At 70.7% G+C, this 57671-nt stretch carries 44 protein-coding genes (2 of these 44 running past the window's edge); 6 read left to right on the plus strand and 38 right to left on the minus strand.

The features are described 5' to 3' along the window. Positions 1-485, plus strand: the 3' portion of a protein-coding gene (locus BLU82_RS20715; protein WP_157741158.1) for a sugar-binding transcriptional regulator. 490 nt of this gene lie to the left of the window's left edge; the window shows 485 of its 975 coding nt (coding positions 491-975); its start codon lies off the left edge, out of view; its stop codon occupies positions 483-485. Here BLU82_RS20715 and BLU82_RS20720 read toward each other — a convergent pair. The 14 genes from BLU82_RS20720 to BLU82_RS20790 form a co-directional block, all read right to left on the minus strand. Next, positions 482-1315: a hypothetical protein gene (locus tag BLU82_RS20720; RefSeq protein WP_157741159.1), complete on the minus strand. Its 834-nt coding sequence runs from the start codon at positions 1313-1315 to the stop codon at positions 482-484. The two genes, BLU82_RS20715 and BLU82_RS20720, sit on opposite strands and share 4 nt — an antisense overlap. A 20-nt stretch (positions 1316-1335) precedes the next feature. Further along, positions 1336-3957, minus strand: a complete 2622-nt coding sequence (locus BLU82_RS20725; RefSeq protein ID WP_092622978.1) for a hypothetical protein — start codon at positions 3955-3957, stop codon at positions 1336-1338. A 38-nt stretch (positions 3958-3995) separates the two neighbouring features. Continuing rightward, the gene (locus tag BLU82_RS20730; RefSeq protein WP_092622979.1) at positions 3996-7493 is read right to left on the minus strand and encodes a hypothetical protein; all 3498 of its coding nucleotides are present in this window, start codon (positions 7491-7493) and stop codon (positions 3996-3998) included. Then, positions 7490-8545, minus strand: coding sequence for a mannonate dehydratase (locus BLU82_RS20735; RefSeq protein WP_092622980.1), 1056 nt, complete (start codon positions 8543-8545; stop codon positions 7490-7492). Before BLU82_RS20735 ends, BLU82_RS20730 begins: the two co-directional genes overlap by 4 nt. Before the next feature lie 49 nt (positions 8546-8594). Further along, entirely contained in the window at positions 8595-9455 is an 861-nt protein-coding gene (locus BLU82_RS20740) for a carbohydrate ABC transporter permease (protein WP_092622981.1), read from the minus strand. After that, the gene (locus tag BLU82_RS20745; RefSeq protein ID WP_157741160.1) at positions 9452-10381 is read right to left on the minus strand and encodes a carbohydrate ABC transporter permease; all 930 of its coding nucleotides are present in this window, start codon (positions 10379-10381) and stop codon (positions 9452-9454) included. The genes BLU82_RS20740 and BLU82_RS20745 overlap by 4 nt, the downstream gene beginning before the upstream one ends. Before the next feature lie 53 nt (positions 10382-10434). Further along, a complete protein-coding gene (locus BLU82_RS20750) occupies positions 10435-11760 on the minus strand; it encodes an ABC transporter substrate-binding protein (RefSeq protein ID WP_092622983.1) in 1326 nt (441 codons plus the stop codon). 163 nt (positions 11761-11923) lie between these two features. Further along, on the minus strand, positions 11924-12925 hold the full coding sequence (locus BLU82_RS20755) for a LacI family DNA-binding transcriptional regulator (RefSeq protein ID WP_092622984.1): 1002 nt from the start codon (positions 12923-12925) through the stop codon (positions 11924-11926). Positions 12926-13067: 142 nt separating this feature from the next. Continuing rightward, positions 13068-13604 carry a D-lyxose/D-mannose family sugar isomerase gene (locus BLU82_RS20760; RefSeq protein ID WP_092622985.1) on the minus strand — a complete coding sequence of 179 codons (537 nt, stop codon included), beginning with the start codon at positions 13602-13604 and terminating at the stop codon, positions 13068-13070. Further along, positions 13601-14659, minus strand: coding sequence for a carbohydrate kinase family protein (locus tag BLU82_RS20765; protein WP_092622986.1), 1059 nt, complete (start codon positions 14657-14659; stop codon positions 13601-13603). Before BLU82_RS20765 ends, BLU82_RS20760 begins: the two co-directional genes overlap by 4 nt. A 25-nt stretch (positions 14660-14684) precedes the next feature. Next, on the minus strand, positions 14685-15821 hold the full coding sequence (locus BLU82_RS20770; protein ID WP_092622987.1) for a Gfo/Idh/MocA family protein: 1137 nt from the start codon (positions 15819-15821) through the stop codon (positions 14685-14687). Next, positions 15821-16657 (minus strand): class I fructose-bisphosphate aldolase, encoded by an 837-nt coding sequence (locus BLU82_RS20775; protein WP_092622988.1) that lies wholly within the window; start codon positions 16655-16657, stop codon positions 15821-15823. The genes BLU82_RS20770 and BLU82_RS20775 overlap by 1 nt, the downstream gene beginning before the upstream one ends. 164 nt (positions 16658-16821) lie before the next feature. Next, entirely contained in the window at positions 16822-20235 is a 3414-nt protein-coding gene (locus BLU82_RS20780; protein WP_092622989.1) for a hypothetical protein, read from the minus strand. 690 nt (positions 20236-20925) lie between these two features. Then, the gene (locus BLU82_RS20790) at positions 20926-21642 is read right to left on the minus strand and encodes a response regulator transcription factor (RefSeq protein ID WP_092622991.1); all 717 of its coding nucleotides are present in this window, start codon (positions 21640-21642) and stop codon (positions 20926-20928) included. Positions 21643-21764: 122 nt separating this feature from the next. On the opposite strand from BLU82_RS20790, the gene BLU82_RS20795 reads away from it, so the two are divergent. Further along, positions 21765-22964, plus strand: coding sequence for a serine hydrolase (locus tag BLU82_RS20795; protein ID WP_092622992.1), 1200 nt, complete (start codon positions 21765-21767; stop codon positions 22962-22964). A gap of 47 nt (positions 22965-23011) precedes the next feature. Next, complete coding sequence (locus tag BLU82_RS20800) at positions 23012-24151, plus strand: serine hydrolase (RefSeq protein ID WP_092622993.1); 1140 nt, start codon at positions 23012-23014, stop codon at positions 24149-24151. Between the two features lie 4 nt (positions 24152-24155). Here BLU82_RS20800 and manD read toward each other — a convergent pair whose 3' ends face one another. The 8 genes from manD to BLU82_RS36030 all read right to left on the minus strand — a co-directional run bounded on the left by manD (position 24156) and on the right by BLU82_RS36030 (position 34005). Beyond that, the gene (gene manD, locus BLU82_RS20805; protein WP_304440674.1) at positions 24156-25382 is read right to left on the minus strand and encodes a D-mannonate dehydratase ManD; all 1227 of its coding nucleotides are present in this window, start codon (positions 25380-25382) and stop codon (positions 24156-24158) included. Beyond that, positions 25379-27556 carry an ABC transporter ATP-binding protein gene (locus BLU82_RS20810; protein ID WP_092622994.1) on the minus strand — a complete coding sequence of 726 codons (2178 nt, stop codon included), beginning with the start codon at positions 27554-27556 and terminating at the stop codon, positions 25379-25381. Before BLU82_RS20810 ends, manD begins: the two co-directional genes overlap by 4 nt. Before the next feature lie 13 nt (positions 27557-27569). Then, on the minus strand, positions 27570-28700 hold the full coding sequence (locus tag BLU82_RS20815; protein WP_092622995.1) for an ABC transporter permease: 1131 nt from the start codon (positions 28698-28700) through the stop codon (positions 27570-27572). A 9-nt stretch (positions 28701-28709) separates the two neighbouring features. Continuing rightward, entirely contained in the window at positions 28710-29651 is a 942-nt protein-coding gene (locus BLU82_RS20820; protein ID WP_092622996.1) for an ABC transporter permease, read from the minus strand. A gap of 81 nt (positions 29652-29732) precedes the next feature. Beyond that, positions 29733-30665, minus strand: coding sequence for a MurR/RpiR family transcriptional regulator (locus BLU82_RS20825; protein WP_157741161.1), 933 nt, complete (start codon positions 30663-30665; stop codon positions 29733-29735). A gap of 52 nt (positions 30666-30717) precedes the next feature. After that, positions 30718-32019, minus strand: coding sequence for a sulfatase (locus BLU82_RS20830; protein ID WP_092622998.1), 1302 nt, complete (start codon positions 32017-32019; stop codon positions 30718-30720). Continuing rightward, positions 32009-33472: an ABC transporter substrate-binding protein gene (locus tag BLU82_RS20835; protein WP_157741162.1), complete on the minus strand. Its 1464-nt coding sequence runs from the start codon at positions 33470-33472 to the stop codon at positions 32009-32011. Before BLU82_RS20835 ends, BLU82_RS20830 begins: the two co-directional genes overlap by 11 nt. After that, positions 33457-34005 (minus strand): ABC transporter substrate-binding protein, encoded by a 549-nt coding sequence (locus BLU82_RS36030; protein ID WP_092623000.1) that lies wholly within the window; start codon positions 34003-34005, stop codon positions 33457-33459. The genes BLU82_RS20835 and BLU82_RS36030 overlap by 16 nt, the downstream gene beginning before the upstream one ends. A gap of 139 nt (positions 34006-34144) precedes the next feature. Here BLU82_RS36030 and BLU82_RS20845 point away from each other — a divergent pair, with 139 nt between their 5' ends. Together BLU82_RS20845 and BLU82_RS20850 are read left to right on the plus strand one after the other, a co-directional pair. Then, positions 34145-35152, plus strand: coding sequence for a Gfo/Idh/MocA family protein (locus BLU82_RS20845; protein WP_092623001.1), 1008 nt, complete (start codon positions 34145-34147; stop codon positions 35150-35152). Positions 35153-35279: 127 nt separating this feature from the next. After that, entirely contained in the window at positions 35280-37820 is a 2541-nt protein-coding gene (locus BLU82_RS20850) for a sialidase family protein (RefSeq protein ID WP_092623002.1), read from the plus strand. 40 nt (positions 37821-37860) lie between these two features. Here BLU82_RS20850 and BLU82_RS20855 read toward each other — a convergent pair whose 3' ends face one another. The 16 genes from BLU82_RS20855 to BLU82_RS20930 all read right to left on the minus strand — a co-directional run bounded on the left by BLU82_RS20855 (position 37861) and on the right by BLU82_RS20930 (position 55796). Further along, entirely contained in the window at positions 37861-38838 is a 978-nt protein-coding gene (locus tag BLU82_RS20855; RefSeq protein WP_092623003.1) for a hydroxyacid dehydrogenase, read from the minus strand. Further along, the gene (locus BLU82_RS20860) at positions 38835-39746 is read right to left on the minus strand and encodes a fumarylacetoacetate hydrolase family protein (protein WP_092623004.1); all 912 of its coding nucleotides are present in this window, start codon (positions 39744-39746) and stop codon (positions 38835-38837) included. Before BLU82_RS20860 ends, BLU82_RS20855 begins: the two co-directional genes overlap by 4 nt. Beyond that, positions 39743-40615 (minus strand): sugar phosphate isomerase/epimerase, encoded by an 873-nt coding sequence (locus BLU82_RS20865; RefSeq protein WP_092623005.1) that lies wholly within the window; start codon positions 40613-40615, stop codon positions 39743-39745. Before BLU82_RS20865 ends, BLU82_RS20860 begins: the two co-directional genes overlap by 4 nt. A 58-nt stretch (positions 40616-40673) precedes the next feature. Continuing rightward, complete coding sequence (locus BLU82_RS20870; protein WP_092623006.1) at positions 40674-41606, minus strand: dihydrodipicolinate synthase family protein; 933 nt, start codon at positions 41604-41606, stop codon at positions 40674-40676. A 58-nt stretch (positions 41607-41664) separates the two neighbouring features. Further along, positions 41665-42957, minus strand: a complete 1293-nt coding sequence (locus tag BLU82_RS20875; RefSeq protein WP_092623007.1) for a sulfatase — start codon at positions 42955-42957, stop codon at positions 41665-41667. Next, positions 42954-44621 (minus strand): glycoside hydrolase family 13 protein, encoded by a 1668-nt coding sequence (locus tag BLU82_RS20880; RefSeq protein WP_092623008.1) that lies wholly within the window; start codon positions 44619-44621, stop codon positions 42954-42956. Before BLU82_RS20880 ends, BLU82_RS20875 begins: the two co-directional genes overlap by 4 nt. 5 nt (positions 44622-44626) lie before the next feature. Beyond that, positions 44627-46480: a right-handed parallel beta-helix repeat-containing protein gene (locus BLU82_RS35190; RefSeq protein WP_197682361.1), complete on the minus strand. Its 1854-nt coding sequence runs from the start codon at positions 46478-46480 to the stop codon at positions 44627-44629. 54 nt (positions 46481-46534) lie between these two features. Continuing rightward, on the minus strand, positions 46535-47356 hold the full coding sequence (locus BLU82_RS20890; RefSeq protein WP_092623009.1) for an ATP-binding cassette domain-containing protein: 822 nt from the start codon (positions 47354-47356) through the stop codon (positions 46535-46537). After that, entirely contained in the window at positions 47353-48321 is a 969-nt protein-coding gene (locus tag BLU82_RS20895; RefSeq protein WP_197682362.1) for an ABC transporter ATP-binding protein, read from the minus strand. The genes BLU82_RS20890 and BLU82_RS20895 overlap by 4 nt, the downstream gene beginning before the upstream one ends. Beyond that, positions 48314-49825 (minus strand): ABC transporter substrate-binding protein, encoded by a 1512-nt coding sequence (locus BLU82_RS20900; RefSeq protein WP_157741163.1) that lies wholly within the window; start codon positions 49823-49825, stop codon positions 48314-48316. The genes BLU82_RS20895 and BLU82_RS20900 overlap by 8 nt, the downstream gene beginning before the upstream one ends. A 62-nt stretch (positions 49826-49887) precedes the next feature. Then, entirely contained in the window at positions 49888-50697 is an 810-nt protein-coding gene (locus tag BLU82_RS20905; protein ID WP_197682363.1) for an ABC transporter permease, read from the minus strand. 80 nt (positions 50698-50777) lie between these two features. Then, entirely contained in the window at positions 50778-51707 is a 930-nt protein-coding gene (locus tag BLU82_RS20910) for an ABC transporter permease (protein ID WP_092623013.1), read from the minus strand. Between the two features lie 44 nt (positions 51708-51751). Continuing rightward, a complete protein-coding gene (locus BLU82_RS20915) occupies positions 51752-52078 on the minus strand; it encodes a DUF6385 domain-containing protein (protein WP_092623014.1) in 327 nt (108 codons plus the stop codon). Between the two features lie 39 nt (positions 52079-52117). Further along, entirely contained in the window at positions 52118-53050 is a 933-nt protein-coding gene (locus BLU82_RS20920; RefSeq protein WP_092623015.1) for a DUF6772 family protein, read from the minus strand. 35 nt (positions 53051-53085) lie between these two features. Next, on the minus strand, positions 53086-54726 hold the full coding sequence (locus BLU82_RS20925; RefSeq protein WP_092623016.1) for an exo-alpha-sialidase: 1641 nt from the start codon (positions 54724-54726) through the stop codon (positions 53086-53088). Beyond that, the gene (locus tag BLU82_RS20930) at positions 54723-55796 is read right to left on the minus strand and encodes a LacI family DNA-binding transcriptional regulator (protein WP_092623017.1); all 1074 of its coding nucleotides are present in this window, start codon (positions 55794-55796) and stop codon (positions 54723-54725) included. Before BLU82_RS20930 ends, BLU82_RS20925 begins: the two co-directional genes overlap by 4 nt. Before the next feature lie 275 nt (positions 55797-56071). Between BLU82_RS20930 and BLU82_RS20935 the strand changes: the two genes are divergently transcribed. Beyond that, positions 56072-57671 carry the 5' portion of a TIM-barrel domain-containing protein gene (locus BLU82_RS20935; protein ID WP_197682364.1) on the plus strand. Its footprint extends 1529 nt past the window's final position, so only the first 1600 of its 3129 coding nucleotides appear in the window; it begins with the start codon at positions 56072-56074; its stop codon lies beyond the right edge, outside the window.

Here is a 57671-nt window from a genome sequence, read left to right on the forward strand (position 1 = left end):
GGCTCGCCGACGCCCTCGGCGGCCGGTTCGAGGGCGTCTACGCCCCCGCGTACGTCGAGAGCACACAACTGCGCGACACGTTCCTGGGCCATGCCGACATCGGCCGCACGCTGTCGCGGGCGAGCCACGCCGACATCGCCGTCGTCGGTATCGGTGACGCCGTCCCCGACTCCCTCGTCGTGCGCCTCGGCTGCATCTCGGCCGAAGAGATGGCCCGGCTGCGCGAGGACGGCGCGGTCGGCGACATCCTGGGCCACTTCGTCAACGCCGAGGGCGCCCCCATCGCCGAGTGGATCGAGCAGCGCGTCGTCGGACTCACCCGCGATGACCTGCGCAAGATCCCGCAGGTCATCGCGGTCGCGTCGGAGGCGACCAAGGCGCCGGCCATCCTCGGAGCGGTGCGCTCCGGGCTGATCGGCACCCTGGTCATCTCCGTCACCACGGCGCGCGGCCTGCTCGCCGCCGCCCAGGCGCACACCCCCTAAGACCAGGCGGCGCCGCCCTGGTAGCACATGGTGCCGCCGCTCCAGTCACCGTCACCGGCGACGATCCGGTTCCGGTTGGAATGCGAGAGCCACGTCCCGTCGTTGGCCCTGGCCTCCTCCTTGACCCGGCCCAGCCCGGTCACGTAGAAGTAGCGCTCCCAGTGCCCGCTCTGCTGCTCCTCGACGACCAGCACGTCGGTGCGGACTCCGACGTCGCCGCCGAAGTCGAACGAGTCCGCGACGAAGGCGGACACCCGGGTGCTGACCGAGCCCTGCCGGGTCTGGGCGCAGGCGGGCGTCGAGTTGGGGTTCAGCGCGATCCAGTCGAACGTCTGCCAGTCGTGCACCAGGAACGCGCCCGGCGTCGGTGCGACGTCGTGGCTGACCGAGGCCCCGGACAGCACCGGGAGGCTCATGATCATCCCCACGGCCTGCGGCGGGTAGTCGGCGGTGCTGGGCGCGCCGCAGGACGTGCCGGGGTTGGCGAAGCAGCGCAGCCCGCCCGCGGACGCGTCGTGGTTGCGGACGACGCCGACCAGCAGCGGCTGGTTGGCGTCGCGGGCGATCCAGTCGGTGATGCCGTGGGAGTAGCTGATCATGAACTCGTCGCCCGCGGCCGAGCCGCCCACCCAGCGGCCGTCCATGCACAGTCCGGAGCTGCCGAACTCCCCGGGCGTCTCGCAGAGCCGGTTCCCCGGCGCGGTCTGGGTGATGTAGTCGCGCACATCGACGGTGAGAACCGCCGGCGCGCCGCTCGATGACACACCGGAGGCCAGGAGCAGCGGCACGGCCGCCGCGAGGGCGAGCAGAGATCTGTGACTGGAGGACATGGTCATTCCCTTCGTGGGTGTCAGAGAAGGCTTGCCATGAGCGAGATCTCGCGTTGCTGGACCGCGGTCATCCGGGTGAAGAGCGGGTGGTCGTTCCAGGAGTAGGCGCCTGGCAGCCCTCCGCCGCTCATCGACTGCAGCATCGCCGGAATCACCGCGCTCAGCTGCCGCAGGTCGCGTGCCTCGACGCCGTCCAGCTCGTACCAGCCCCAGGAGAAGTCCCAGAGGGTGGAGGTCCCCTTGCCCTGGATGAAGTTCAGCCCGTTGAACTCCGGGTACATGATCGGCACGATGCCGTGCCGCGCAGCCCGGGCCGCGAGCTCCTCCCAGTCCGTGTCACCGGAGCTGTAGAGCGGCGCGATCCAGTCCAGGCCCGTCGTCTCGGCGTCGGCACAGTACTGCTCGATCTGGCCGCACCGCGCCGCCAGCCAGTTGCTCGAGGCGAGACCGTAGTAGTTCGGGTCCGACGTGCCTTCCAGGCCGAAGTTGGCGAAGTAGACCACACCGACCTTGGCCTCCGGGCGCAGCTGCTTGATCGCGCCGGAGACCGCGCCCAGCTGCCTGGCCAGCAACAGCGAACGAAAGGCGTCGTGATCGCTCAGCGCCGCCGAGCCCTCCTCCCAGCCGGCCGGGTAGTCCTGTGGCTCGACGTTGCTGAGCTGCGGGTCGATCTCCTCGATGGCCGCATGGCTCGCGCCCCAGGCCTGGTTGACCGCCGCCAGGCTGCCGTGCCGCTCGATGAGCCACTCCCGGAACGCCGCGTTGTCCTCCGGGCTGTACCCCGCCAGGCGGCGCGTCCAGACTCCGGTGCTGGCCTCCTCCCCGATGCCCACCGGGACCGACCCCGAGCTCGTCCTGTAGAAGAGGTCGCCCCAGCTCTCCTCGAGCTGCCGATACCACTCGGCCATCGCGTCGCCGAGACGCAGGTCGAGCGGGTCGACGTACCCGGCGGCGGCGCCGTCGCCTCCCAGGGTCAGCTCGATCCCGGTGCGGGCGGTCAGCGCCGGGCCCTGGTTCGTGAAGTAGAGGGACGGAATCACCTTGATGCCGACCTCCCGCGCCAGCTCGAGGCAGCGGATCGTCGGCGTCGTGTCGGCGGGCACGAACTGCGGGAACAGCTGGAGCCAGACGGCCGAGTATCCGAGCTCCTTCATGGTCCGCAGGTCGTCGCGGATCTGCTGGTCCGGGTCGCCGGCGAACCGGACGGCGCGGTAGGGGTAGTACCACGCCAGCAGCGGCACGTCGCCGGCCGCCGGGCCATAGTCGGCGGCGGCCGAGCGGAGGACGCGGCGTTTCGCTTGCAGGACGTCCCGCCGCAGCCTGCTCGTGGAGACCGACACGGCCCGCTTGACCGTCACCACTCCGTCGGGGGTCGAGAGCTTGGCCGTGACCTGGGTGTCCCAGGCCGGCACCTGCACTGCGAGCACGCCGCGGTAGACCTGCTCGTTCTCGAGCACCTGGTAGGCGGCCAGGAACTCCTCATAGTGGTCCAGGATCTGCGGGACCCGCGGCGGCGCGTCCCCGCCCACGGTCGTGTTGCCCGGCCACTCCGGATCGGAGTCGACGGGCGCCGGTTCCGTCGGCGCGGGCGGATCCGTCGGCTGGGGTTCCGCCGTGACCTCGATGGTCTTCCGCGCCGACGTGTTCGGATACCACGCGACGCCGTCGCGCACGATGGCCGCGGCGAACACGTGGTCCCCCGGCGTCGGCGGCGCCGTGATCGTGAAGTCGAACGTCACCTCCTGCCCGGGCGCGATCGCGTCGTCCGGGTCGAGGAAGACGCGCTGGGAGTCGGGGCCGTTGGAGTAGCCGCCGTTGAGATCGGACCAGGCGAAGGCGTTGGCGCCCTCGCTCCCGAGGCGATCCAACGCGGCGAGCGTCCAGGTCTGCGTGCTCAGGTTCTTGTAGGTCAGCGAGATCTGCATCGACTGGCCGGTCTGCAGCTTGTCCGGCAGGCTCATCGACTGCAGCGACGACGCGCCCGGCACGACGGTCACCGGAACGTCGAGGCTGGCGAAGACCATGCCCGGGTCGAAGTGGTTGAGCGACGCGTCGTTGTGCAGGTTGAGCGTGAACCTCAGCGTGTACTCCCCCGGGCTCATCGGCGCGTACACCACGCTCAGGTCGAATTCGCCGGACGGCGCCACGTCCTGCGCCAGCACCTGCATCGTCTCGGTGCCGACGTCGATGGTCGTCCCGTTGCTGTCGAGCACGACGAGCCGGGCGCTCACCATGCCGAGCCCGAGCGCCTTCCAGATGGTGTCGCCCGTGTTCGTCACTCGGACGTGGTGGCGCCGGAACGTGTTGTCGAATCTGGAGGTGAGGACCAGCGGACCGAACGGACCGATCTCGCCGGCGCCGGACTGGCCGCCGAGGTACTCGATGCTCGCCGTCATGTTCCCGGGGGCGAGGGAGTCGAAGAACGTCTCGTCGCCCGACTCGAACGCGTTCGCGCTGACGGTCACCGGCGCGTGTCCGCGGGGCGCCCGGACGACGTACTCGATCTCGAGTTGTTCGTACGCGTCGTCCCGCTCGGGGATCCGGAACTCTGCCGTGTACTTCCCGACCGACACGGTCTCGGCAGCGCGCCTGCCGCCGGCCGCCGCATGTCCCTCGGCGAGCACGGCGGCCGGTGCCGCCATGGCTCCGGCTTGAATCAGACGACGACGGCTGATGGGCCTCATGACTGTCCTCCAGAGGTGGGATGAACGTGGTGTGGCGTGCGGCTGGCTTCGCCGCCGAAGCAGATCGTCCGTACCTGGTGCGCGTGCAGGTCGATGTCGACGACACCGTCGGCGTCCAGGCTCAGCGGCTCGAGGACGTCCTCGGTCGCCGTGGCTGCGGCCGCCCACAACGGCGCGGTCGCGCCGGCCATGGCCGGGTGTCGCAGCCGTACTCGCGCCGGCCGACCGGCGATCTCCTGCACTCGCGCGGTGACCCGAGCGCCGGTGCGGCCGGCGAGCAGGCTCACCACGACGTTGTCCGGGACGTCGACCTCGGCCAGGTGTCCGGACATCGGCAGGCTGCGCGGTTCGTCGTCGCACCGGTCGGTGTGCAGCAGATCGCTGACCAGTGCCGGGGCGCGCAGACCGCGACCGAGCCGTCCGGCTGCCGCGGCGTCGTATCGCTCCATCGGCTGGAACGCGTATCGCAGGCTGACGTGGCCACCCTGCTGCGCGGGCGTGTTCGTCCACCAGTAGTTGTTCATCACCCACGACAGCAGGGTCCCGTCGGCGGCGCGGAAGCTCCGCGGCCACCTGGCTCGGACGATGCCGGAGCAGGTGAACAGCGGCGCGTCGGCGGACGACCAGGCGACGGTCAGCGCGTCGGAGCTGACTGTGACGGCGTTCTGGATGGTCAGCCATTCGTTGCAGGCGCCGGCCTGGTGATCCGTGGCGGGGTCGACCCAGCCCTGTTGCCGGTCGTAGTGGACGGTGGGTTCGGTCAGCGCGAACGGGAACGCGACATAGACGGACTCCTTGGCCAGTGTGGGTTCCTTGTCGAGGCTGACCCGCACGTCGACGCGGTCGGTGTCGTCGTGCAGTTCCACCTCGACATCGACGTGCGGCAGGGTGGGCGCCGATCCGCAGGACGTGATCACCCAGCCCCATGGGGTCCGCCGGATCGCCCCCGTCCGCATGGCGGCCGGTCGGGTCGTCAGGTCCGGCAGCGGAAGTGTCGGGTCGTAGTCGTAGCTGCTGCTGATCTCGTCGGCGTCGAGACCCCGACGCTCGGCGCTCCCGCCACCGGTCACGTACAACACCTGACCGAGCGACCACTCCTTGTCCTCAGCCAGCAGTTCCGCACCGAGCGCTCGATGGTAGAGGCTGGTCACGGCGCCCGACCGCGGATCGAGGCGCACCAGATAGTGCGGGGTGTCCAGCGTTCCGGGAACGTCTTCGACCCGTCGCGGCGCGGCGCCGCTCACGCGTCGAAGCGGCAGCAGCCGGTACCCGAACGGCAGCAGCTCCGGCACCTTCACGCGCACCCGCCGCAGGCCGTCCACGGCATCGCCCGGCTGGTCGAGTTCGAGGACTCGCCCCGCATCGTCGACGACCTCCTGGTCCTCCTCGATCTCCAGGTCGACGATGACGTCACGCGCCCAGCTCACGGCGTTCACGACCAGCACCGACGGCACCGCGTCGGTCGTGATCTGCTCGGCGAGCTGACTCAGCGCCCGCCGCATCTCGTCGGTCGCCACCCGGTGCCCGCGTCCGATCCGTGCCACCTTCCAGTCCAGCTGGTCGTGGCTGTGGTGGGAGTGCGGACGCGAGGTCGCGTGCGCCGACGTCCATGTGTGTTCCGAACCGACCAGCACGCATTCCCATGCCTCGTCGAGCGCGACGAGGTCGGGAACGAGACCGTCGCCGCCGGCGGCGGCCAGCGTGGCGACAGCCTCGACCATGGGCAGCAGGGCCTGGGTCCGCCGGAGGACGGCCATCGCTCGCGCCTGGGTGCCGACGCCGTCCTCCCAGTAGCTGCCACCGTCGCCCTCGACGAGCGGGAGCCGGTCACGGAGCGGCCGGACCGCGTCGAAGTAGTCGGCGACGGTGGAGAACCGGAGCTTGGGCCACTCGTAGTGCGCGTTCCACCGGCCGACGACGTCGGCGTACCCGTGCGACAGATCCTCGTTGTCGGCGTGGGTGCCCACCAGCGGCAGGTCGCTCGGCAGGTAGTCGGGCCGCTCGTAGCGGCGCAGCAGCGCCGGCAGGCCCTGCGCCATGCCGGCCACCGTGGGAGGGTCGGCGCAGACGAAGCGCAGCTGGCTGTAGCAGTCGGCGAAGAAGGCTAGGACGTCGGCGCCGTCGGGTCCGCTCCACCGCACCGGCGACAGCAAGTGCAACGTGTCGCTGTCGGCGTTGCCTCCGCGGGTGTGGTTGGAGATGCCCATGAACGCGTCGATGCCGGCCGCCGCCAGGACCGACGGCAACGCCGACGTGTACGACGGAACGTCGGTCAGGTTGGCGTAGTCGACGGCGATACCGTGCTCGCGGCGCAGGCGGGCGGAGAGGTACAACGCCCGGTACAGATCCTCCAGCCCCGCCACACCTGACAACAGCAGCGCCCAGAACGCGTTGACCGACAACCGTCCCGCCCGCAGCGCGCGCATCGCGTCCTCGGCACGTTGCCCGCCGCGCGAGCGCAGGAACTGCTCGACGACGAACGACCCGTCGATCGAGAACGCGTAGCCGGCGTGGTCGCGCACGATGCCCACGGCCTTGTCGACGTTGCGGCTGTGCAACTCGATCACCTTCGCCTGGGCGTCGGTGTAGCCGATGTCGAGGTGGACGTGCGGCATCAGGTGGACGGTCCACTTGCGGGCCGGCTCGACCTCGGTCGTGACCTTGTGGACGCCGGCGTGGGTGCGCACGGTCACGGCTGCCTGTGCCGGGCCGGTGAACTCCGGGACCCGGCACCGCAGCCGGACGTCGCCGAACTCGCGGCCGGCGACGTCGTGGCGCGACTCGTTCGACCCGATCCGGACGTCGACGGACGCGTCGCGCAGGTCCGGCACGTTCTCGATCAGGACGTCGGCCAGTTCGTCCACGCCGCCGGCCCCGTCGCGGACGTAGAGCGGCAGCATCGTCACCGTGACCCGCGGCTCGGCGGGCGCCGCCGCGGCGCGCAGGGCGAGCCGGTGCCACTGCAGCGTGCTGCCGAACCAGGACGTGAGATCCGGCCGCTGTTGCCGGCGCAACTCCGCGGGATCGGGGCGTTCGGCCGCCACGGTGGTGATGACGAGGCGGTTGTCACCCTCGACGACGCAGCCGGGCGGTAGCCACAGGGCGCGGTCGATCACCCCGGCGGTCGGCGACGGCGGCCACGGCGCGTGCTGCCGGTCGTGCCGCTGTGCGAGCGGGAGCAACAGTCCCCGCCGGCCGTTGACGTCGATCTCGAGATCCGGGCAGGGCCCGCTGCCTTCCTTGCCCTCGACCTCGAGGACGTGCCAGCCGTCGGCCTCGGCCCGCGTCGCCTCGAACCGGATCGTGGCGGACAGCTCCCGGAAGCCGGTCGCCGCGTTGAGCGGGCCTGGATGCAGTCGCGGCCAGTCGACGGCGGGATCGGACGCTCCGACCACGAAGACGGGTTCGGCGGCGGCTGCGTCCTGGAACCAGTCGGCGCTGAACCGCCAGTTGGGCGGCTGTGGTCCGCCGATCTCCCAGAGTTGGTCGCTCATCGTGACGATCTCCCCTGGCCGTCGAGGTCAAGGGTGTGCAGGATGCCCTGCAGGTAGCCGATCGCATGTGCCCTGGCCCGGCTGTTGTAGGCCTCGGGTGAGGTGTCGGCCCAGGTGTCCGGGTCGCCGATCATGGCCGGCACGTGGTCGTCGATGACGAACCCGTCGAAGCCGTTGTCGGCCAGGCGGCGGATCACCTGCGCGGGGTGGTAGTTGCCCTCACCGAGGAAGCACTCCGTGAATGCCGGCACCGTGCCTTGGACGTCACGGAAGTGGACGTAGGCGATCCGGCCGAGCGGACCGAAGAAGTCGATCACCTCGTTGACGCTGCGTTCGCCGTCCATCTCCGAGACGGTGCCCAGGCAGAGGTTGAGGCCCCAGGCCGAGCTGCCGCCGGACAGCTCGTAGGCCCGCTTGAGACCATCGGGACTGGTGAAGACGCGCGCGATCCCGCCGAGTGGCTCGTCGACCGGCGGATCGTCAGGGTGCAGCGCCAGCCGGACGCCGACCTCCTCCGCCACGGGCAGGACCGATTCGAGGAACACCTGGTAGTTCGCCCACACCTGGTCCGGCGAGATCGTCGCGTCGACCCCCGCGGGTGCGAGCTTGTAAGCGGCCAGCGCGTTCCCGGTGGCCGGAACCCGGGCCAGGTCGAACGCGGTGACGAGCGCCCCGCCACGTCCGGCGGCCCGCAGATCGGTACGCCACACGTAGCCCGGCATGAAGTGGTGTCCCAGCACGCCGATGCCGACCGCAGCGAGGTTCCGGACAGTCCGCTGGTAGTTCTCCAGCTGCTCGTCCCGGCCCGGCAGCCCGAACAGGACCTTGTCCCAGTGCCACAGCGGGACGTTCTCCAGGCCTTCGACGACGAGCCCGTACGAGTCGCAATGCCTGACCAAGGCGGCCAGCTCGTCCACGGTCCAATAGCCCGGCGTGCCAGGCAGGTTGGCCGGCGTATGGAACTGCACACCTGTGAGGCCGAGCTGCTGGGCGAAGATCGCCACGCTGTCGTCGAACTCATCGATGTGGCCCAGGGCCAAGCGCAGCGCCATGAGACATCACCTCCCCAGTCGATGTGGGCAGCTCGATTCGGATGGGGCGCTACTTGAGCGCGCCGGCGACCAGGCCTCGCATCAAGCTCCGGTTCATGAAGACGAAGAGCACGAGTGGCGGAAGTGTCGAGATCAACAGGCCGGCGGTGAGCACGACGGCCGAGGACGACTGGGCGAACGACGACTCCAGCAGCGAGACACCGACCGTCAGTGTGCGCCGCTGCGGATCCTGGATGAGGATCAGTGAGAACAGGAGGTCGTTCCACAGCGTCAACGCCGTCAAGGCCGTCAGCGTGGCCATGGCGGGCCGCGCAAGGGGAATGGCGACGCTGACGAACCTCCGCACCGGCGAGGCGCCGTCGACCTCGGCGGCCTGCAGGATCTCGCGGGGAACGGCGCGGAAGTAGGTCGTCATCATGTAGATGCCGAACGGACTGGACAGCGACACGTACACGAGCACGAGGCCGAGGTAGGAGTTGAGCAGGCCCAGATCGAGGGTCACCTTGAAGATCGGCGTGATGAGCACCGTCGAAGGCAGGGCCAGCAGGAAGAGCGCGGTGAGGGTGCCGAAGCGTCCGACACGGGCCGGAAGGCCGAGGTGCACCAGGGCGAACGCGGCCATCGACGAGACGAGGACGGTGACCGCGACCGAGATCGAGACGACGACGAGTGAGTTGACGGCCAGGCGCCCCAGACCGGCGGCCTGCCAGGCGTCCTGGAGGTTCTGGAACGTGATCTCCCGCGGAAGCGCCAGCGATCCGCGGCCGTAGTCGGACTGGGTGCGCAACGCGGTGACGAGCGCGTAGAGCAGCGGGAACGCGGTGGTGACGCCGACGAGCGCGAGAATCACCGTCGCGGGGAGCATGCGCATCCGCCGGCCCCGCGCTCTCGTGGCCGCCGCGGTGCTCATGCGTCATCACCCCGAGCCATCAGCCGCAGCTGGATGATCGCCAGGACGGCGACGAGGAGCAGGACGGAGGTGCCGAGCGCGGCAGAGTAGCCGAAGTCGAAGTTCTCGAAGGCCGCCTGATAGATGTACAGGTCGATCGTCGTGCTCCGGTGTCCCGGGCCACCGCTCGTCAGCGTGAACAGGAGCGGGAACATGGCGGTGAAGAAGGAGATGAGCACGAAGAGCGACCAGAACACGGCCACCGGCCGCAGGTGCGGCATCGTCACGTGACGGACCCGCTGCAAGGTGCTGGCGCCGTCGATGGCCGCCGCCTCGTAGAGCTCGTCGTCGAGGCTGGCGAGCCCGGCGCCGTAGAAGAGCGTCCCCAGGCCGAGCGCTCCCCACAGGGCGATGACGAGGAAGGCGGGCATGACCGTGTGTGGCTCTGCGAGCCACTCGGTGGCCAGGCCGCCGAGCCCGATCGCCCTCAGCACCTCGTTGACCGGGCCGTCGAGGCGCAACACCAACGAGAAATAGAGGCCGATGATGGCCGGCGACAGCAGGATCGGAATCACCAGGGCGAGCCGGATCGCCCGCCCGAGCCACATGCCCTCGTGAACGAGGATCGCGATGGCCATCGGGAGGAAGATCCACAGCGGCAGCGTCAGGACGAGCAGGCCGGTGTTCCTGAGCGCCTCCAACGCCACCGGATCGCTGAGTAGCCGGGCATAGTTGTCGGCGCCGATGAACACGGCAGGGTCGATGCCGTCCCACCGGGTGAGGCTGTAGTACCCGGCGTACACGAACGGCAGCACCCGGAAGACGGCGAGAATCGCGACGGCGGGCGCCAGGAACAGCACCGCCGGCGCCCATCGCGGCCACCGCCGCCTCGACGCCGGCCGCCGGCCCTGCGCCACGTCGTCCACCGCCGGACGCTGCAGCGGCATGTGTGTCGACACCATCCTCCCAGCCCTCCGCTCGATCGCCTCGGCACCCGGCCTTACCGCGACTGGTCCGCCACTCGCTGGACCTCCGCCAGGGCGTCGACGGCCGACGCGCTGCCGGCGATCACCAGCTGGAGCTGGGACTTGTACGCGGTGGCGACGTCCGCCCGCCACTGCGTCCCCGGCGCCTCGTGGATCTCGTACGTGCTGTAGGCGTCGGCCATCTCGGCGAGGACCGGATAGTCGGTGTCGCCGGTCTCGGCCGTGGTGTTGGCGGGAAGCCAGCCCACCGTCGTGTACAGGTCCTCCGAGGTGTCGGCATCGGCGAGGCTCGCGACGAACTCCGCCGCGAGGTCGGCCCGCTCGGAGAACCGGGACACACACCAGACCAGCGCGGTCCCGGCGGGATAGTAGTGAGGAGTGGCGGAGGCGATCCCGGGTGCCTGGATGACGCCGAGGTTGTCGTTGCCGACGGCGCCGGAGAGGTTGATGCCGTTGGTTGCCAGGCTCAGGATCATGCCCGCCTCGCCGTTACGGAACTGGGGCTCGTAATCACTGAGCGGGATCGACTGCATGCCCTCGGTGAACAGACCCTGCTCGACCATCGCGACGTAGCGCTCCACCACCTCGACCATGAGGTCGTCGCTGAACTCCATCTCTCCCGACGCCAGTTTCAGCGAGTCGTCGTACGTGCCGAGGCCCGGGAAGAGGAAGCTGTTCATCCAGCCGTTGATCTCGCCTTCCTTGTTGCCACCGGCGATCGGCGTGTAGCCGGCCGACTTGAGCTGCTGGCCGGCGCTGACGAGCTGGTCGTACGTGGTGATCGCGGCATCGGGGTCGAGGCCGGCCGCCGCGAAGATCTCCTTGTTGTAGAAGATGACGTTGGCCTGGAGCCCGGTCGGCAGACCGTACAGCTTGCCGTCCACCTGCGCGGAGGCCAGAGAGGGCTCGACGGCTTCCACGATGCCCGGGTCGACGGCGTCGGTGATGTCGGCGAGGCCGGACTGGAAGCTGAAGACCCCGGCAGCGTACGGCTGCATGAGCAGCACATCCGGCCCCGAGCGCGAGGTGATCGCACTCTGCAGCAACTGGTTGTACGTCGCGGTGTCCGAGGGCTGCTCGACGCGCTTGACGGTCGCCCCCTCGTGCGCGCCCTGGAACCGCTCGTCGGTCCGGGTCTGGACCTGCTTCCACTCCGGCCAGGCCGCTCGCAGGAAGTCCCACACCTCGAGCTCACCGGTCATCTCACCGCCACCGCCGCTCGTCTCGTCCGCCCCGCAGGCGGCGAGGACCGGCCCGGCGGCCATGACCGCGGCGCCGCCACCGAGGAGGCGCAGGAACCGGCGGCGGTCTGGTCGAGCGTCAGCTATCGAGTGGATCATGAGGTGCCCTCTCCTTCGAAGGTTGACCCGGTGCCCTGCTGGCGGCGAACCTAGCAGCGGAAGACAACGTTGTCTATACCTGAGTCGGGATTCACGGCCACACTGCCGATTCAGGACGCGCGAATGCGCGCGCACCGGTCGCGGTCCGCGCCCGGCGGGATTCTCAGGCTCGCCGGCGTCGCTTCGCAGCCGGTTCCGCCGCCCGGCCGTAGGTCACCAACGTCGTCGGAATCACGACCTGCTGCGGCGTGCGCCGGCCCTCCAGACGCTCGACCAGCAGGTGGGCGGCGCGCCGCCCCAGCTCGGCGGCGTCATAGGTCACCAGGGTCACCGGGTGGCTGAACAATGTGGCCGTTTCGATCGGGTCGAAGCCGGCGACGTCGATCGACTCCTGGCGATGGCGCAGCTCCGACAGCACGCCAACCGTCATGCGGTTGTTGCACGCGAAGAACGCCGTCGGCGGATTCGCTCCGTCGAGCAGCTCCGCCGTGGCTCGTTGGGCCTCGTCCGGCGTGAGCGGCCCGAGCATGACCAGGCTCTCGTCGTACGCGACGCCAGCACGCGTCAGCGCCGCCCGGTATCCGGCATGGCGCTCACGCATCGTCCAGATGGTCTCGTCGTGACCGAGCACGGCGATGCGGCGATGCCCGAGCGACAACAGGTGCTCCGTCGCCGACATCGCACCGGCGAGGTTGTCCAGCAGAACGGTGTCGGCGCTGATGCCGGCGCCCGGCCGGTCGAGGAACACGACCTCGAGACCCAGCTCGATCTCGGGTTGCAGGAAGCTGTGGTCGAGACCCGTGGGTACGATGATCATTCCGTTGACCCGCCGCTGACACAGCTCGAGCAGGATCGCGCGCTCACGCTCCGCGCTCTCCTCGCTGCTGGCCGTGACGAGGAACTGCTCGCGCGGATACGTGACGGTCTCGATTCCCCGCGCGATCGTCGTGTAGAACGGGTTGCCGAGGTCCTCGATGATCAGTCCGACGCTGGCCGCGGAGCGTCCCGCCCGGAGCTTGCTCGCCATGTCGTTGCGGCGGAAACCCAGCCGGTGGATCACCATCGTGACGTGTTCGGCGGTCTTCGGGCTCACGCCGGTCTCGTTGTTCACGACCCGGGAGACGGTCTTCAGCGCCACGCCGGCTTCCCGGGCAACGTCTCGCATCGTGGGGCGACGGCTGTTCACGAGCCCGTTTCACCGCAGTCGACGCAGCCACCACCGAGGCCCATCAGCCACCTTCCGCAGATATCGTTGTCATAGTCTGCCATGACGCGATGCGCGGTGGTTGTCGTCCCGCCGTGGAGCGCTACGGCACCCTGACGATGAGGGGGTCGGTGAACACGTCGTACTCGTCGCGGCTATGCGTGGAGAATTCCGAGACGACTGCCCCGTCCGGTGCGTGGAACCAGTGTTTGGTCATGGGCGGGATCGTGTATTGCTCGCCGGGGTGCAGGACGATCTCGTGCCAGACGGTGTAGTGATCGGGCCGGTACGGACGGGCCACGGGGTCAGGCGTGGGCTTGCCGGGGACGTAGAGGTAGACGATGCCCTGCCGAACCCGGAAGGTCTCCTCCTTTCCCGGACCGCCGTCGAAGGGCGGGTGCAGATGCTCGGGGCAGGTCTGGCCGGGGAACAGGACGAGTTCCTTGGCACAGTACCTATCGGTGTTGACGTAGGTGACGAGCTGCAATCCTGTCTCAGCCGGCTGTCCCAGCCCGAACTCCGCCACCTCGATCTGCGTGCGTTCATCGGCCGTGAGGACGATGCCGGCACCGGCCAGCGTCTCCGCTGCCCGCTCCCGGACGGCGGCCTCCTCGTCACTGCGTCGTCGCTGAATCGTCATGCTGACTCCTTCCCGTCCAAGGGCCCGTGGAGGACCGCGGAATCGTGCGCGGCACCGTCCCAGCGCGGCAGGGGTGCGGTGCCGGAGATGTGTAGCGCTGCCGCACGGGCCGCGAGGCGCAGAGCCTCCTCGGGCGCGAGCCCGCGGAGCAGGGCGAACAGGAGACCGGCGGTGGCGGTGTCGCCGGCTCCGGTGGTCTGCACCGGCTCGACGACCTCGGCCGGCGACCACAGCTGACGATTCGCCCACTCGTCAGGCAGCGACGCGATGACGTGCCCGCCGTGGCGCAGTCGCTCCGTCCCCGCGGTGCGCAGGCACATCCCGGCCCCACCGGCGGTGACGAGCGCCATCGCGGCGCCGTGCTGGACGAGCTGTGCCGCCAGGGCGTCCGCGATCGGCAACCCGCGCACCTCACCCGCGGCGGAGAACGTCCGCGGGAAGACCGTCACGAGATCGTCGACGCTCGGCGTCAGCACGTCGATGAGCGGCGCCCACCGCCGGACCAGACCGCCCCAGTCCCGGGCGTCCGCGGCGCCGGGGTCGACGGTCGCGAAGTCCACCGAGGTGGTCACACCCGCGGCACGCGCACGGGCGAGCAGGTCCAGCAGCCCGGCGCCTCCGGCGTCGGCCAGCGTGGGCAGGAGCTGCGGGTAGCCCACATGCAGCAGCTCGGTGCCGGTGACCTGGACCACGGCCGGATCGAAGGTGGTGTTCGCTCCGACGTGGTGCAGGAACCTGCGGTCCTCGCCCGGCACGTCGATCACGACCGAGTAGGACGTGGAGCGTCCGGCCACCCGTTGCAGAGCGGCGTCGACATCGGGAACCACCGAGAGCAGCGTCGTGGCCGCGTCCGCGAGGACGTCGTCACCGAGGGCGGCGACCAGCTCGACAGGAGCGCCGAGCGCGCTGAGTGCGAGTCCGGTGTTGGCGACGCAGCCTCCGAGGCGCAGGCCGAGCGGTCCGATCTCGACCAGTTCGCCCGGCAGTGGGAGGTCGGCGCGGAGACGCGGCAACAGGTCGACGCAGATGTGGCCGGCCACTCGCGCCCGGAGCATCACCGCCCACCCGCCGGATCGCGCACTAGAGCCGCACCCCCGCGGTCGTGTCGGCCGATCGCAGCGCGGCCGCCCAGACGCGATGACTGGTCAGCGCCTCCTGCGGAGTGACGCACCCGAACCGGTCGCCGAGCACCCCCGCGCGTTCGGCCAGGAACGCGGCCCACATCTGCAGGATCGCATCGGAGAACCCGGTCTCGAAGATGCCGCCGGTCACCGTCGGGAAGACCGACTGGCTGCCCATCTCGACCTCCTGCCAGACCTGCTCGCCGCGGTCGACCCGCATCACCCGCAGCGTCTTCGGATAGCGGGTTGAGAACTCGACGCCGCCGCCCATGCCGGTGGCACGCAGGCTCCACGTGTTCTTCTGCCCGGGGTCGATCCGTTTGGTCAGCAGGCTCAACGGGAACGCCCGGTCTCCGCTGCTGACGGTGCAGACCATCGTGGCGTTCTCGTACGTGTCGCAGACGACCTTGGTGCCGTCCGGGCCGACCCGGAACGGAACCAGGTCCTGCAGCACCGCATAGACCGTCGCCGGTGTCCATCCCAGCCGCAGCGGGGCATGGAGGACGTGCATGCCCAGATCGTTCATCACACCGGCGTCGCCGCAGTACCGGCGCTGCCGCTTCCAGTTGATGGGCTTGCCCTGGTCGAGGTCGCTGGAGTGGCAGAACGCGTTGGTGGCCTCGATCAGGTCGCCCAGCTCGCCGTCGCGGATCATCCGGATCGCAGCCTGCGCGCCGGGGAAGAACGGAATCTCGCTCGAGCAGCGGACGAACACCCCCGGGTGAGCGTCGATGGCCGCGACGATGCGTTCGGCGGCGGCCAGGTCGATGCCGAACGGCTTCTCCGCGAGCAGGTCCTTCCCGGCGCGGATGGTATCGAGATACAGCTGCTCGTGCAGGTCGTGACGGACCGCGATGTAGACCACGTCGACGTCGTCGTCGGCGAGCAGGTCGCGGTGGTCGGTGACCTTCGTGGTGACCGTGTCGATCCGGTCGAACCACGAGAGAGCGTCCGGATTCACGTCGCAGACCGCCGTCAGCACGGGCCGGACGGGATGATCCACGAGCGCCGGCCACCGCGCGATCGCCGCCGCGATCTCCTTGCCCATCAGCCCGCCGCCGACGATGCCGACGCGGACCTCCTGCGGCGCCGCCATCACTGCGCCTGGACCAGGGACAGCGCCTTCTCCGGCGTGTAGTCCTCGTGCAGCATCGCCATCAGCGCGCGGGTGATCCCCGCCGGGTGAGGGTGCTGGATGATGTTGCGGCCGTAGACGATGCCGCGGGCGCCCTGCGCCAGCACGGCCGCCGTGCGTCGCAGCAACTCGTCGTCGGCGACCTTGCCCCCGCCTCGCACCAGGACCGGCAGGTCACCGGCCGCCTGCACCACGAGATGGTAGTCGTCGAGGTCATCGGTCGGATCGGCCTTGATCAGATCAGCACCCAGCTCGCGCGCCTGCCGCACCAGCGACACGATCTTCCTCGTGTCGCCGTCGACCATGTACCCGCCGGCCGCCGCGTTGTCCTGCATCGCCAGCGGTTCGACCATCAATGGCATGCCGTAGCGGGTGCACTCCGCCCGCAACGCCATGACGGTCTCGATACACCTCTCCCGGATCTCCGGCCGGCCCGGCAACTGCAGCAGGTTCGCCACCACGCAGACCGCGTCCAGCCGGACAGCCTGTTCCACCGCGTCCGGGAAGTGCCTGCTGAAGAGGTGGGTGTCCAGCGGGTTCCCGTACACGTTGGCCACGTCGGTGCGCAGCACCAGGGCCGGCTTGGCCCGTCCTGGCCGGGCCTGCAGGAGCGGCGCCTGACCGGGAGTCAGCTGGATCGCGTCGGGCGCAGCCGCGACGAGGGCTTCCACGGCCGTGGTCATGTCCTCGATTCCGGTCAGGAAGCTCGGCTCGCCGAAGAACCCGTGGTCGACGGCCACATCGAGGCAGCGGCCCGAGGAGGGGTTGAAAAGGCGGTTGAGGCGGTAGTGGGACATGGTCTCCTTCAATCATCTGGCACGTGGCCCGCCCGGCGGGTTCGTGAGCTGGAGGGCGGATGAGGGCGACGCCGTCACGGAACGTGGTCCCGACCCTAACGGCGAAAGACAACGTTGTCTAGACTCGAACGGCCAGCCGGGCGACGCCGGGTGGCCGCAGGTCGTCAGGCGGGCGCCAGCAGGACCGTGACCACCTCGTACGGACCGACCGGCACGATGACCGCGCCGTCGGCGGCGACCGGCAACTCCGTCATCGGGTCCTCGGCGGCGTTGCATCGGAGCGCGGTCGCGGCGGGCGAGGGCGACGGGTGCCAGACGGTCGCGGACGCCGAGTGCCCGGCGACCTCCCGCAGCCGTACGAGCACCCCCTCGCGCACGCGGCCGGCGTAGATCGTGGCGTCGACATGGCCGGGCATCGCTGTACGCAGCAGCGACCCCTCGGCCGGCAGCGGCCGCGGATTCGCGTCACCTTTGTCCAGCGAGGTGACCTCGCCGGCGAGCGCGGGCGTGCGCAGCTCCCGGCCGAGCCGGGTCGCGCCGGCCGGGTCGAAGTCGGGGAACGGCCGGAACGCGTAGCGCAGGGTGAGGTCGCCGTCCTGGGATGCGGGCGTGTTGGTGAACCAGTAGTTGTTCATCACCCACGACAACAGCAGCCCGGTCGACGCGGGCGGCTGCGAGGACCACCGGCCGCGGACGACGTCGCCGAGCGCGAACAGCGGGGCGTCCGCACTGGTCCAGCCGATCGAGCCGCCGGCGTCGGTGAGGGTGACCGCCTGGGCGACAGTGAACCACTCGTTGCAGGCGCCCGGCTGGTGATCGCGGGCCGGATCGACCCAGCCCTGCTGCCGGTCGTAGCGGACGGCCGCCTGGTCCAGCGCGAACGGGAACGCGACGTACACAGACTCCTTCGCCAGCACCGGCTGCTTCGTGAGGTCGACGGTGTACTCGACCCGGTCGTCCGCGTCGGGGAAGTGCCACCGGCAGCGCAGCGCGGGGATGCTCGGCGCCGTCCCTTCGGTCTCGACGACCCATCCCCACGCCGTGCGGCGGATGCCGACGAGCCGCAGGTCCGCCGGGGTGACGGTCAGCTCGGGGGCCGGCAGCCCGGCCCCCCACAGGCTGGTCTGTTCGGCGCCGAGCCCGCGACCTTCCTCCGTCCCGCCGCCGGACACGTAGATCACCTCGCCGAGCGCGTAGTCCGACCCGGCGTCGGCGAGCGCACGTCCCGTCGCACGGTGGACCAGCCGCCGCAGCCGTCCTGACTCCGGGTCCAGCTCCACCCGGTAGTGCGCCGTCTCGAAGCTCGGGCCGACGGGCTCGTCCTCCGGCAACGGCGCGGCGCCGTCGTGGCGCGGGACGAAGGCGCGGTAGCCCAGCGGAGGCAGGTCACTCACCCGCAAGCGGGTGACACGGTAGCCGTCGACCAGCGGGCCGGGATCCGCGGGCACCACCTCCCCCGACGCCGTCTCCAGCCGGATGCCGTCCTCGAGCTCGATCTCCACCTCGGCGTCACGCGTCCACGGCAGCGCGTTGAACACGATCACCCCCTCGCGGCCCGTCGTGGACTTCTCCGCGAGCCGGCTCAGCGCCTGCCGGGCGATGTCGGTGGCCAGTCGCAGTCCGTCGTTGATCTGCCCCACCTTCCAGGCCAGCTGGTCGTGCGCATGGTGCGAATGCGGCCGCTCGGTGGCGTGCGCGGACGTCCAGGTGTGCTCGGAGCCGAGCAGGAGCCGGTCCCAGGCGGTGTCGAGCAGCGACACGTCCGCCGCCAGCCCCTCGTACACGGTGGCGACCAGGCTGGTGAGCGTCTCCGCGGCGGGAAGGAGAGCCTGCGTGCGGCGATGGGTCGCGGCGGCGCGCGCCTGGGTGCCGACACCGTCCTCCCAGTAGCTGCCGCCGTCGCCGCGCAGCGTCGGCAGCCGGTCCAGCAGCGGCCGCACGGCGTCGGCGTAGTCGGCGATGGTGGAGAACCGCAGCCGCGGGTACGTGTACGTGTCGTTCCAGCGCTGCACGAAGTCGGCGTAGCCGTCGGCGAGGTCCTCGTTGTCCACGTGCGTGCCCACGATGGGCAGGTGGTCGGGCAGGTAGTCCGGGCGGTCGTAGGGCGCGACGAACCGGGTCAGCCCGTCGGCGCCGCCGGCGACCGTGGGCGGATCGGCGCAGATGAAGCGCAGCTGAGTGTAGGAGTCGGCGAAGTAGGCGAGCACCGACGCCCCGTCGGGCCCTTCCCACCGCACGGGCGACAGCAGTTGGAGCGCGTCGCCGTCGTCGCTTCCGCCGCGGGTGTGGTTGGCGATGCCGAAGAACGTGTCCAGTCCGAGAGCGGCCACGATCGACGGCATGGCCGTGGGATAGCTCGGCACGTCGGTCAGGTTCGCGTACGTGATCGGCAACCCGTGGTCTCGGCGCAGACCCGCCGCGAAGTACGCCGCCCGGTAGCACTCCTCCAGGCTCGCCACGCCGGACAGGAACAGCCAGTAGAACGCGTTGAGGCCGAGTCGCCCGTCACGCACGGCGTTCAACGCCTGTTCGGCCCGTTTGCCGTCACGCGACTGGAGGTAGTTGCGCAGGACGAAGCTCCCGTCGACCGAGAACGCGTAGCCCTGCGTCTCGTCCGCGGCCGCCAGCGCCCGCTCGATGTTGCGGTTGTGCAGCTCGATCACCTTCGCCTGGTTGTCGGTGTAGCCGACGTCCAGGTGCACGTGCGGGATGAGGTGCAGCGTCCACCGCCGGCACGGCGTGACCTGGCCGGCCCACCCGATCGGGCTGGCATCGTCGCGGACGACGATCCGGCCGGCCACCGGCTCGTCGAACGCCGGCACCGCGACGCGCCAGCGCACGTCGCCGAACGGAACCGGTTCGACCGCCAGTGTCTCGGCGTGGTCGCCGATGGTCACGTCGACGTCAGCCGCGAGCCCTGCCGCGTTGCTGATCAGGACGTCGACCAGCTCGTGCAGCCGCCCGTCACGGGTCACGTACAGCGGCGACGGGGTCAGCGTCGCGGCCGCTGCGGTCTCCCCGTGGAGCCGGCGCAGCGTCAGCCCGGACCAGGTCAGGGCGCTGCCGAAGAGCCCGGAGAACAGCGGCTGCCGCGGCTCGCGCCGCTCGTCCGGCGCGAGCTCGTCGGCCGTGGTCGTCAGCACGAGCTCGTTGTGCCCGGGGCGGACGGTGCCCGGCGGCAACGTCACGGTGCGCTCGAACCGGCCGGCGATCGGCTGCTGCAACGTCGGCGCCCAGGTTCGGTCCAGCCGCTGCGGCGTCAGCACGACCAGTCCGCTCCGGCCGCCGATGCCGATGGTGAGGTCCGGGCACGGCCCGTTGCTGGCGACGCCCTCCAGCCGCAGCTCGTGCCAGTGCGCGGCCGCGTCGGCGGCGCCCTCGAACACGATCGTCGCGGCCGCCGGACGGAACCCGTGACCGGCGTCCAGCGGCCCGGGCTGCGTCTGGGGCCAGTCCACCGCGGGATCGGAACCGCCGACGACGAAGACCGGTTCGGCCCGCTCCGGCGAGTACCAACCACGTGCGAACGTGCCCGCGATCGACCAGACGACGTCGTCAGCGAATGCCTCGGTTGCCATCGATGAACCTCCACGTGGAGTCGGCGCCGAGTGGGCGCGCGGAGATGTGTGGATCCTGGCTGGTGATCTCGAGCGACACACAGGCAGCGCCGGCCCCCGAGCGCTAGGCCGTCAGGCGACAGCGTGCCGGCCACCTCCGTGCCGAAGAGGTCGTTGCCAACTCCTTGTCCAGGTCAGTCGTGGCGATTGACGGCGCTCCCCCGGCGTCCATCACGAGGCCATGGCGTCTCGACGGGGGCTGCACAATGCATACGACAACGTTGCCATCGGTTGGCCCTGGACGCAAGAGACGGTGGCCGGCCGGCGACTCCGGCCCATGCATGGCGTCGGCCCGCGGGCGGGAAGCTGAGGTGCCCGCTCCCGGAACCATGATGGCGCTGCTGGCCGGGCTGACACCGGTCGTCCTACCTCGACGCCCTGGCACCCGCCGTCGACCCCGATGCCGCGGCGGCGGCCTTCGACCAGGTCGTCGCCCCGCTCCGATCGTCGGCCCTCGTCGTTTCGCTGCCGGTCTCGTCCTCAGCCCGGCCGCCGTCGTCGCGAGCACGTCGCCAACCGCGTCGTGTTCAAGCAGCTGCTGCAGGCCGGCGGGACGCAGATCGTGCAGATCGACGCCACCCGCGTCGCCGGCGTGAACGAGAACCTGAAGGCCGGCGCCAGGACGAGCGAGAGCAACCCGCGAACTCACGGCTACGCCACGCCGGCCGGCCTGGAACGCGCGTCCTCGTCCGGGAGATCCGCCAGCTTGTAGCCGACACCGGTCACGGTCAGCAGGTACCGGGGCCGCGCATGGTTCTGCTCGATCTTGCGGCGCAGGTTCAACACGTGCATGTCGATGCTGCGGGCCGTCACCGCTCGGTCAATCCGGCCCATGCGCTCCAGCAGCAGCTGCCGCGTGAACACCCGTCCCGGCGCCGAGCTGAGGCATGCCAGCAGCGCGAACTCCGCCCGAGTCGCCGCCACCGGGGCGTCGTCGACCGACACCTCGTGCCGGTCGGTGTCGATCACGAGCCCGCCGACGTGCCGCCGCCCGAGCCGGCCGGTCGTCGCCCGGCGCAGCACGGCCCGAAGTCGGGCGAGGAGTACGGGCGGGCTGAAGGGCTTGGCCACGTAGTCGTCCGCGCCGAGGGAGAACCCGAGCAGCTGATCCTGCTCGCTCGCGCAGGCGGAGACCATGACGATGGGCAGATCATGGCCGACCCGGACCGCGCGGCACACGTCGAGGCCCGGGAGAACGGTCAGCGCCAGATCGAGGACCAGGAGGTCGGGAGACTGCCGGCGGACCACCTCGACCGCCTCTCGGCCGTCGTGCACCACCGTGACCCGATATCCGTCGCGCTCCAGGTACCGGCGCATCAGGTCGGCCTGGCCGCGGTCGTCCTCGGCGACAAGAATCCGCGCGGTCATGCCGACGAGTGTCGGGCACGGATCTAAGAGTTGCCCAAGAAGTTCCGCCGCTGGCCGGGTCCTGACACGAACCTGACACGCCGCGGCGATCCTCTCGATGTCCCCACCTCGAGGAGGAGAACATGCCCAACCGTCCACGCACGCCGGGCACCGGCCCGTCCCGCCGCTCCGTCCTGCGCCTGATCGGCGCGGCCCCGCTCGTGGCCGGCGCCGGGCTGACGGCCACCCGCACGGCCGTCTCCGCCGAGTCCGCCACCTCGAATGCGACGACGGACGGCCCGATCCCGCGGTCGCTGCGGCCCGGCGGCGAGTTCGACCAGTACGTCGCCGACCTGGCCGGCCGGGAGGAGTTCTCCGGCACCGTGCTGTTGCGCTGGCGAGGGCACGACGTGCTGTCTCGCTCACACGGCATGGCGGACAAGGAGAAAGAGATCCCCAACGGGCCGGACGTCCTGTACACCCTCGGCTCGGTGCCCAAGGCCATGACCGCGGTCGCTATCACGCAGCTCGTAGCGGCCGGCAAGGTCGCCTTCCACGAGAAGCTTGGCACCTATCTCGAGGGCTTCCCTGAGGAGGTGGCCGAGACCGTCACCGTCCACCAGCTGCTCACCCACACGTCCGGCCTGACCGACTTCCATCGGATCGACGGGTTCTGGGCCGAGGCGGCGAACTGGGACACCGTGGAGGCGACGTGGGACGGCTGCCTGAGCTACGTCCGGCAGGACACCCTGAGGTTTCCCGCCGAGTACAGCAACTCCGCCTTCTTCGCCCTCGGCGCGATCGTCGCCGCGGTCTCCGGCAGCGACTCGTACTACGACTACGTCCACGAGCACGTCTTCGAGCCGGCCGGCATGTCGGCCACCGGCTTCTTCACCCTCGCCGACGCCCGCGAGGACCCGCGGTTCGCGCACCCGTACTACCGGAACGACGCGGGCGAATGGGTCGACGCCGTCATGGAGAGCCCGCAGCTGTACGTCGGAACGCCGGCGGGCGGCGCCATGGCGACCGCGCACGACCTCGCGAAGTTCGCGGAGGCCGTCATGGACGACACCCTTCTGGGCCGGTCGGCGTGGACGCAGCTCGCCACCACGCCGAAGGAGCCCATCCCCCAGGCCGGTGGGACGAGCTACGAGGCATACGGGGCGGTGTCGCGGCTCGCCCACGGCCAGTACTCGCTGATGAAGAACGGCGGCAGCAAGGGCCTCTCGGCCAATGTCGGCTGGTTCCCGGCCTCCGGCTGGGCTGTCGTGGTCCTGGCCAACTACGACGACATCGCGACCACAGTGGCCCGACGGGCGCACCAGCTCATCGCCGAGGCGTGACGACGCCGCGACCCCGTTCACCGACCGACACCCGTGAAGGAGCATTCATGGAGCACACCAGCCAGAGCCGTACGACCGTACCGTCCAGGCGCGCGGTCCTCGGCCTGCCGGGCACGGCACCCGCCGGCGCGGCCGGCCACGTTCCCAGGGAACTGCGGCCCGGCGGCGAGTTCGATCAGTACCTCGCCGACCTCGCCGATCAGGACGCGTTCTCCGGCACCGTCCTGGTGCGCCTGCGCGGGGACGACGTCCTCTCCCGGTCACACGGCCTGGCCGACAAGGAGCAGCAGATCCCGCACGGCCCGGAGACGATCTACACGCTGGGCTCGGTGACCAAGACGATCACGGCGATCGCCGTCAGCCAGCTGGCCGCCGGCGGCGCGCTCGCCTACCACGACCCGCTGACGCGTCACGTCGACGGCTTCACAGACCCGCGGGCGGACGAGGTGACGGTGCATCACCTGCTCACGCACAGCTCCGGGTTCGGCGCCTTCTACGCGATCCCGGGGTTCTGGGTGGAGGCGGCCGGCTGGGACAGCGTGGCGGAGTTCTGGGAGGGGATCCTGGACTACGCCCGCCGTGACCAGGTGACGTTCCGGCCCGGAAGCAGCACGACCTACAGCAACACCGGTTTCGTCGCCCTCGGCGCGATCGTGGCCGCCGCGGGCGCGACCTCGTACTACGACTACGTCCGCGAGCACGTCTTCGACCGCGCCGGCATGACCGACTCAGGTTTCCTCACCCATCCCGAGATCCTCCAGAACCCCCGGATCGCCCACCCCTACGAGAAGCAGAACGGCGCATGGGTCGACCTCATCGACGGCGACCAGCAACTGTTCGTCGGCACCCCGTCGGGCGGGTCCTACGCGACCGCGGCCGACCTCGCGGCGTTCGCCGAGGCCGTCATGGACGACACGCTCCTCGGCGACCCCGGCTGGACGCGCCTGGCGACGACGCCCAAGCTGCCGCTGTACGGCGACCCGGAACCGACCTTCGCCGGTTACGGCCTGACATGCCGGCTACCCGGTGCGGAGTGGTCAGTCGCCAAGAACGGCGGCACCAAGGGCGTCTCGGCCAACGTGGAGTGGTTCCCCGAGTCCGGCTGGGTCGCGGTGGTGCTCTCCAATTACACCAAGGCCGCGGAGCCCGTCGCCGATCGCCTCCACACCATCCTCGGTAAGGGGTGAGCGGTCACCAGTCGTGGACGGTGCCGTCGGCGAGCCGGTTGTAGGGGAGGTAGGCCTGTTCGTAGGGGTAGCGGCCCGCTTCGTCGGTGTCGAGGGTGACGCCGAGGCCGGGCTGGTCGCCGGGGTGCAGGTAGCCGTCCTTCCAGGTGAAGGTCTGGTGGAACACCTCGTTCGTGCGCGACCCGTGTTGCATGTATTCCTGGATGCCGAAGTTGTGGATCGCCAGGCCCAGGTGCAGGGCGGCGGCCATGCCGACGGGGGAGATGTCGGTGGGGCCGTGGATGCCGGACTTGATCTGGTACTGCGCGGCGAAGTCGAGGATCTTGCGCAGGTGGGTGATGCCGCCGGTGTGGGTGACGGCGGAGCGGACGTAGTCGATGAGCTGTTCGGTGATCAGGGTCTGGTAGTCCCACACGGTGTTGAAGATCTCGCCGATGGCCAGTGGGGTGGTGGTGTGCTGGCGCACCAGGCGCAGGCCCTGCTGGTTCTCGGCGGGGGTGCAGTCCTCGAGCCAGAACAGGTCGTAGGGCTCGAGCGCCTGGCCGAGCTTGGCGGCCTGGATCGGGGTGAGGCGGTGGTGGGCGTCGTGCAGCAGCGGCAGCTCGGGGCCGAACTCGTTCCGGACGGCGTCGAACACGCCGGGCAGGTGGCGCAGGTAGGCGCGGGTGTCCCAGTCCTCCTCGGCCGGGCGGGCTCCGCGTTGGGCGGGTTCGTGGTCGTAGCGCACGCCGGTGCTGTTCGAGGCGATGCCGTAGATCGCCTTCAGCCCGGGGACGCCGGTCTGCACGCGGATCGCGCGGTAGCCCTGGTCGAGGTGGTCGCGGATGCTGTCGAACAGCTCGGGCAGGTCGCGGCCGGAGGCGTGGCCGTAGGCGAGCAGCCCGTCGCGGGAGGCGCCGCCGAGGAGCTGGTAGAGCGGCATCCCGGCGGCCTGGGCCTTGAGGTCCCACAGCGCGACGTCGACGGCGGCGACGGCGGCCATGGTGACGGGGCCTCGGCGCCAGTAGGCGCTGCGGTAGAGGAACTGCCAGGTGTCCTCGACGCGGTGCGCGTCGCGGCCGATCAGCAGCGGCACCACGTGATCGCGCAGGTACGCGACGACGGCCAGCTCGCGCCCGTTCAACGTCGCGTCGCCCAGCCCGACCAGCCCGTCGGCGGTCGTCAGCCGCAACGTCACGAAGTTCCGGTCCGGGCTCGTGACGACGACCTCGGCGGTCTCGATGCTGGTCAACGAACTGGTCCTTCCTCGTCGACGCCGCGCAGCGTCAGGGTGGCGGCGAAGTGGCAGGCCGAGAGGTGCCCGGCGCCAGCCGGGGCGAGCTCGGGCCGCTCGGTGTCGCAGCGGGCCTCCTGGCGGTGCGGGCAGCGGGTGTGGAACCGGCACCCGGGCGGCGGCGCGCTGGGGTCGGGCAGCTCGTCGGCGAGCCGGATGCGGCGGCCGGCGCCGCGCTGGTGCGGGTCCGGCACGGGGACGGCGGACAGCAGCGCCTCGGTGTAGGGGTGGCGGGGCCCGCGGAACAGCTCGTCGGTCGAGGACTGCTCGACGATGCGGCCGAGGTACATGACGGCGACGCGGTCGCACAGGTGCTCGACGACGGACAGGTCGTGCGAGATGAACAGGTAGGTGAGCTGGTACTCGTCCTGCAGGTCGCGCAGCAGGTTGAGGATCTGCGCCCGGATCGAAACGTCCAGCGCCGAGACCGCCTCGTCGGCGATGACCAGCCGCGGGCGGGTGATCAGCGCCCGCGCGATGTTGATGCGCTGCCGCTGCCCGCCGGAGAACGCGTGAGGGTAGCGCCGCAGGAACTCCGGGCGCAGCCCGACCCTCCGCAGCATCGCCGCGACCTGGTCCTCGACCGTGCTGTCCAGGCTCGCCGAGTGGATACGCCGCAACGGCTCGGCGATCAGCTGTAGCAGCGTCTTGCGCGGGTTCAGCGACCCGAACGGGTCCTGGAAGATCACCCGGACGTGCTCGCGGTACGGCCGCAGCTCCTTCGGCCCGAGCCGGGCGAGGTCGACGACGGCGCCGGTGGCGGGGTCGCGGTAGTGGACGGTGCCGGCGGTCGGATCCACCGCGCGGGCGATGCACCGGCCCAGCGTGGTCTTGCCGCACCCGGACTCCCCCACCAGGCCGAGCGTCTCGCCCGGCAGGATGTCGAGGTCGACGTCGTCGACGGCCCGGACGTGACCGACGGTGCGGCCGAAGAAGCCCTTCTTGACCGGGAACTCCATCCGCAGGCCGCGCACCGACAGCAGCGGCTGCGCCGGCGTCGTCGTGACGGCCGGCCGCGGCGCGGCCACCGGGACCGCGACCGGCCGAACCGCGACCGGCGGGCGTTCCACGTCGGGGTCGAGCAGGTGGCAGGCCGCCGTGTGCCGGTCGTCGACGGCGCGTACCGGCGGCGCCGTCGCGTCGCACAGCCCGGGCAGGGCCGACGGGCACCGGGTGTGGAACGGGCAGCCGGTGGGCCGGGCCTCCGGCGACGGGACCATGCCGGCGATCGCGGCCAGCCGCTCCGTCCGGGCCTGCCCGAGCGTCGGCACCGACGCCAGCAGCGCCTGCGTGTACGGGTGCCGCGGCCGGTCGAAGACGTCGGTGACCGAGCCCTGCTCCGCGACCGTGCCCAGGTACATGACCGTGACGTCGTCGGCGATCTCGGCCACGACGCCGAGGTCGTGGGTGATGAACAGCACCGACATCCCGGTCTCGTCCTGCAATTGCGCGATCAGGTCGAGGATGCGCGCCTGCGTCGTGACGTCGAGGGCGGTGGTGGGCTCGTCGGCGATGAGCAGAGCCGGGTCGCAGGACAGCGCGATGGCGATCATCACCCGCTGGCACATGCCGCCGGACAGCTGGAACGAGTAGGCGTCGAACCGGCGCTCCGGCTGCGGGATGCCGACCCGGCGCAGCTGCGCGATCGCCAGCTCGCGCGCCTCGTCCGGCGTCACCGAGCGGTGCAGCCGGATCGCCTGGACCAGCTGGTCGCCGACCGTGTACATGGGAGACAGCGAGGCCATCGGTTCCTGGAAGACCATGCCGATCTGCCCGCCGCGGACCTTGCGGATCGCATCGCCGCGGGGATCGAGCCGGGCGAGGTCGACGGCGGGCGCGTCCGGGTCCGGGTGCCACCACAGGTGCCCGCCCTCGATCCGCCCGGGCTGGTCGACGAGGCCGAGCACCGACCGGGCGGTGATCGACTTGCCGCAGCCGGACTCGCCGACGACGCACATGGTGCGCCCGCGTGGGACGTCGAGGCTGACGCCGTCGACCGCCTTCACCACCGCCTCGTCGCCGTGGAAGTAGGTCCGCAGCCCGTCGATCCGCAGGATCGTCCCGGCCGCGGCCAGCTCGTGCCCGACGGAGACCGGGTCGGCCGCCACCGGGGCGTCGCTGTGCACACTCATTCCGCGTCCCCTGTCATCGTCGGTACGGATCGGCGGCGTCGCGCAGCCCGTCGCCCAGGAAGTTCAGCGACAGCACCGCGATCACCACGGCCAGGCCCGGCAGCAGCAGCCAGGGCGCGGTCGAGATCACCCGGATCTGCTGCGCCTCCTGCAGCAGCACGCCCCACGACACCACCGGCGGCTGCAGGCCCAGACCCAGGAAGGACAGCGCGGTCTCGGCCAGGATCATCGCCGGGATCGCCAGCGTCAGCGTCGCGATGAGGTGCGACGTGAACGACGGCAGCATGTGCCCGAAGATGATCGCCCGCCGGCCCGCGCCGTCGAGTCTGGCGGCCATGACGAAGTCCTCCTCGCGCAGCGATAGGAACCGGCCGCGCACCTCGCGGGCCAGACTCGTCCACGCGACGAACGAGAGCACCACCGTGATCATGAAGTATCTGGTCAGCGGGCTCCAGCTGGTGGGAACCGCGGCGGCCAGCCCCAGCCACAACGGCAGCGTCGGCAGCGACATGAAGAACTCGACCATGCGCTGGATGACGGTGTCGACGCGGCCGCCGAAGTAGCCGGACACCCCGCCCAGCGTGATGCCGAGGACGAACGCGACCGCGACGCCCACCAGGCCCACCGACATCGACACCCGGGTGCCGTGGATGATGCGCGACAGCTGGTCGCGGCCGAGCCGGTCGGCGCCGAGCAGGTACATCGGCGGCCCGTCCGGGTCAGCCGGGCCGATCAGGTGGATGTTCGTCTCGAACAACCCGAACAGCCGGTACGACGGCCCGCGGGCGAACAGCTCGACCGGCACCTTGGTGCTCTCGTCGACCGCGAACCGGATCTCCAGTGTCTCCGGGTCCTGCTCGGCGGTGTACCCGTGGACGTACAGGCCCCAGTCCCAGCCGTCGCTGGTGTCGACGACGTGCAGCGACTGCGGCGGCGCGTAGGTGTACTCCGGATCCAGCTGCCCGGAGTCGTACGGCGCCAGGAAATCGGCGAAGACCGCGACGAAATAGAGCAGCGCCGTGACGATCAGCCCGCCCAGAGCCAGCTTGTGCTTGCGGAACCGCCACCACATGAGCCGCCACTGCGACGCCACCGGCGCTGCGGGCTCCGTGACCTCGGCCTGGGGTGTGACCTGCGCAGACATGAGGGCTCCCTACCGGTAGCGCAGCCGGACCCGCGGGTCGAGCCAGGCCAGCGCGATGTCGGAGACGAGGGTGCCGACGACCGTCAGGACACCGAGGATGAGGATGATCGAGCCGGCGAGGTACATGTCCTGGCTGCGCAGCGCGCCCAGCAGCAGTGGGCCGACGGTGTTGAGGTTCATCACCGTGGCCACGATCACCTCGCCGCCGACCACGCTCGGCAGCAGCCAGCCGATCGTGGAGAAGAAGGGGTTCATCGCCACCCGCAGCGGATAGCGCACCAGCAAGCGCCGTTCCGGCAGACCCTGGGCCCGCGCGGCGACGACGTACGGTTTTCGCAGCTCGTCCAACAGGTTCGCGCGCAGGATCCGGATCAACCCGGCCGTGCCCGCGGTGCCGAGCACCAGGATCGCGATCGCGAACGTCACCGGGTTGGCCTCGCCGACCGACAGCCCGAACGTGCTGAACGCGACCCACAACATCACCAGCGCGAGCAGAAAGTTCGGCGTCGCGAGGCCGAGGAACCCGATGGTCGTGGCGACATAGTCGCCGATCGAGTACTGCTTGACCGCCGAGTACACGCCGATGGGCACCGCGACGACCCACGTCAGCAGGAGCGTAAGTCCGGCCAACGCCATCGTCAGCGGCAGCCGGTCGGCGAGCAGGCTGGACACCGATCGGCTCCACTCGAACGACTGCCCGAAGTCGAGGTGGAAGAGGATCCCCGAGATCCACTTCCAGTACTGGACGTAGAACGGGTCGTCCAGCCCGTAGCGCTGGTTCAGCGCGTTCAGCTGGGTCTGGTCCAGCGACTCGCCCTGCGCGGCGTACTGCGCGACGAGCGTGGTCAGGTAGTCGCCGGGCGGCAGCTGGATGATGACGAACGCCACAAGCGAGATCAGGAACACGGTGGGCACCATGTACAGCAGCCGGCGCGCCAGGAATGCGGCCATGGAGAAACGACACCCCCCAAGAGAGGTCGGGTGGACGGCGCCCGCCGGGCGCCGGTGACTGGGCGAGGAGAAGGGCCCCGGTCAGTCGCCGCGCCAGTCCGACGGCAGGTCGTTGAGGCGTTCCTGACCGGCGCCGAGCTCGTCCAGCGCCGCCAGTGACGTGCCGCCCTTGGCTTCGGCGACGGCGGTCGCGATGGCCTCGAGCAGCGCCAGCCCGGCTACCCGGGCGCTGAACTGGGCGGCCCCGCGCGGCACGGCCGCGCTGAAGATCGTCAGGGACGTCTCGACGACGTCGCCGAGCGGGGACTGCGGGTTCGCCGTCAGCGCCGCGGTCTCGACGCCGTGGCTCTTGGCGTAGTGCAGCGCCTGGACGGTGTCGCGCGACCGGCCCGAGTAGGAGATGCCGAGGACGAGATCGCCGGGACGCAGCCGCGACACCTGCGCGAGCATGACCATGGGGTCCGACGTCCACGCGACGGCGACGCCGATGCTGGCCAGCCTGTACGACAGCATCTGACACAGCGGAGCGGCCGTCCCGGTACCGACGAGCAGCACCGACGGCGACGTCGCCAGCCTGTTCACGACGTGCCGCAGCGCCGGCTCGGAGAGGTTGGCGAGCGTGTCCTGCATGCACTCGACCTCGAGCGCCATGACCCGCTGGATGAGGTCGCTGACGCCGCCGGCGCCGGCCCGGGCCTCCAGCGCGAGGTCGACCGGGTGCGAGTGGGCGAAGCCCAGCGTCTTGCCCAGGTCGAGCGACAGCGCCTGCGCGAACTCGCGGTAGCCGGAGTAGCCGAGCGCGTGGGTGAACCGGCTGACGGCGTTCTCGGAGACGCCCGCGGCATGCGCGAGGACCTGGATCGCGACGCCGCGGGCCTTCCACGGGTCGGCCAGGACGGTGTCGGCCACCTGGGCCCGCGCGCCGCTGAGGTTCGGCCGGGCGCGGCGCAGCCGCTCGAGGCAGGACGGGGTGTCCGCCCCCTCGGGCGTCCCATGCAAAGGCTCGGAGGTCATGTCGGGCTCCAATTCCGATCAAACGGTAACCGCAGGGCGGTCGTCTTGGGTGTCAGCCGCGCAGCCGGACGCGGAGGAAGTCGTCGCCGGTGTGTTCGCACCAGTCGGCCAGCCGGGACCGGTGCTCGTCGAGCACCCTCCGGTGCCGAGCGTCCTGGGCGAGGTTCACCATCTCCCCCGGATCAGTCTCGAGATCGAACAGCTGCTCGCGGTCGCGGCCCCAGGCGTAGACGGCGTACTTGTACCGGCGGGTGCGCAGCATGCGCCCGTCGGCGTGCGGCAGCGCCGGCGATTCCCACTTGGTCTCGACGACGACCTGGTCCGGCCGGCCGTCGCTGCCGCGTCCCTCGCAGACGGCGCGCAGGCTGGACCCGGCCAGGCCGTCCGGGACGTTGATGCCGGCGAAATCGCACAGCGTCGGCAGCACGTCGACGCCGGCTGAGACGAGGTCGTCCGCCACCACCCCGGGCGTGGTGACACCGGGCCAGGACACGATGAACGGCACCCGCACCGACTCCTCGTGCAGCGTCCACTTCTGGTTCCAGCGGTGCGCGCCCATGCCGTCGCCGTGGTCGCTGGAGAACAGCACGAGCGTGTCCTCCGCAAGCCCGGCGGCGCGGACGGCGTCGAGCAGCCGGCCGATCTGCGCGTCGACCTTCTCGCACAGCCGGTAGTAGGTGTGCCGGTAGTGCCGCCAGTGGTCGTCGGACCAGCCGGTGACCGGGTACCAGCGCGGGAACTGGGCCTGCGCGATGCGGATCAGCTCCGGCTCGTACGGCGCGATCGGGTAGTTCGCCGGCAGCGTCGGGCAGTCCTCGGTCGCGGCGACGGGGACGTCGCCCCACGGCAGCGGCTCGTTGCGGGCCCACTCGCAGATGTTGTGCGGGTTGTCGAACGCCGCGACGAGGAAGAACGGCCGGTCGCGCGGCTCCTCGACGAACGCGACGCAGTCATCGGCGAGGTGGTCGTCGCCGAAGCCGAAGACCCGCTGGAAGCCGTGATCGCCGGTCATGTCGTACTCGGGCAGGTGCCACTTCCCTCCGTACGCGCAGTCGTAGCCGGCGCCGGCGAACAGGTGGCCGAGCGAGCGCTTGCGCAGGCCGTCGTCCAGCTCCGCCGCGTTGCCGGTGACACCGGTCTGGTGCGGCATCAGGCCGGTGACCATGCTGGCCCGCGACGGGCTGCACAGCGGCTGCGCGCAGTAGGCGCCGGGGAACCGCACGCCGGCCGCGGCGAGGGAGTCCATGGCCGGCGTGCTCAGGTCGGGGTTGCCGGCACAGCTCATGGCGCCCGCGAACTGCTGGTCGGTCAGCACGACCAGCACGTTGGGACGCGACGTGGTATCACGAGGCATGGAAGTACTGCTCCGGGCGGCTCGGGCCGGGCTCGGGGTACACCGCGGAGACCGGCATCGGTTCGTAGACGTTGCGGAAGGAGTTCTTGACGATCCCGTAGCCGCCCATGGGCAGCACCGTCCCGATGAGCCAGAACTCCTCCTTCGAGATCGCCAGGATCTGCCGGAAGATCTCCTTGCGCGCCTCGTCCTCCGGCGTCGCGCGCAGCTGGTCGTACAGCGTCATCTGCTCCGCGATCCGCGGCGGCGGCTGCTCCTTCGGGTCGCCGGCGTTGTTGTACCAGTTCGCCCACGGCACCCCCCAGTTCGAGCCGGTGTGCGACGGGAAGTAGTAGCGAGGGTCCAGCAGGCCGTCCAGGAGCCCGCCGTCGCCGACCCAGACCGATGCGTCGTGCAGATTGGCCTCGCGGCGTTCGATGAACAGCGACCGGTCCATGGGGTTCATCCGCGCGTCGACGCCGACCTCGCGCCAGTACCCGGCCACCAGCTCGGTGACGTCGGGGTGGAACGGGAACAGGCTGGGTGTGGCGACGTCGAGCGCGAAGGCGATGCGGGCGCCGTCGGGACGCAGCCGGAAGCCGTCGCCGTCGCGCTCGGTGTAGCCGGCGCGGTCGAGGTGCTCGTTGGCGAGGCCGACGTCGTATTCGGTGTACTGCTGAGCGAACTCCTCGTCGTAGAAGTCCGACTCCTCGCGCGGCGCGACCTGCCACGGCTGGCCCTGCTGCTGGAAGACCGCGTCGATCAGTTCCTGGCGGTCGATCGCGTGCGACAGCCCGATGCGGAAGTCCTTGTTCTGGAAGACCTCGCGCAGCACCGGATCCTGGTGCACGAGGTTGAGCGCCATGACGGCCTGGTTCATCTTGCCGTCGACGATGTCGAAGAAGTCGTAGTCGCCGTCCTCGCGGCTGTTGGCGAGGACAGGCTTGTTGGACAGCGAGTTGATGTGCCGCATGTGCATGTCCAGCTCGCCGTTGGTGGCCTGCAGCAGCATCAGCTCCTCGTCGCTGACCACCGTATAGACGACGCGGTCCAGGTAGGGCAGCTGGGAGCCGTCGGGGTCGGTCTTGAAGTAGTACGGGTTGCGCTCCAGCACGACCTGCTCGCTCTCGCCCAGCGGCCTCGTGACGGTCCAGGCGTTGAGGCGGGGCAGCTCCGGGTTCTGCCAGAAGCCCGCGTCGAGCAGGATCGAGAAGCCGACCTTCGACGTGAACAGCGCGACCCAGTCGGCGGCGCCCTCGGCGGCGGCCACCGTGGCCACGTCCGAGTTGTACGTCGCATGGAACTGCTCGAGGTAGTGGCGCGGGTAGCTGGTGAGCAGGCCGCCCTCGTCGGGCATGCAGAGGCTCTGCAGGAACAGGCCCTGCGGCTCGGCGAAGGTGAACCGGACGGTGAGGTCGTCGACCCTCTCGATGGCCGCGGGCTGCCCACTGACCGTCGTCAGCCACCGCGGCACACCAGGAGCTGGTCGTTGGCGATGACGTCGGTGTAGGCGAAGACGATGTCGTCGGCCGTGAACGGTGCGCCGTCGGACCACTTCATGCCCTCGCGCAGGCCGATCGTGTAGGCCCTGCCGCCGTCCTCCTGGGTGACCGACTCGGCGATGTTGAGCACCGGCTCGGTGAAGTCGATGCTCCAGTGCATGAGCAGCTCGTAGCCGGCAGTGCGGGCCAGCCAGGCGACGTCGCCGGGCCCGAGCAGCGCGGTCTTCCAGTCGCCGCCGTACTGCCCGATGGAGCCGACCGGCTCGACGACCAGCGGCGTGACCGGCAGCCGTTCCGCGACGGGCGGCAGCTCGCCGGCCGCAACCCGTTCGGCCAGCGACGGCGCCTCGGGTCCCTTCTCCGCTCCCCCGCCGGCAGGGCCATCGCCGCCGTCGTCGCCGCCGGAGCAGGCCGAGCCCGCCACCGTGAGTAGGGCGGCGGCGCCGCCCAGCTGGAGCAGGTGGCGCCTCGTGTATCTCGGTCCGAACCACGGTCCGCGCGTCATCGCGCCTTCCCTTCTGCCTGGCCCTGCCTGCACGTTCCGAGCACCGTATTCGCGCCGCCGAGGCGATGTCAATGGAGAAAACTGATAACTAGCAAAAGTTTCCACCAGTCGCTAGGGTGCCGCCCATGGAGGCGCAGAGATGACGAGGTTCCGGGTGGCACTCGCCGGTGCGGGCCATTGGCACACAGGCATGCACGTGCGCGGGTTCGCGGCGGCGTCGGCGCAGGTCACGGCGGTGTGTGAGCCGCACGACCCCGCGGCCGCGGAGCGCTGGGCGCGCGAGTTCGGCTGTACTGTCCACCCCACCGTCGACGACCTGCTCGCGGCCGGCGGGTTCGACGTCGTGTGGGCGATGCCCCGGCACGCGGAAGCCGCGGCGCTGGCCGGACGGCTGATGGAGGCGGGCATTCCGTTCGCCATCGAGAAGCCCTCGGGCCTCAACAGCGCGGAGCTCGAGCCACTGCTGCCGCTCGCCGAGCGGGCCGGCGCGTTCGGAGCGGTCGCGTTCATCAACCGCTACGGCCCGTTCTGGGAGGAGCTGCAGGCGCTGCGTTCGGCTGGCCACCTGTCCACCGTCGTGCACGGCCATTTCCGGGTGATCAACGGCGCGCCGGTCCGGTACGTCCAGGAGGGCGTCCCCTGGATGCTGCGGCCCGACGTCTCCGGCGGTGGTGCGCTGCGCAACCTCGGCAGCCACGGCGCCGACGCGATCTGCCAGCTCGCCGGCGACGACCCCGAGGTGCTAGCCGCAGCGACGTCGTCGGGCCTGTACCGCGGCGCCGTCGAGGACTACGCCACGGCCCTGATCGGCGGCGCCGACGGCGGCGTCTTCGGGCTCGAGGCCGGGTACACCCACGGTCACCTCGACGCCAGCGACCAGGAGTTCCGCGTCGCCGGACCCGGCGCGTACCTCGTCGAACGCCGCTCCGACGTGGTCGTGTCGACGTCGTCGGGCGACCGGGTCCGCCGCGGCCTGTCCATCGCCGAACGCTACGTGCGCTTCGTCTCCGACACCCTCGACCGGCTGCGCACCGGGCGCCCGCCCATCGCGACCCTCGCCGACTGCTGGCGGGCCATGCGACTCATCGACCACATCTATCTGGCCGCAGGGACTCAGGCTGCGCTCTCCCCCGACTCCGGCCACTGACCGCGATGCCGCCGTGTGCCCGCGGGCCGCCCGCCTGCCGACGTCCGGACCCATACGTGGACGCCCCACCGCGTCCCGGTGATCTCCCTACGCAGGCAACCCCGACCCCAGCGAATCGAGGAGACCCATGTCCGAACGCATCCGCCGGCGCCGCCATCGCGCGGCCGTTCCGGCCGCCGCCGTGCTGTTGTGCATGGCGGCGCTGTCCGCTCCATCGTCGCCCGCCGCCGCGACCCCGTTTGCCGACGGCGTCACCGCCAGCACCGTCTTCGAACGCGGTGAGAACGGCTACCACAGCTTCCGCATCCCCGCGATCATCGAGGCCGCCGACGGCAGCCTGCTCGCCTTCGCCGAGGGCCGCGTCAACGACGCGACCGACAACGGCGACATCGACATGGTCATGAAGAGATCCCTCGACGGCGGTATGACCTGGATCGACTTCAACGTCATCGCCGACGACGGCGCCAACAAGTGGGGCAACCCGGTGCCGATGATCGCCACGGACGGCACCGTCGTGCTGAACATGACCCGCACCGGCGGCACCGTCACCGGCGAGGACGTCCGCTGCGGCCTGGCCAGCGAGACCGACACCCGCCGCGGCTTCACGATCTTCAGTCCCGACGACGGCGAGACCTGGCAGGGCCTGGAGGAGATCACCGCCTCCGTCCGGCCGTCCAACTGGGGGCACTTCGTCGGCGGGCCCGGCCACGGCCTCACGCTGACCGACCCGGCGCACCCCGGCCGGCTGGTCATCCCCGGCAACCACTCGATCGACCCGCCGCCGGGGTCGGGCATCGACTGCCTGGACCCGCGGCTGCTCGGCGCGCACATGCTCTACAGCGACGACGACGGCGACACTTGGGAGCTCGGCGCCGTCGACCAGCCGCAGACCACCGGCTTCCACCCGCACGAGTCGACCGCGGTGGAGCTCGACGACGGCACCCTCTACATGAACTCGCGCGACCAGCGCGGCGACAGTCCGGGCCTGCGAGTCGACACGACCAGCAGTGACGGCGGCGAGTCGTTCGACGCGACGTTCGGCGCGATGAGCGACGTCGTCACGTCGGAGATCGGCGGCTCGGTGGTCAACGCCGCCGACGGCGCCGGCAGCCGGCTGGTGTTCTCCGCGCCGGGTCACCCGACGGCGCGCGAGAACCTGACGCTGTGGTCCAGCACCGACGACGCGGCCACCTGGACCGAGGGCCTGAAGGTCTACGACGGCCCGTCCGGCTACTCGGACCTGGTCGACCTGGGCGGCGACACCGTCGGCGTGCTGTTCGAGAACGGCGAGCGGCTCTACGACGAGACCGAGCTGTTCTACAGCCACCGCATCAGCTTTGCCGTCGTGCCGCTGGACCTGCTGGACGGAACGCCGGACCCCACGCCGGTGACGCCCGATACCTCGGGGAACGGCCACGACGGCCTGGTCAGCGGCGACCCGCGCCTCGTCGACGCCGAGTTCGGCACCGGCATGGAGCTCGCCGGCGATTACGTCGAGCTGCCCGCGACGAACGACCTCGAGTTCGGCACCGGCGGCTTCACCGCGGCGACTTGGTTCCGCAGCTCGGACACGACGTTCCAGCAAGCCCTGTTCTGGGGGTACTCGCGCATCGACGGCGAGCCGAAGTGGTGGGTGCGGCTGGAGCCCGAACAGAACCGCATCAGGGCGACGCTCGAGAACGGGTCGGCGTCGCAGGCGGTCAGCGCCAGCGGGGCCTTCGCCGACGGGCAGTGGCACCACCTCGCGCTGACCCGCAGTAGCACCGGCATCACGATCTATGTCGACGGCGTCGCGGCCGGCAGCGGGCCGGCGATCTCCGGCTCGGTCTCCGGCGATCCGCGCACGGGCATCCGGGTCGGCGCGCGCGTCGACGGCGTCAACAACCCGCTGCGCGGCGCCGCCGACGAGGTCTGGCTGTTCGACCGCGCACTGACGGCCGGCGAGGTCGCGACGCTGGCGGCGTCCAACACTCCCCCGGCCGGCGCCGCCGTGGCACACCTGCCGCTCGACACCGTCGAGTGCGCCGGCAGCGCACAGTCCACACCTGACACGTCCGGGCAGGGCAACGCCGTCACCGTCGCCGGCTGCGCCACGCCGGTCGGCGGCGTCGTGGGCGACGCGGCCGAACTGTCGTTCGCCGACCACGTCGAGGTGGCCGACGCCACGAGCATCCGGGTGGCGAGCCAGCCGTTCACCGCGTCGGCCTGGTTCCGCAGTTCGGAGACCTCCGACCAGGCGATCCTCTGGGCACACGACTTCGGCGCGACCATGCCGCAGTGGTGGGTCCGGCTTGAGCCCGGCCAGAACCGGATCCGGGCCAGCCTCAACGACGGGACGACGGCGGCGTCGCTGGAGGCGCCGGGCGCGTACGCCGACGGCGAGTGGCACCACGTCGCGCTGACCCGGTCGAGCAGCGGGACCGCCCTGTACGTCGACGGCGCGCTGGCCGACTCCGCGGGCGCCATCACCGGCTCACTGTCCTTCGGCGCGGCCTACGGCATCCACGTCGGGCAGCGGCCGGACGGGCAGAGCCCGCTCAGCGGCTCCGTCGACGAGGTGTGGCTGCTGAACCAGGCGCTGACGGCGACGCAGGTGAGCACGCTGATGCAGCAGAACACCGTGCCGTCTGGCTCGGCCCGGTTGCACCTGCCGCTCGACGACCTGTGAGTCCTCGGCGTGAGGGCGGGCGCCGTCGTCGGGCCCGCCCTCACGCCGAGGTGTCGTAGGCCGCGCGGGTGATCTCGTGCACGAGCGGCCGGCCGTCCAGGAACCGCAGCACCTCGTCGACGGTCACGGCGCCCTGCTCGCGCAGGGTCTCGGCGGTCAGCGCGGCGATGTGCGGGGTGGCGACGACGCCGCCGGCGCGCCGCCACGGGTCGTCGACGGGCAGCGGCTCGGTGTCGAACACGTCGGTGACCACGCGGATCCGCCCGGCCGCGGCGGCGGCCAGCAACGCGGCGCCGTCTGCCAGGGCGGCACGGGCGGTGTTGACGACGAGCGCGCCCGGCCGCAGCGCCGCGATCTCGGCGGCGCCGATCATCCCGCGGGTCGACGGCAGCACCGGGGCGTGCAGCGACACCACGTCCGACTCGCGCAGCAGCCGCGGCAGGCCGGCCGGCTCGGCGCCGAGCGCGGCCGCGTCCTCGGCGGACAGGTACGGGTCGTACATGAGGCAGCGGCAGCCGAACGGACGCAGCCGGTGCAGCGTCGCCCGGCCGGTGCGGCTGGCGCCGACGATGCCGACGGTCTGGTCGCGCAGCAGCCGGCCCGGCGGGCGGGCGGCGAGGTCCGCCCACGGCGCACCGGAGCGCAGCGCCGTCGCGAACCCGGCGGCGTCGCGCAGCCCGGCGATGATCGACATCACCGCGAACTCGGCCACCGCCTCGGCCAGCACCGCGGCGACCTGGGTGACCCGCACGCCGCGGTCCAGCGCGACGGCCGGCACCAGGTGCCGCACCGATCCCCCGGTGTGCGCGACCAGCCGCAGCCGGGCGCCGTCCGCGTACGACGACGGCGGCAGCGGCGGGGTGTCCCAGCCGGTGACGCAGGCGTCGGCCGTCGCGAACAGGGCGGGGTCCAGGGACAGCACGACGTCGGCGGCCGCGGCCAGCCGGTCCAGGTCACGCTCGGCGAGGATCCGCCGGCGCAGGTCGTCGCCCAGCGCGACGACGACGCGGGCGCTCACCGGGCACCGTCGACGATGGTCGTGGCCAGCGCGCCGATCCCCTCGACGTGCGCCACCACCTCGTCGCCGGGCACCAGGTACTCCGGTGGCGTGCGGGCGTCGCCGACGCCGGACGGTGTGCCGGTGAGCAGCACGTCACCCGGCTGCAGCGTCACGTAGCGGGACAGCTCGGCCAGCAGCGCGGGCACGTCGAAGACCATGTCCGCGGTCGTGGAGTCCTGCTTCACGACGCCGTTGACGGTGAGGGTGAGCCGCAGCGCGTGCGGGTCGGGCAGCTCGTCCTTCGTCACCAGCCACGGGCCGAGCGGGCAGAACCCGTCCAGGCTCTTGCCGAGGAACCACTGGCCCTCGGGACGGCCGTGCTGCTGGTCACGGGCGGAGATGTCGTTGGCGACGGTGTACCCGAAGACCGCGTCGGCGGCCGCCTCCCGCGAGAGGTGCCGCCCTCCTCCGCCGAGCACCACCGCCAGCTCGACCTCCCAGTCGGCCCGCTCCGTCAGCGCCGGGTCGACCGCGACCCGGCCGGGACCGGTCACCGTCGTCGTCGCCTTGCTGAAGAAGATCGGTCGCTCCGGTACCGCGGTCGAGTGCTCCGACTCCGCGACGTGCCCGCGGTAGTTCGCACCGACGGCGAAGACATTGCGGCGCGGCCGCGGGATCGGCGCCAGCAACTCGGCATCACGGAGCGGGACGAACGCCTCGCCGGGCCCGGCGGAAGCCGCCACCCGAACGTCGGCGAGGACGGCGTCGCGGATGTCGGCGGGCAGCTCCAGCAGCGTCATGACCTCCGCCGGGACGTGCGGCCCCGCGCACGTGGCGTCGTAGATCACCGCTTCGTCCGGGACGACGACACCCCAGCCCACGGCCGCATCTGGGCCGGCCGGACGGCGGAAGCTGACGATGTTCATACGGGCCTCTCCTCATGGGTCGGTTCGGGCGACAAGGCGCCGACGCGGCGGACGAAGTCGATGTCCGCCGGCAGTCCGAGCTCGGCCGGCGGCAGGTGTCGCGGATACCAGCGCCGCTCGTACTCGAGCGTCATGGCGCCGGTGTAGCCGGCCAGCAGGGGTAGTACGGCCGTCCACTCGACGACACCGGCGGCGAGTCCGACGGGACGCCGGTCCGCCGCCGGCGGCAGGAAGTTCTTGAGATGGACGTGGCGGATGAGCGGCTCTTGCACCCGAACCGCAGCCGCGGCGTCCTCGGCACCCATGATGGCCAGGTTCGCCTGGTCGTAGAGCACGCCCACGCACGGCGCCGCGGCGGCCTCGACCAGCTCACGGGTGGCGCGGGCGCTGGTGGCCAAGGTGTCCATGTGGTTCTCGACGTTCAGGCTGACCCCGGCCGCATCGGCGTGCCGGGACGCCTCCGCGAGCGACTGTGCCGCACGACGCGCGGCCGCCGGTCGCGCCGCTCCGTCGTGGTCGTGACCGGCGAGAACACGCACGTGGCCGGCGCCCACCGCCGCGGCGAGCTCGACCGTGCGGCGCAGCTCGTCGACCGCCGTCCGTCGCCGGTGCTCGGAGTCCGCGTCGATGTCGCGCACGTACGAGCACAGCGCGCCGATCCGCAGACCCAGCTTCGCGGCCGCCCCCACCACTCGTGTCACCTCGTCGCGGCGGGCGCGCAGCCGCAGCGCCGCCGGATACTCCTCATCGACGATCAGCTCGACCCCGTCGAGTCCGAGCCGGTGGGCGATCCGCAGGCAGCCGACCGCATCGGTCTCCGGGGTCGCCATCGAGTGCAGCCACAGCGGCCGGTCCGCCGGCCCGTTCACGGATGCGAGGCGGATCGGAGACGGGGCATGCGCGCCAGTCTAGAGAAAAATTCTAGACTCAACAAGACTCTGGAGGAAACTTCTGACGTCGGCTCGAGGGCGCTGGGAGGCCGGCCGCCGTCAGGATCCGGTGCACCTCGCTCAGCCCATCGGCGTCAGGTGGGGCGAGCGCCTGGCCGGCGGTCGAGCCGACGATCCCGAGCTCGGCCAGGGCGGCCTTGAGAGACGTCAGCCAGAACGCGGGCCGATACACCGCACACACCTCGTCGAGCTGGGCTTGGAGCGCCGCCGCGCGCGTCGTGTGGCCACTCAGCCCGGCCTGGACGAGCTCGGCGGCGAGGCCCGGAACCACGTTGGCGATCCCCGGTACGGCGCCGTGCGCCCCTGCGGCGAGACTACGGGCGATGAGTGCCTCGGCGCCCTGGAACACTCGAAGTCCCGCGGCGCCGGCGACTTCGGCCAGAGCGGCATAGGTCTCCCAGTCGCCTGACGATTCCTTGAGCGCGATCACGGAATCGATCGCGGCGATCTCCCGAAGCGCCCGGGGCGTGATCGGATGGTGCGTCAGGTGCGGGATGTTGTAGACGACAAGAGGGAGGCTGGTCGTCTCCGCGATGGCGGTGACGTGCCGGAGGACCGCGCTGTCGGTGTCGGTGTCGAAGTACATGGGCGCCATCACCACCAGGGCGTCGACACCGATCTGCTCGAAGTCCCGGCCGGCCCGCAGAGCGCGCTCCGTACTCGTCTCGCCGATGCCGGCCAGCACCGGAACGGATCCGGCGACGGCGCCGACGTAGGCTCTCGCGATCTCGCTCGCGACCCCTGGCTCGAGAGTGGGCCCTTCACCGCAGGACCCGAGGATGAACAGCGCTGCGGCGCCTCCGTCCTGGACGTGCGCCGTGAGCCGCTCCACGGCACCGATATCGGGACGGCGATCGGGGGTCAGTGGCGAGACGACTGGTGGGATCATTCCGGACAGTTGCAGATTCATGATGCCCTTTCGGGTTCGAGGCCGAAGTCGAGTGCGCAGGATCGTGTCGGCCGGTCGCTCATGGCGCCCCCGGCCCCTCGTCGAGGGAGCCGCTCGGAGGCACCACGACTCCGGCCAGAACCGGATCGTTCGTCTCGAACATCCATGCCTCGAGACGCGCCGCGAGATCGGCTTTCACCTGCGTGTACGACGGATCCTGCGCGAGATCGCGCCGCTGCCACGGGTCGTGATCGAGGTCGTAGAGCTCCTCGGCCGGCCGGGGCCGCAGCCGATCCTCCCCCAGGCCCGGCCGCATCGGGCTGCGCTCGATGTCGCCCGACAGCCTCGGCGGCGTGCCCGGTTCGAGGTTGCGGATGTACGCGAACCAGTCGGTGCGGATGCTCCGGATCGGGTCGTACTCGTCGTGGTAGTTCTTCTCCGCGAAGACCTCGCGGCGCCGCGGCCCCGGCTCGCCGCGCAGGACCGCGGCGAAGCTCTTCCCCTGGACGAACCGCGGCACCTCCCCACCGGCCAGCTCGAGTAGGGTCGGCAGCACGTCGAGGTGGCTGAGCAGCCCGTCCGGAGCTCCCGGCGCGACGTTCCACGATCGCGGCGGCCTGGCGAGGAACGCCACCCGGATGCCGGGGTCGTACAGCGTGCCCTTCGCCCGCGGGTACGCGATCCCGTGGTCGGTGGTGAAGAGGACCAGGGTGGACTCGGCCAGGCCGGCCCGGTCGATGGCGTCGAGGACCCGGCCGGTGGCGGCGTCGGCGACCCGGATCGAGCCGAGGAACGCGGCCAGGTCCGCCCGCGTGTGGTGGTTGTCCGGCAGGTACGGCGGAACCTCGACCGTCGCAGGGTCGACCGGCGGGTACTCCTCCACCGGATACGGGCGATGCGTCTCGAAGAACCCGACGGTGAGGAAGAACGGTTCCGCCGGTGCCGCGTCGAGCCATTCCACCGCCTTCTCCGACACCGGACCGCACCGGGCCGGGCCGTCCAGCCAGGGATGGACCTCGTCGAAGCCGAGCCGGTACGAGTCGCGGCTCTCGTGCTGCTGGCCGATGAGAGCGGTCCGGTAGCCGAGCTCGGACAGCAACGACGGCGCGGTTCGTTCGCCCGGCCGGTACTCCCAGCCCCGGTTGACCAGGCCCATCAGTCCGTTCGTGTGCGGGTAGCGGCCGGTGAACAGCGAACCGCGGGCCGGGCTGCACAGCGGTGTCGTACAGAACGCCTGGTCGAATCGGAGCCCCTCGGCGGCCAGCCGGTCGACGGCGGGGCTCGTCACGTCGCCGTGGCCGTACGCACCCAAGTGGGTGCCGACGTCGTGCCAGTGGATCAGCACGACGTTGGGGCGCTCGGACGTGGTCATACGCGGCTCCTCGGGTGGAGATCCAACCAGACCGCGCCGTGGGCAGGGACCTCGCCCTCGGCGGCTCCGTCGTCGCTGGACAGGACGACGCGGCCGTCCAGGGCGATCGGCGCCGGGGTCGAACCGAAGTTGACGACGCAGCCGAAGCCCGGGTCGCGGGTGAACACGAGGACGTCGTCACGCGGCGCCTCGCACCAGTGCACCTCGCCCGTTCCGCCCAGAGCCGGATGTGACCGCCGCAGACGCAAGGCGCGGCGGTACAGCTCGAGGAACGACGAGTCGTCGCCCGCCTGGGCCGACACCGCGTGCGTTCCCCACCCTGAGGGCTGCGGAAGCCAGGCGCCGTCGTCGCCGAACCCGAACGAGCTGCCCTCCGGCGTCCACGGCAACGGGACCCGGGCGCCGTCGCGACCCCAGCGCCGCCCGCCGGACCGGATCCAGATCGGGTCCTGCCGAGCGTGCTCCGGCACGTGCGCATCGGCCAGCCCCAGCTCGTCACCCTGATAGAGGTACACGCTCCCGGGGAGCGCCAGGGTCAGCAGCGCCGCCGCACGGGCCCGGCGCCGGCCCAGCGCCTCGTCGACCAGGCCCAGCTCCGGCCCGGACACACCCGGGCGCCGGCGGGTGTCGGCGCGGCCGTAGCGGGTGACGACGCGTTCGACGTCATGGTTCGACAGCGCCCAGGTGGTCGGCGCCCCGACAGCCGACGTGGCCGTGATCGAGGCGTCGATGGCGCGGCGCATGCCGTCCGCCGTCCACGCCGACTTCAGGTAGTGCAGGTTCAACGTGGTGTGCAGCTCGTCGGGCCGGACGTACCGCGACAGCCGGTCCGGGTCGTCGAGCCACGCCTCGGCCGCGAACATCCGCGGCGGGTCGTAGGAGTCGGCCAGCTTCCGCCAGCTGCGATAGATGTCGTGGACCTCGTCGCGGTCGCGGTGCGGGTGGTCGGCGAGGGTCAGGTCGGCGAGGAACGCGCCGTCGGGATATCCCAGGTCCGGTAGCCCGGGCGCCTTGACCAGCGCGGTGGCGACGTCGATGCGGAACCCGTCGACCCCGAGGTCGAACCAGAACCGCAGGATGTCCTCGAACTCCGACCGGACGTCGCCGCTGTCCCAGTTCAGGTCGGGCTGGGAGGCGTCGAACAGGTGCAGGTACCACTCGCCCGGGTGGCCGGAGGCGTCGTCGACACGGGTCCAGGCGGGACCGCCGAACACGCTCAGCCAGTCGTTGGGCGGCAGCTGCCCGCCCTCGCGCCCGGCGCGGAAGTGATAGCGGGCACGTTCCGCGGAACCGGGCGGCGAGTGCAGCGCATCGACGAACCAGGGGTGGTCCGAGGACGTGTGGTTGGGGACGATGTCGAGGATGACCTTGATCCCGGCCGCGTGGCACTCGTCGATCAGCTCCCGGCCCTCGTCCACGGACCCGTACCGAGGATGGATGGCGCGATAGTCGGAGACGTCGTAGCCGGCGTCGCGCAGCGGTGAGCGGAACCACGGCGTGATCCAGACGGCGTCGACGCCGAGATCGGACAGGTAGCCGATCCTGCTGCGCAGCCCGGCGATGTCGCCGATGCCGTCGGCGTTGCCATCGGCGAACGACTGGAGGTAGAGCTGATAGATCACCGCGTCGCGCCACCACGGTGCCGGGGTCACATCGTCATCCATGGTCGCTACCTGACCGCGTTGCCCAGCGGCACGGTGCGCCACGCGGTGCCGTCGGACATCGCCAGGCAGGGTCCGCCGGCGCGGCCGTCGACGACCTGGATGAGCGCGCCCGCCGCGTCGGCGGCCGACGGCATGGTGGCGACGGTGTACGGATGCAGCCGGGTGGCGTAGGTGTACACCGTCCGGATACTCGCGTCGGGGCTGCCGATGTCGCGGGCGTTGTCCGTGGGCGGGATCAGGCCCGCGACACTGGCCTGGAACGCGACCACCTCGTTCGTGGAGTTCGTCGAACACAGCAGGTTGGTGGCCGCCGAGCCGGACGCGTTCACCGCCACGACCTCGACGCCGCCCTTGACGCCGGGCCCCGCGCCCTCCGTCAGCGCGCTCTCCACCAGATAGCCGCCGTAGCCGTCGCCCGCGGCGATGCCGTCGGTCGCCGTGCTGTGCACGCGTGCGGCGGCGTCCTTCGCGGCGGCCACCTCGAGCCTCGTGAACCTGCCCGGCGCGGATTCGACGAACGAGTCGGCGCTGATCGAGCCGGCGGCGACCAGAGCACCCTGCTCGAACACGTTGCCGACGACGTTGGACGCACTCAACGTGCCGTCGACCCGGATCGGTAGCCCGGCCGCGTTCCGGTTGGCCGAGAAGGCGTTGCCGACGATCGCGAACCGGGTGGCGTCGCCCTGCACGCGCACGGCGCCGTGAACGGCGGTGTTGGCCAGGTTGTAGTGGTCGAAGGAGTTGTCGGTGATGCTGACCTTGTCGGCGGAGCCGGCGAACCCGATGGGAGAGCCGCGGAGCCAGTTGAACGTGTTCGCCGAGATCGTGACGTTCGTCGCCGCCACGCCCGCGAGGAAGCTGATCGCGTAGATGGGCGGTTCGTGTGCGCCCGGTGTGGTGTCGAAGCCGCCGATCACGTTGCCGGTGATGGTGAGGTTGTGGCCACCGGAGCCGATCTCGATGATGGCGTTGCCGTTGCCGTTCTCGACCACGTTGCCGCTGATGGTCGAGTTGGTCAGGCTGCCCTTGAACAGCCGGCGGCCGATGTCGAGCAGGTTGTTGCTGATCACCGCGCCGCGGAACTCGCCGTCCGGGGCGCCGTTGAAGATGATCGCGTCGAAGTTCGAGTGGAAGTGGTTGTCGGTGATCAGCCACTTGCGCAGGCCGTACGGCAGCTTGTGGACCTCGCCGCCCGGGATCTCACCCGCCGGCCACGAGATGGTGATGCCCGTGGTGCAGACGGCGATCTTGTTCTTCGTGAAGAGGAAGCCGCGGCCGACGCTCTCGATGGCGCGCTGGAAGCGGAGGAACGAGCACTCGACGATGGTGACGTCGGTGTCGTCGGTGTTCGCCGAGTTGCGGGCGACGTGGAGGGCGACGTTGTTCGCCGTCTTCACCGGGGCGTCGAACGCGATGCCGTGGATGCCGCCGAGCGACGCCTCCCACCGGATGCCGACGCCGTCGTGGTGGAAGGTGATCTTCGACGACTCCTCGCCGAACATGCCGTACCCGCGCAGGACGAAGCGGTTCAGGTGCTCGCCGGGTGTTTCGTACTCGTGGTCGCCGACGACGATGGTCGACGTGACCTTGTACTGCCCGGGCGGGAGGACGACGATCTTGTTCAGCTGCGACCGGGCGGCGTCGATCGCGGCCTGGATCGCGGCGGTGTCGTCGGCCACGCCGTCGCCGAGGGCGCCGAACTGCTGCGGCGTCAGGACCGGGGTGCCGTCGGCCTCGACGAGGCTCGGCGGCGCGGTCTCGGCGTGGGCGGTGCCGCCCAGCGCGAGCCCGCCGACGCCCACGACGCCTGCGCCGGCGGCGGAACGGATCATCATGCGTCGGTTGATGCGATCGGTCATCTGTCCTTCTCCTTGGGTGGTCTCACTGCGGACGAGGACGTGCCGTGCGGGTGGTCAGCTCCTGACGTCGAGGTCGACGGCGGCGGCGAGGAGCTCCCGGGTGTAGTCGTGCTGCGGTGCGGCGAACAACGTGTGGACGTCGGCGCTCTCGACCAGCTCGCCCCGGCGCATCACCGCGACGCGGTCGGCGACCTGACGCACCACCCCGAGGTCGTGGGTGATGAACAGCATCGACAGCGAGCGCGCCGCCCGGACGCTGACGAGGAGCTGCAGCACCTGCGCCTGGACCGAGACGTCGAGGGCCGACACCGCCTCGTCGCAGATGAGCAGCTTCGGGCTGAGCGCCAGTGCGCGGGCGATGCTCACGCGCTGGCACTGCCCGCCGGACAGCGCGGTCGGGCGCTTCCCCGCGACGTCCGGATCGAGCCCGACCTGGGCCAGCAGGTCGACGACGGCCTCCCGCCGCCGTCGCGCGTCACGGCGCACGCCCTCGGGAGCGACGTCGGGGTGCGCCTCCCAGGCCTCGCTGATCGAGGCCGCCGCAGGCAGGCGCGGGTTCAGCGCGGACCGGGGATCCTGGAAGATCATCGCGATGTTCCGCCGCGCCCACTGGTCCCGGGGGCGCAGCTCCAGCAGCGACGCCCCGTCGAACTCGATGGAGCCGGCCGACGCGGCGACGAGCCCGACGACCGCACGGGCGATCGTGGACTTCCCGGACCCCGACTCACCGACGAGGGCCAGGGTCTCGTCCGGCGCGACGGCGAGGCTGACGGCGTCGACCGCGGTGACGGGCGTCCGCCGGCCGATCAGGCCGGCGGCGCGAGGCCCGGGGTAGGTCACCGTGAGGTCCGTGATCCGCAGGCCGGCCGCCGTCATCGGAGGTCCTCCGCGAAGTGACAGGCGCTGAGCCGGCCCGGGGCGATCTCGCGCAGCGCCGGCGCCTCGGTCCGGCACCGGTCCTGCGCGCGCGGGCAGCGCGGGTTGAACGGGCAGCCTGCCGGCCGGTCGAACGGGTTGGCCGGGCTGCCGGGCAGCGGATCGGCGATCGTCGATCTGACGTGCACCGAGGGAACACTGCGCACCAACGCGTCGGTGTAGGGATGCAGCGGCCGGTTGAGCACCGCCTTGGCACCACCGCGCTCGCAGACCCGGCCCGCGTACATGACGACGAGGTCGTCGGCGACGTGCGACATCACGCGCAGGTCGTGGCTGACCAGCAGCATCGACAGGTGGTCCTCGTCACGGAGGCGGCCGAGCAGCGCGAGGATCCGGGCCTGGACGGTGACGTCGAGCGCCGTCGTCGGCTCGTCGGCCAGGATGAACCTCGGCCGACCGGCGAGCGCCAGGGCGATCATCGCCCGCTGACGCATGCCGCCGGAGAACTCGTGCGGGTACGCGCCCACACGGGTCGCCGCGTCCGGGATGCCGACGTGGTCCAGGAGCTCCGCCGCCCGCACCCGCGCCTGGCTCCGCGACACTCCCCGGCCCCGCAGGATCTCGCCGACCTGGTCCCCGATGGTCATGGTCGGGTTGAGCGCGGTCGACGGGTCCTGGAACACGACCGAGATCTCGGTCCCTCGGACCTGCCGCATCCGCGCCCGGCCGGCCTCGAGCAGGTTCTCCTCGCCCAGGAGCACCTGCCCGCCGGCCGCTCCGGTCTCCGGGATCAGTCCGACCAGGGCCATCGCCGTCAACGACTTCCCACTGCCGGACTCACCGATGAGTCCGGTCGTGCGGCCCTCGACCATGTCGAAGGAGACGCCGTCGACGACGTCGGCCATGCCGCGCGGGCCGGGCAGCCTGATCGTCAGATCCCGGACCCGGAGGCGTCCGTCACTCATCAACCGAGACCGTGTCGAATCGCGGCAGTCCCTCTCCGTCGGGCTCGAAGCCGGACACCGACGTCCGAGCGGCGAAGAGGTTCTTCACGAACATGGGGTACATGCCCACGGCCTCGGTCCAGATGAGCTCCGTCGCCTCGGCGTAGGCCGCTTCCCGCTCGGCGGGATCGACGGAGGTTCCGGCCCGGCGCAGCATCTCGTCCAGCTCCGGGTTGCAGTAGCCGGTCCGCTCCGCCGCGCAGGTGTAGAGCCGGCCGAGGTTGTACGAGGCGTCCAGCCCGAGCGTGCCGACCTGCTGGATGTTGATGTCCCAGTTCAGGGCCAGCAGGTCTTCGGTGTAGACGGCCTGTTCCTTCTCCAACGCTTCCGCGTGGACACCGATGGCGGCGAGATCGGCCACGACGGAGTCCACCCACTGCCGGAACTGCGCCTGGGAGAAGTGGAAGCGCAGCGTCGTGTCGAAGTCGAAGCCCGCGTCGATCAGCGCCTGCTTCGCCGCCTCGGGGTCGTAGACCACCGGCTCCTGCGGCGCGTAGCCGAACACCGTGGGGGCGACGACGGAGTCCGCGGGCTCGCCGCTCTCCGGATAGAGCGCGTCGATCTTCTTGTCGAAGTCGACCGCCTGCCAGAGTGCCCGCCGCACCTCCGCCTTCGCCAGGGCGGGGGTGGAGGCGTTCATCCACATGGTCGTCACATTGGAGCCGACCGCGGACAGGACCTCGACCTCGGTGTTGCCGCCGAGCTGCTTGACCTGGTCGTCGGAGATGCCCCAGATCACATCGAGCTCGCCCGTCTCCAGTGCGGTGACCCTCGCCGCGACCTCGGGGATGGACCGGATGGTGAGCTTGTCGATCTGCGGCTGGTCGCCCCAGTAGTTCTCGTTGGGGACCATGACGAGTTCTCCGCCGGGGGTGAACGACTCCACCTGGAACGGGCCCGAGGTGACCGGCGTGTCCAGGTAGCTGTCCTCGGTGGCGCTGGCCGGGGTGATCATGAGCCCCGTCAGCTTGGCCGGAAGCGCCGGGTCGGGGGCAGCAGTCGTGAAGGTCACCGTGGTGTCGGTCGCCGCGACGGCGACATCGACGAAGTTCGCGGAGAAGGGGCTGTCGGATGCCACCGTGCGCTCGAACGAGGCGGCCACGTCCTGCCCCGTGATCGGCGAGCCGTCGGAGAAGGTGATCCCGTCACGCAGCGTGAAGGTGAACTCCGTCGCGGTGTCGTTGATCTCCCAGCTCTCCGCGACGATGGGGTCGAACTCGCCCGGTCCGATCGTTTGCAGCAGCGGGCTGTACAGCTGAATCGACGCGACCCGGGTGCCACCGTCGATGGCCAGGGGTCCGTTCGGGTCGATGGACTCGGTAGGGAACTGACCGGCGACGGCGATCTCGCCACCACCTGCTTCACCACCACTCTCGGTGGAATCGTCGCCGGCGCCACATGCCGTGACTCCGAGCAGGCCGAGCAGTGCGGTCGCCGTGATGGCGGAGTGTCGTAGGGATCTCATGGCGTTGCTCCTCACTGAGCTGCGTTCGACTGTGTGGGGTGGTGCGCCCTGCTGACGTCTCGTCATTGCCTTCGGCCGAAGTAGCGGGTGAGCCGATCTCCGGTGAAGCCCACGCAGATGACGAGCAGCGCGAGCGCGATGCCGGGAATGGCGGAGATCCACCAGGCGCTGGCGAGGTATTCCTTTCCGGCCGCGATGGTCTGACCCCAGGAGACCGACGCCGAGGGCAGGCCGAGCCCGAGGAAGCTCAGCGAAGCTTCAGCCAGAATGGCGCCGGCGAACTCGGTGGTCGCCAGCGCGAGCGTGGGCCCGGCGATGAACGGCAGGATGTGCCGCGCGATGATGCGCCGGCGCCGCACGCCCATCACCGTCGCCGACTTGACCCAGTCGCGCTCCCGCAACGTCATGGCCATCGAACGCGAGAGGCGGGCGAAGCCGATCCAGTTGGTCACGCTCAGCGCGATGACGACGATGGCGAGACTTCGATCGAACACCCCGGCGATGACGATGGCCAGCAGAATGCCGGGGAAGGCGAGCAGGACGTCGATGACGCGCGACGCCACGAGATCGGTCTTGCCGCCCCGGTACCCGGCGACGGTACCGACCGCGAGCCCGATCAGGGCGCTGATCAGGACGACGAGGGTGCCGATGAACACCGACGTCCGAGCCCCGTAGACGACCTGACCGAACACGTCCCGGCCGAGTGCGTCGGTGCCGAACACGGCCGTGCCGCCGTCGCTGAGCACCGAGCCGGGCGGAAGGAGGCGGTCGTCGAGCTCCCCGCCCACCGGGGAGTAGTCGATGAGCAGCGGGCCGATGATCGCCGCGACGATGTACAGGCCGAAGATCATGATCGGGATCGCGGCGACCACGCGGCGCACCGTGGCGCGCCGGGTCCGCGCCGGCGCCAGCGGCGCCGGCGGCGCCGGGTTCTGCACCAGTCCCATCGTCGTCACGACGCCACCCCCGCCCGGATGCGTGGATCCAGCCGCGCGTTGAGAACGTCGGCCAGCAGGTTCATCGTCACCACGACGATCGCCAGGAGGACGGTCGCGCCCTGGACGATGGCGTAGTCGCGGTTGCCGACCGCGCCGACGAGGAGCGATCCGACCCCTTCCCACGCGAAGACCTGCTCGACGATCACCGCGCCACCCATCAAGGTGCCGATGTGCAGGGACACGATGGTCACCACCGGGATCACCGAGTTGCGCACGGCGTGGCGGCTCAGCACGAGCCGCTCCGGCAACCCCTTCGACCGTGCCGTCATGATGTACGGCTCGGCGGTCACCTCCGCGACGCTGCTGCGGGTGATCCGGGCGACCAGCGCCGTGAACGGGATCGCGAGGGTGATCGCCGGCAGCACGAGGTGCTGCAGATCGCCCGACCCCGCGCTCGGCAGGAGCCGCAGCGTCAGCGCCATCAGCAGGATCAGCATGATGCCCGACCAGAACGACGGGATGGCCTGCATGACCAGCGTGATGCCGGAGATCGCGCGGTCGAGGAGCTTTCCCGGCGCACGACCGGCCAGGACCCCCAGGAGCAGGCCGATCGTCAGCGCCAGCGCGGTCGCCGTCCCCGCGAGCAGGACGGTCGCCGGGAACCGTTCGAGGATGACCGCCGTCGCCGAGTCCCGGAAGCGGTACGACTCACCGAAGTCACCGGTGAGCGCCGAGCCCAGATAGTCCAGGTACTGCACCAGCATCGGCCGGTTGAGCCCGAGCTCCTCGCGTAACGCGGACACGTCGGCCGCGGTCGCATCCGGCCCGAGCTGCACGGTGGCCTGGTCACCGGGTGCCAGCCGGAGGATCACGAACGTGAGGCTCACGGCTCCCCACACGGTGAAGATCATGAGGCCGAGTCGGCGGATGAGTTGGGGAAGCATCAGTGCTGTCCTCCTCTCGATCGAGGCGATCCCTCGGGTGGTCGTCAGCCCTTGAGGGCGAGATGGACCAGCACGGTGGCGGGCCGCTGCGCCGTCGCGCCGGTGAAGGCCAGCCGGAGCCAGCCGCCGAAGTTCGCCAACTCGATGGCGAGGATCTGCTCGTCTGCCGCCACCACGTGGGGACGGCCGCGATCGACCCAGTTCAGCCCGTCGGGCGAGATCTGTGCCTGGACGGTCAGCTCCGGGTGGTCTCCTTCGATCTGGACGAAGAAGACCGCCTCCTCAGCCCAGCCCGCCTCGTACGGGTGGGTGGTGTGGGTGGCTGTGATCTCGAGACGACGTTCGATGACGGAGGTGGCGAAAGTGCGCACTGAGCAGGGCCTTCCGGGTCGCTCTACGGTGGGCTGTGGTCATTCCGTGGAGTACACGACGGAATCGAGGAAGAGATTCACGCTGCGATTCGTGTCGGTCTCGACGAAGAAGATCGGGTTGATCAAGTTCGTGATGCTCTTGTAGGGCGTGACGAGCGTCGGCGTCAGACCGCGCAGGTCGAAGGTCCGGTCCATGCTCTGCAGCTCGACGTACTCGCGTCGCTGGAAGTCGATGAGCAGGCGGAAGTACAGCCAGTTGAGCTTGTCGGGGCTCTCGTTGTAGAGGAGGTCCTGGTCGCCATCGGGTACCCACTGGAAGGCGTCGGCCGAGCCGTCGGCACGGCGGCGGCCGTACCAGAGGTTGTCGACCCCGGGACGCTGCCAGCCGTCCTCGCGCCCGTAGCACCAGTCCTTCTTGGTCACTCCGTCGGCGACCTTCCAGTACTGCCACTTCTTGGTGAGCTCGCCGTTGACGGAGTTCACGTAGCGCACGCCGGGCATCCAGCGGTACTCGTGGTCCTGCAGGTCGAAGTAGAACCCGAACGCCCGCAGGTCCTCCTCGCCGAACCCCAGCCGGTCCTGCTGCGGCGTGTAGGCGTAGAAGGCCTCGATCTGGATGTAGCGCATGTTCGGGTCGAAGTTCGAGAGCCGCTTGAGAGCGACGCCCATGCTCCCGTTCGCCGGCTGCTCCTCGTAGCGGTTCGCGACCGCCTTGGTGTTCAGCTTCAGCGAGTAGGTGCCCTCCATCGACCCGTGGGTGGCGGCGAAGCGCATAGGCGCCGCACTGATCATCGAGGGCGCCCAGCTGGCGAGGTCCACCTCGGACGGGTAGTGCCGGTAGTCGTCGTTGACGAAGTTCGGCGTCAGGTCGAGCCAGCCGTTGAAGCCACGATCGAAGTCGTCGTAGGTGACGATGTTGCGCAACGGCGTGAACTTCTCCAGGCCGCGCTCGTAGTGGATGACCTTCTGCACCGTGCCTCCGTGGCGATAGTGATGGGCGGGCTGTTCTAGGCGTCGGCCCGCGGGACGAGCGAGATCTCGTCGATCTGGAACGCGTGCGAGTCGCCGTCGGGACCCGGGCCGGCCGCGACGAATTCGACGCGGATCGGCCGGCCCGCGCGGACCGGGACGATCCCGAGGTCGACGTCGAGGAACGGGTCGGCGCCCGACGCGGCCACGACTCCCCCGCGCGGCCGTCCGTCGACCACGACCGCGACGTCGGCGCCGCCGGATGTCCCGTCCGGCGCGCGGAAGCGGCAGCGCAGGTGGTGCGGACGCGAGACGGCCGGGACGATCGTCACGGCATGGGCGTCGCCCGGGGCGCCGGCGGGCACTTGCGTCACCGCCGAGCCCTCCGCGGCCGGATCGAGGGCCATCGGCGCTCGTGGAACCGTGGACTTCGCACGGAGACCTTCCACCTGATACGTATGAAGGAAGCCGATGGGTCCCCGCTCCACGCCATCGCGATCTTGGGTGAGCCATGCGAGGTCGAACCGGGCCGCGACCACGTCGAGCGTCTCGACCCCGGAACCGCCGAGTCTGCTGTAGAGGACGAGGGGCGTGCCGTCGTCGAGCCAGACGACGTCGGAGTAGCCGGCCCGGGCGTTGTCGATCACGCGACCCCACGACCACGACTCGGCCCCGTCGTGGCTGAGCCGCGCGTACAACGTGTCCCTCCCGGTGCCCTTGACCGGGCTCGTGTACACGACCCGCTCGACGCCGTTCCGGTCCACCCGGGCAGCCAGGCCGGCGGCGATGCCCGCGTGCGGCGCGATGTTCGTCTCGACGACGGCATCGGTGAACGTGAGGCCGCCGTCGCGGCTCCGGGCGACGGCGCGGCTGGTGTTGCTGACACCACCCGCGAGCCTGGCGTTGACGATCACCTCGCCCGTGGCGAGCTGGGCGATGCGCGCCTCGTCCAGGCCGAGGCCCGCGGGGTCAGGGACGATTCCGCCCCAGGCCCACGTCCGGCCCCCGTCGTCGCTGTAGACGACACTCACGCTGTAGTCGCGGCCGGCGGCGGGCACGTCGATCGACCGTCGATGCCAGACCTCGACCAGGAGGCGGCCGCCGGCGAGCTGGATGCCGCGGCCCGGGCCGGGCAGGTGGAACGTCCACCCGTGCTCGTTGCCCACGAACAGGTCCGTGACCTCGATCGGGTCGCCCCAGCTGACGCCGTCGTCGATCGAGGCGCGCTGGAACACCCTCGACGAGAGACCCGCCGCATTGAGCGCGTAGAAGACGGTGATCCGGCCGGTACGCAGGTCGACCACGGGCGTGGGATTCGCCCACGCTCCCCCGTGGTGGTCCTCGATGAACGCCGTCGGCCCCCAGGTCCGGCCGCCGTCGGTGCTGCGCCGCAGGACCAGGTCCTTCGGACCGTCGTCCGCGCTCGTCGCGACCCGAGCCTCGCTGAAGGCAAGCACCGTGCCCGCGGACGTCACGTCCACGGCGTGCACGCGGAAGTCGACCCAGCCGTTCTCACCGCGCGACCACAGCGTCGTCAGCTCGAGTCCGCCGCCGGTGCCGGCCGCACGGACCGGGCGGGCGGCGGCGAGCGGGGTCGCCGTCATCAGGGCGACGACCGTGCCGAACCCGGCGCCGATCGCGTGGCGCCTGGTGATCGGTGTGGCGGAGTGCCCGGTCATGTCGCCCCTCCCGCGTCAGGGCGAGGCGCTGCCACCGAGTCGCCCGGGACCGGAATGCAGTCGAGGTACAGATGCCGCTTGGCGCCGTCCTCGTCGTCGAGCAGTTCCAGCAGCAGGCGGACGGCCTCCCGGCCCATCTGCTCGCGCGGGATGGTGAACCTCGTCCAGTCGCGCTCCGTGGCGTGAACCAAGGGCGGGTCCCCCAGCAACACCACCGAGAGATCTCCAGGGATCTCGATGCCCGCCTCCGTGGACGCGAGCTGCACGGCGGAGATCGCGCTGTCGTCCTGGCTGGGCTCCACCAGCACGGCGGTCACGCCCGCCGCCCGCCATCGCCGGAGCTCGGCTGCGGTCAGGGTGGTGTCCTCGCCCATCACGTGGAAGAGAACCTGCTCGTCCGGGATGCCGGCCTCGCCGAGGCCCCGCCGGAAGCCGGTCTCGCGGTCCTGGGTCCACTCCTTGTCGTCGGCCGCTTTCAGATAGGCGATCCAGCGGTGCCCGAGGGCCGCCAGCGACAGCACCACATCGCGGGTCGCGCCCACGTAATCGGCCGCGACGTAGGAGAACTCCTCGCCGGGCACATCACGTCGTCCGATGAACACGAACGGGAAGTCCTCGCGGAGCAGCGCCGCCAGGTCGTCCTCGCGGAGATGACGTCCGAGAAGGACGCAGCCGTCGGCCAGCTTGAGCTGGTTGACGCCATCGGCGAAGACGCGACGCTCGGCGCCGGCCGTGACGGCACTGAACAGCAGCAGGTTGTAGCCGCGCTCAGCGGTCGACTCCTCGATGCCGAGAAGGAAGGGGAAGTAGAAGTCGCGCTGATTCACGGGGAAGACCGGCTCGAAGGTGAAGACGCCGAGCATCCGGTTGCGCCCGCCTTTGAGATTGCGCGCCGAGGCGTTCACCGAGTAGCCGAGCTCGGCAGCCGCCTCCAGCACCGCCCGGCGCTTCTCCTCGGCGACGTCAGCGATCGCCGGTGCGCCATTGATGACCACCGACACCGTCGACTGCGAGACACCGGCCCGACGGGCGATGTCCATCTGGGTCGGTCGCCGCCGCTGCGCTGCCATGGCCCTCCATCGTCGACCCCGATACGTATCTACCAGGTTAGACGAGGATGTTACGCACACGTGTCTCAGCTCGTCAAGAGCTCCCTGGCAGCACTCGGCACGCTCGGGACGCGGGACCTGCGGCGCTCGATACACCAGACGTCGAATCACCTGTCACCGTGATGAGCCTCTAATATTGACTAATACATCTGATACCTAGATGAACCTTGCGTACAGCAGATCTGCTGTGCAAATCTCGCCGTGTTCGGTCAATCATTCGAGGCGAGGGAGTCGTCGTGGACCGAGGGATCGTCAAACGGTCGACCGCCGGAATTCTGGCCCTTCCGCTGGCAGTCGCCGCACTGGTCGCACCGGCCGCCGCCGAACCCGAGGCCGTCGCGCCGGCCGCGGTCGTCGACTCCGAGGACGCCATCGTCGTGCGCGGCCAGACCTACGAGCTGCGCATTCTCAAGGACGGCTTCCGGTACTCGTTCACCGACGCCACGGACACCCAGATCGTTCCGCCCCATGCCGAGTCGGGAGTACGGCTGCGCCCTGAGGGCGAGACGGAGTTCGCCGACGCGGTCGAGGCCGATCTGATCTCTCGCCCGAACGCCCGCACCGCGATCGTCGCGGTGACACTCGAGGACGGGTCGCGGCTGACGGTGAACCTGCGTCCCTTCGACAGCTATGTGCGCATCTCGGTGGGCAATCTGCCCGGCGACGGCGGCACCGTCGACTTCCGCACCGGCTCGGTCGCGCCCGCCTACGGACTCGGCGACCAAGGCTCGTGGGCCGACGGCTCGACCGAGCAGGGCGAGTCGTGCAACAGCCGGGTCCGCGCACGGCCCACCACCGAGTTGACCGGGCTGGAACTGGACGATGTCACCAACGGCGGCAGCTGCCAGCGCTTCATCAGCAACTTCACCGTCTTCCCGAAGCAGCGATTCGCGCAGGTGTGGTTCGAGGACGGCCAGAAGCGGGTCGCCCTCACACAGTCGGAGAACCGTCTCGGCGCCCAGGGCGTCGACCGGGTCGACGCGCTCTACTACTTCGCCGGCCGCGACCTCGAGCAGGTCTACGCCGACTATCGGCACGTTCGCGAAGAGCACGGCTACTACGACGGCCGTCCCAACCCGGAGTTCTTCGGGCTGGGCTGGGAGGCGTTCGGCGCCCTGCGCTGGGACACCTACCAGACCTCGGTGACCGAGACGGTGCAGAGGTTCCTCGACGAGGGCTACCCGCTGTCCTGGGGCGTCGTCGGATCCGGCTTCTGGCCGGGCGCTCGGAGCACGCCGGAGGAGGGCACGACGAACAGCTTCGGCATGTGGGACGACACCGCCGAACCGGGGCGCGACGACGGCCTGCCCAACCCGCGCTACCCCGATCCCGACGCGCTCAAGCGGTTCTTCGCGGACAACGACGTGAAACTGCTGCTCGGCGCCCGCAACAACTTCAAGGCGCTGCCGGAGGACGGCGGCAACCTCGTCGAGGCGTACGACGGCCCGTTCGTCCACGAGGCGATCGACCGCGGCTTTCTGGTCAGCAACCCCGACGGCACACCCACGGTCATCACCGGCGCGGTGTTCCCCGACGGCCACAGTTATGTGCTCGACGGCTCGAACGACGACGCGGTGGACTGGTTCGTCGAGCGGCTGCGGGCGTGGGGCGTGGACGGGTGGAAGGAGGACGCCATGCTCTACACGCCCCGACTGCACCGCGACGCGAACTGGAATCCGGTCCTGCAGGCCTTGCACGAGTCCGGCGATCTGGTGATGGCGAGGAATGCCGCGTACTCACTGCCCGGAGACATTCTCCGGATCAACGACACGATCTACGGGACCGGCGAGAATTACCACACCGACCCGGACCGCATGCCGGTCAATCTCCTGAACT

This window comes from Jiangella sp. DSM 45060 (genome assembly GCF_900105175.1).
Classification (GTDB): Bacteria; Actinomycetota; Actinomycetes; order Jiangellales; family Jiangellaceae; genus Jiangella.

What these genes read in the sequence shown, in the direction of transcription:
- BLU82_RS20825 (WP_157741161.1), bottom strand. Translation starts at nt 30,665, where the DNA reads ATGACCTCCGAGCCTTTGCATGGGACGCCCGAGGGGGCGGACACCCCG.
- BLU82_RS20765 (WP_092622986.1), bottom strand. Translation starts at nt 14,659, where the DNA reads ATGCTCCGGGCGCGAGTGGCCGGCCACATCTGCGTCGACCTGTTGCCG.
- BLU82_RS20830 (WP_092622998.1), bottom strand. Translation starts at nt 32,019, where the DNA reads ATGCCTCGTGATACCACGTCGCGTCCCAACGTGCTGGTCGTGCTGACC.
- BLU82_RS20870 (WP_092623006.1), bottom strand. Translation starts at nt 41,606, where the DNA reads ATGAATCTGCAACTGTCCGGAATGATCCCACCAGTCGTCTCGCCACTG.
- BLU82_RS20760 (WP_092622985.1), bottom strand. Translation starts at nt 13,604, where the DNA reads ATGACGATTCAGCGACGACGCAGTGACGAGGAGGCCGCCGTCCGGGAG.
- BLU82_RS20890 (WP_092623009.1), bottom strand. Translation starts at nt 47,356, where the DNA reads ATGACGGCGGCCGGCCTGCGGATCACGGACCTCACGGTGACCTACCCC.
- BLU82_RS20750 (WP_092622983.1), bottom strand. Translation starts at nt 11,760, where the DNA reads ATGATCCACTCGATAGCTGACGCTCGACCAGACCGCCGCCGGTTCCTG.
- BLU82_RS35190 (WP_197682361.1), bottom strand. Translation starts at nt 46,480, where the DNA reads ATGACCGATCGCATCAACCGACGCATGATGATCCGTTCCGCCGCCGGC.
- BLU82_RS20790 (WP_092622991.1), bottom strand. Translation starts at nt 21,642, where the DNA reads ATGACCGCGCGGATTCTTGTCGCCGAGGACGACCGCGGCCAGGCCGAC.
- BLU82_RS20900 (WP_157741163.1), bottom strand. Translation starts at nt 49,825, where the DNA reads ATGAGATCCCTACGACACTCCGCCATCACGGCGACCGCACTGCTCGGC.
- BLU82_RS36030 (WP_092623000.1), bottom strand. Translation starts at nt 34,005, where the DNA reads ATGACGCGCGGACCGTGGTTCGGACCGAGATACACGAGGCGCCACCTG.
- BLU82_RS20720 (WP_157741159.1), bottom strand. Translation starts at nt 1,315, where the DNA reads ATGTCCTCCAGTCACAGATCTCTGCTCGCCCTCGCGGCGGCCGTGCCG.
- BLU82_RS20740 (WP_092622981.1), bottom strand. Translation starts at nt 9,455, where the DNA reads ATGAGCACCGCGGCGGCCACGAGAGCGCGGGGCCGGCGGATGCGCATG.
- BLU82_RS20820 (WP_092622996.1), bottom strand. Translation starts at nt 29,651, where the DNA reads ATGGCCGCATTCCTGGCGCGCCGGCTGCTGTACATGGTGCCCACCGTG.
- BLU82_RS20795 (WP_092622992.1), top strand. Translation starts at nt 21,765, where the DNA reads ATGCCCAACCGTCCACGCACGCCGGGCACCGGCCCGTCCCGCCGCTCC.
- BLU82_RS20845 (WP_092623001.1), top strand. Translation starts at nt 34,145, where the DNA reads ATGACGAGGTTCCGGGTGGCACTCGCCGGTGCGGGCCATTGGCACACA.
- BLU82_RS20735 (WP_092622980.1), bottom strand. Translation starts at nt 8,545, where the DNA reads ATGGCGCTGCGCTTGGCCCTGGGCCACATCGATGAGTTCGACGACAGC.
- BLU82_RS20725 (WP_092622978.1), bottom strand. Translation starts at nt 3,957, where the DNA reads ATGGCGGCACCGGCCGCCGTGCTCGCCGAGGGACATGCGGCGGCCGGC.
- BLU82_RS20925 (WP_092623016.1), bottom strand. Translation starts at nt 54,726, where the DNA reads ATGACCGGGCACTCCGCCACACCGATCACCAGGCGCCACGCGATCGGC.
- BLU82_RS20780 (WP_092622989.1), bottom strand. Translation starts at nt 20,235, where the DNA reads ATGGCAACCGAGGCATTCGCTGACGACGTCGTCTGGTCGATCGCGGGC.
- BLU82_RS20755 (WP_092622984.1), bottom strand. Translation starts at nt 12,925, where the DNA reads ATGCGAGACGTTGCCCGGGAAGCCGGCGTGGCGCTGAAGACCGTCTCC.
- BLU82_RS20800 (WP_092622993.1), top strand. Translation starts at nt 23,012, where the DNA reads ATGGAGCACACCAGCCAGAGCCGTACGACCGTACCGTCCAGGCGCGCG.
- BLU82_RS20930 (WP_092623017.1), bottom strand. Translation starts at nt 55,796, where the DNA reads ATGGCAGCGCAGCGGCGGCGACCGACCCAGATGGACATCGCCCGTCGG.
- BLU82_RS20775 (WP_092622988.1), bottom strand. Translation starts at nt 16,657, where the DNA reads ATGTCCCACTACCGCCTCAACCGCCTTTTCAACCCCTCCTCGGGCCGC.
- BLU82_RS20895 (WP_197682362.1), bottom strand. Translation starts at nt 48,321, where the DNA reads ATGAGTGACGGACGCCTCCGGGTCCGGGATCTGACGATCAGGCTGCCC.
- BLU82_RS20815 (WP_092622995.1), bottom strand. Translation starts at nt 28,700, where the DNA reads ATGTCTGCGCAGGTCACACCCCAGGCCGAGGTCACGGAGCCCGCAGCG.
- BLU82_RS20875 (WP_092623007.1), bottom strand. Translation starts at nt 42,957, where the DNA reads ATGACCACGTCCGAGCGCCCCAACGTCGTGCTGATCCACTGGCACGAC.
- BLU82_RS20880 (WP_092623008.1), bottom strand. Translation starts at nt 44,621, where the DNA reads ATGGATGACGATGTGACCCCGGCACCGTGGTGGCGCGACGCGGTGATC.
- BLU82_RS20860 (WP_092623004.1), bottom strand. Translation starts at nt 39,746, where the DNA reads ATGAACATCGTCAGCTTCCGCCGTCCGGCCGGCCCAGATGCGGCCGTG.
- BLU82_RS20810 (WP_092622994.1), bottom strand. Translation starts at nt 27,556, where the DNA reads ATGAGTGTGCACAGCGACGCCCCGGTGGCGGCCGACCCGGTCTCCGTC.
- BLU82_RS20745 (WP_157741160.1), bottom strand. Translation starts at nt 10,381, where the DNA reads ATGCCGCTGCAGCGTCCGGCGGTGGACGACGTGGCGCAGGGCCGGCGG.
- BLU82_RS20730 (WP_092622979.1), bottom strand. Translation starts at nt 7,493, where the DNA reads ATGAGCGACCAACTCTGGGAGATCGGCGGACCACAGCCGCCCAACTGG.
- BLU82_RS20850 (WP_092623002.1), top strand. Translation starts at nt 35,280, where the DNA reads ATGTCCGAACGCATCCGCCGGCGCCGCCATCGCGCGGCCGTTCCGGCC.
- BLU82_RS20910 (WP_092623013.1), bottom strand. Translation starts at nt 51,707, where the DNA reads ATGCTTCCCCAACTCATCCGCCGACTCGGCCTCATGATCTTCACCGTG.
- BLU82_RS20770 (WP_092622987.1), bottom strand. Translation starts at nt 15,821, where the DNA reads ATGGCGGCGCCGCAGGAGGTCCGCGTCGGCATCGTCGGCGGCGGGCTG.